The 44,530-nt window shown below is 38.8% G+C and carries 46 protein-coding genes, 6 tRNA genes and 2 pseudogenes (1 of these 54 running past the window's edge); 35 read left to right on the top strand and 19 right to left on the bottom strand.

Features of this window, described 5'->3' with window-relative positions; translation table 11 throughout:
* Positions 1–133 precede the first annotated feature (133 nt).
* The 7 genes and pseudogenes from K9L86_05030 to K9L86_05000 all read left to right on the top strand — a co-directional run bounded on the left by K9L86_05030 (position 134) and on the right by K9L86_05000 (position 6,074).
* Positions 134–700, top strand: a pseudogene (locus tag K9L86_05030) (type II secretion system protein GspG).
* Positions 701–842: 142 nt separating this feature from the next.
* Positions 843–2,201 carry a tetratricopeptide repeat protein gene (locus K9L86_05025; protein ID MCF7908211.1) on the top strand — a complete coding sequence of 453 codons (1,359 nt, stop codon included), beginning with the start codon at positions 843–845 and terminating at the stop codon, positions 2,199–2,201.
* Between the two features lie 225 nt (positions 2,202–2,426).
* Positions 2,427–3,170, top strand: a complete 744-nt coding sequence (locus K9L86_05020) for a class I SAM-dependent methyltransferase (GenBank protein MCF7908210.1) — start codon at positions 2,427–2,429, stop codon at positions 3,168–3,170.
* Positions 3,171–3,190: 20 nt separating this feature from the next.
* Positions 3,191–3,460, top strand: coding sequence for a hypothetical protein (locus K9L86_05015; protein MCF7908209.1), 270 nt, complete (start codon positions 3,191–3,193; stop codon positions 3,458–3,460).
* 81 nt (positions 3,461–3,541) lie between these two features.
* Positions 3,542–4,627, top strand: a complete 1,086-nt coding sequence (gene rsgA, locus K9L86_05010; protein ID MCF7908208.1) for a ribosome small subunit-dependent GTPase A — start codon at positions 3,542–3,544, stop codon at positions 4,625–4,627.
* A 140-nt stretch (positions 4,628–4,767) separates the two neighbouring features.
* Positions 4,768–5,631 carry an SPFH/Band 7/PHB domain protein gene (locus K9L86_05005; GenBank protein MCF7908207.1) on the top strand — a complete coding sequence of 288 codons (864 nt, stop codon included), beginning with the start codon at positions 4,768–4,770 and terminating at the stop codon, positions 5,629–5,631.
* A gap of 80 nt (positions 5,632–5,711) precedes the next feature.
* Positions 5,712–6,074, top strand: a complete 363-nt coding sequence (locus tag K9L86_05000; protein MCF7908206.1) for a hypothetical protein — start codon at positions 5,712–5,714, stop codon at positions 6,072–6,074.
* 211 nt (positions 6,075–6,285) lie between these two features.
* Here the strand turns inward: K9L86_05000 and K9L86_04995 are convergent, their stop codons facing one another.
* The 17 genes from K9L86_04995 to dnaA form a co-directional block, all read right to left on the bottom strand.
* The gene (locus K9L86_04995) at positions 6,286–6,522 is read right to left on the bottom strand and encodes a hypothetical protein (GenBank protein MCF7908205.1); all 237 of its coding nucleotides are present in this window, start codon (positions 6,520–6,522) and stop codon (positions 6,286–6,288) included.
* Positions 6,519–7,031: a deoxyuridine 5'-triphosphate nucleotidohydrolase gene (locus K9L86_04990; GenBank protein ID MCF7908204.1), complete on the bottom strand. Its 513-nt coding sequence runs from the start codon at positions 7,029–7,031 to the stop codon at positions 6,519–6,521. The genes K9L86_04995 and K9L86_04990 overlap by 4 nt, the downstream gene beginning before the upstream one ends.
* Positions 7,021–7,470, bottom strand: coding sequence for a TIGR00725 family protein (locus K9L86_04985; protein ID MCF7908203.1), 450 nt, complete (start codon positions 7,468–7,470; stop codon positions 7,021–7,023). The genes K9L86_04990 and K9L86_04985 overlap by 11 nt, the downstream gene beginning before the upstream one ends.
* Positions 7,471–7,498: 28 nt before the next feature.
* Positions 7,499–7,573: transfer RNA gene (locus K9L86_04980), tRNA-Arg, on the bottom strand.
* Positions 7,574–7,578: 5 nt separating this feature from the next.
* The gene (locus K9L86_04975) at positions 7,579–8,820 is read right to left on the bottom strand and encodes an endonuclease Q family protein (protein ID MCF7908202.1); all 1,242 of its coding nucleotides are present in this window, start codon (positions 8,818–8,820) and stop codon (positions 7,579–7,581) included.
* On the bottom strand, positions 8,817–10,100 hold the full coding sequence (locus tag K9L86_04970; protein ID MCF7908201.1) for a dihydroorotase: 1,284 nt from the start codon (positions 10,098–10,100) through the stop codon (positions 8,817–8,819). The genes K9L86_04975 and K9L86_04970 overlap by 4 nt, the downstream gene beginning before the upstream one ends.
* The gene (locus tag K9L86_04965; GenBank protein ID MCF7908200.1) at positions 10,090–11,019 is read right to left on the bottom strand and encodes an aspartate carbamoyltransferase catalytic subunit; all 930 of its coding nucleotides are present in this window, start codon (positions 11,017–11,019) and stop codon (positions 10,090–10,092) included. Before K9L86_04965 ends, K9L86_04970 begins: the two co-directional genes overlap by 11 nt.
* The gene (gene pyrR / locus K9L86_04960) at positions 11,019–11,567 is read right to left on the bottom strand and encodes a bifunctional pyr operon transcriptional regulator/uracil phosphoribosyltransferase PyrR (GenBank protein MCF7908199.1); all 549 of its coding nucleotides are present in this window, start codon (positions 11,565–11,567) and stop codon (positions 11,019–11,021) included. The genes K9L86_04965 and pyrR overlap by 1 nt, the downstream gene beginning before the upstream one ends.
* A 151-nt stretch (positions 11,568–11,718) precedes the next feature.
* Complete coding sequence (gene rsmI / locus K9L86_04955) at positions 11,719–12,381, bottom strand: 16S rRNA (cytidine(1402)-2'-O)-methyltransferase (GenBank protein MCF7908198.1); 663 nt, start codon at positions 12,379–12,381, stop codon at positions 11,719–11,721.
* Positions 12,382–12,387: 6 nt separating this feature from the next.
* Positions 12,388–14,232, bottom strand: coding sequence for a glutamine--fructose-6-phosphate transaminase (isomerizing) (gene glmS / locus K9L86_04950; protein ID MCF7908197.1), 1,845 nt, complete (start codon positions 14,230–14,232; stop codon positions 12,388–12,390).
* A complete protein-coding gene (locus K9L86_04945) occupies positions 14,232–14,699 on the bottom strand; it encodes a hypothetical protein (protein ID MCF7908196.1) in 468 nt (155 codons plus the stop codon). The genes glmS and K9L86_04945 overlap by 1 nt, the downstream gene beginning before the upstream one ends.
* A gap of 19 nt (positions 14,700–14,718) precedes the next feature.
* Positions 14,719–14,793 (bottom strand) — tRNA-Glu (locus K9L86_04940).
* Between the two features lie 81 nt (positions 14,794–14,874).
* Positions 14,875–17,316, bottom strand: a complete 2,442-nt coding sequence (gene gyrA, locus K9L86_04935; GenBank protein ID MCF7908195.1) for a DNA gyrase subunit A — start codon at positions 17,314–17,316, stop codon at positions 14,875–14,877.
* A 15-nt stretch (positions 17,317–17,331) separates the two neighbouring features.
* Positions 17,332–19,683, bottom strand: coding sequence for a DNA topoisomerase (ATP-hydrolyzing) subunit B (gene gyrB / locus K9L86_04930; protein MCF7908194.1), 2,352 nt, complete (start codon positions 19,681–19,683; stop codon positions 17,332–17,334).
* A complete protein-coding gene (locus tag K9L86_04925) occupies positions 19,680–19,961 on the bottom strand; it encodes a hypothetical protein (protein ID MCF7908193.1) in 282 nt (93 codons plus the stop codon). The genes gyrB and K9L86_04925 overlap by 4 nt, the downstream gene beginning before the upstream one ends.
* A 2-nt stretch (positions 19,962–19,963) precedes the next feature.
* Positions 19,964–21,061, bottom strand: a complete 1,098-nt coding sequence (gene dnaN, locus K9L86_04920; protein MCF7908192.1) for a DNA polymerase III subunit beta — start codon at positions 21,059–21,061, stop codon at positions 19,964–19,966.
* A 95-nt stretch (positions 21,062–21,156) separates the two neighbouring features.
* Positions 21,157–22,491, bottom strand: coding sequence for a chromosomal replication initiator protein DnaA (gene dnaA / locus K9L86_04915; protein ID MCF7908191.1), 1,335 nt, complete (start codon positions 22,489–22,491; stop codon positions 21,157–21,159).
* Between the two features lie 189 nt (positions 22,492–22,680).
* On the opposite strand from dnaA, the gene rpmH reads away from it, so the two are divergent.
* The 14 genes from rpmH (at position 22,681) to K9L86_04845 (ending at position 29,327) form a co-directional block, all read left to right on the top strand.
* A complete protein-coding gene (gene rpmH / locus K9L86_04910) occupies positions 22,681–22,818 on the top strand; it encodes a 50S ribosomal protein L34 (protein MCF7908190.1) in 138 nt (45 codons plus the stop codon).
* A complete protein-coding gene (yidD, locus tag K9L86_04905; GenBank protein ID MCF7908189.1) occupies positions 22,815–23,021 on the top strand; it encodes a membrane protein insertion efficiency factor YidD in 207 nt (68 codons plus the stop codon). The genes rpmH and yidD overlap by 4 nt, the downstream gene beginning before the upstream one ends.
* A 69-nt stretch (positions 23,022–23,090) precedes the next feature.
* Positions 23,091–24,491 (top strand): membrane protein insertase YidC, encoded by a 1,401-nt coding sequence (gene yidC / locus K9L86_04900; GenBank protein MCF7908188.1) that lies wholly within the window; start codon positions 23,091–23,093, stop codon positions 24,489–24,491.
* A 328-nt stretch (positions 24,492–24,819) separates the two neighbouring features.
* Complete coding sequence (locus K9L86_04895) at positions 24,820–25,611, top strand: AAA family ATPase (protein MCF7908187.1); 792 nt, start codon at positions 24,820–24,822, stop codon at positions 25,609–25,611.
* Positions 25,612–25,614: 3 nt separating this feature from the next.
* A complete protein-coding gene (locus K9L86_04890; GenBank protein MCF7908186.1) occupies positions 25,615–26,442 on the top strand; it encodes a ParB/RepB/Spo0J family partition protein in 828 nt (275 codons plus the stop codon).
* Between the two features lie 16 nt (positions 26,443–26,458).
* Positions 26,459–26,965: a nucleoside-diphosphate kinase gene (locus K9L86_04885; GenBank protein MCF7908185.1), complete on the top strand. Its 507-nt coding sequence runs from the start codon at positions 26,459–26,461 to the stop codon at positions 26,963–26,965.
* A complete protein-coding gene (locus K9L86_04880; GenBank protein MCF7908184.1) occupies positions 26,962–27,744 on the top strand; it encodes a DUF1732 domain-containing protein in 783 nt (260 codons plus the stop codon). The genes K9L86_04885 and K9L86_04880 overlap by 4 nt, the downstream gene beginning before the upstream one ends.
* A complete protein-coding gene (gmk, locus tag K9L86_04875) occupies positions 27,744–28,379 on the top strand; it encodes a guanylate kinase (protein MCF7908183.1) in 636 nt (211 codons plus the stop codon). The genes K9L86_04880 and gmk overlap by 1 nt, the downstream gene beginning before the upstream one ends.
* Before the next feature lie 114 nt (positions 28,380–28,493).
* A complete protein-coding gene (gene rpoZ, locus K9L86_04870; protein MCF7908182.1) occupies positions 28,494–28,634 on the top strand; it encodes a DNA-directed RNA polymerase subunit omega in 141 nt (46 codons plus the stop codon).
* 26 nt (positions 28,635–28,660) lie between these two features.
* Positions 28,661–28,733 (top strand) — tRNA-Cys (locus K9L86_04865).
* A 40-nt stretch (positions 28,734–28,773) separates the two neighbouring features.
* A tRNA-Leu gene (locus K9L86_04860) sits at positions 28,774–28,859 on the top strand.
* An 8-nt stretch (positions 28,860–28,867) separates the two neighbouring features.
* Positions 28,868–28,941 (top strand) — tRNA-Val (locus K9L86_04855).
* Between the two features lie 41 nt (positions 28,942–28,982).
* Positions 28,983–29,177 (top strand): hypothetical protein, encoded by a 195-nt coding sequence (locus K9L86_04850; GenBank protein ID MCF7908181.1) that lies wholly within the window; start codon positions 28,983–28,985, stop codon positions 29,175–29,177.
* A gap of 71 nt (positions 29,178–29,248) precedes the next feature.
* Positions 29,249–29,327 (top strand) — tRNA-Asp (locus K9L86_04845).
* On the opposite strand, the gene K9L86_04840 is transcribed toward K9L86_04845, so the two are convergent.
* On the bottom strand, positions 29,286–30,188 hold the full coding sequence (locus K9L86_04840; protein MCF7908180.1) for a zinc ribbon domain-containing protein: 903 nt from the start codon (positions 30,186–30,188) through the stop codon (positions 29,286–29,288). The genes K9L86_04845 and K9L86_04840 overlap by 42 nt on opposite strands.
* 258 nt (positions 30,189–30,446) lie before the next feature.
* A pseudogene (locus K9L86_04835) lies at positions 30,447–30,941 on the bottom strand (recombinase family protein).
* 960 nt (positions 30,942–31,901) lie between these two features.
* Between K9L86_04835 and K9L86_04830 the strand changes: the two are divergent.
* The 14 genes from K9L86_04830 to K9L86_04765 form a co-directional block, all read left to right on the top strand.
* Positions 31,902–32,063: a hypothetical protein gene (locus K9L86_04830; GenBank protein ID MCF7908179.1), complete on the top strand. Its 162-nt coding sequence runs from the start codon at positions 31,902–31,904 to the stop codon at positions 32,061–32,063.
* Positions 32,064–32,065: 2 nt separating this feature from the next.
* Positions 32,066–34,429 (top strand): hypothetical protein, encoded by a 2,364-nt coding sequence (locus K9L86_04825; GenBank protein MCF7908178.1) that lies wholly within the window; start codon positions 32,066–32,068, stop codon positions 34,427–34,429.
* Between the two features lie 327 nt (positions 34,430–34,756).
* Positions 34,757–35,170, top strand: coding sequence for a hypothetical protein (locus K9L86_04820; GenBank protein MCF7908177.1), 414 nt, complete (start codon positions 34,757–34,759; stop codon positions 35,168–35,170).
* A gap of 4 nt (positions 35,171–35,174) precedes the next feature.
* Entirely contained in the window at positions 35,175–35,849 is a 675-nt protein-coding gene (locus tag K9L86_04815; GenBank protein MCF7908176.1) for a hypothetical protein, read from the top strand.
* An 889-nt stretch (positions 35,850–36,738) separates the two neighbouring features.
* The gene (locus K9L86_04810; protein MCF7908175.1) at positions 36,739–36,915 is read left to right on the top strand and encodes a helix-turn-helix domain-containing protein; all 177 of its coding nucleotides are present in this window, start codon (positions 36,739–36,741) and stop codon (positions 36,913–36,915) included.
* A gap of 1 nt (position 36,916) precedes the next feature.
* Positions 36,917–38,017, top strand: coding sequence for a PDDEXK nuclease domain-containing protein (locus tag K9L86_04805; protein MCF7908174.1), 1,101 nt, complete (start codon positions 36,917–36,919; stop codon positions 38,015–38,017).
* A gap of 36 nt (positions 38,018–38,053) precedes the next feature.
* On the top strand, positions 38,054–38,254 hold the full coding sequence (locus tag K9L86_04800) for an HTH domain-containing protein (GenBank protein ID MCF7908173.1): 201 nt from the start codon (positions 38,054–38,056) through the stop codon (positions 38,252–38,254).
* Positions 38,255–38,307: 53 nt separating this feature from the next.
* A complete protein-coding gene (gene radC / locus K9L86_04795; protein ID MCF7908172.1) occupies positions 38,308–39,030 on the top strand; it encodes a DNA repair protein RadC in 723 nt (240 codons plus the stop codon).
* Positions 39,031–39,041: 11 nt separating this feature from the next.
* Positions 39,042–40,316, top strand: a complete 1,275-nt coding sequence (locus tag K9L86_04790; protein ID MCF7908171.1) for a DNA cytosine methyltransferase — start codon at positions 39,042–39,044, stop codon at positions 40,314–40,316.
* Complete coding sequence (locus K9L86_04785; protein ID MCF7908170.1) at positions 40,265–41,440, top strand: hypothetical protein; 1,176 nt, start codon at positions 40,265–40,267, stop codon at positions 41,438–41,440. The genes K9L86_04790 and K9L86_04785 overlap by 52 nt, the downstream gene beginning before the upstream one ends.
* 3 nt (positions 41,441–41,443) lie before the next feature.
* Entirely contained in the window at positions 41,444–41,941 is a 498-nt protein-coding gene (locus tag K9L86_04780; protein ID MCF7908169.1) for a very short patch repair endonuclease, read from the top strand.
* An 80-nt stretch (positions 41,942–42,021) separates the two neighbouring features.
* Positions 42,022–42,582 carry a hypothetical protein gene (locus K9L86_04775; protein MCF7908168.1) on the top strand — a complete coding sequence of 187 codons (561 nt, stop codon included), beginning with the start codon at positions 42,022–42,024 and terminating at the stop codon, positions 42,580–42,582.
* Positions 42,579–43,844 carry a hypothetical protein gene (locus K9L86_04770; GenBank protein MCF7908167.1) on the top strand — a complete coding sequence of 422 codons (1,266 nt, stop codon included), beginning with the start codon at positions 42,579–42,581 and terminating at the stop codon, positions 43,842–43,844. Before K9L86_04775 ends, K9L86_04770 begins: the two co-directional genes overlap by 4 nt.
* Positions 43,845–43,846: 2 nt before the next feature.
* On the top strand, positions 43,847–44,530 hold the 5' portion of the coding sequence (locus K9L86_04765; GenBank protein ID MCF7908166.1) for a hypothetical protein. Its footprint extends 81 nt past the window's final position; only the first 684 of its 765 coding nucleotides appear in the window; the start codon lies at positions 43,847–43,849; the stop codon falls past the right edge of the window.

The raw sequence follows: 44,530 nt of genomic DNA, 5'->3' as shown, positions 1-44,530 counted from the left end.
TGAAGATTTTAGTAATTTTAAATTACAATCTGATAAAAAAGTTTACCATTTATCTCCAGCCTAATGTAGGGCTTGCGATAAATGGCTTGATATTTTGAGAGTAGAATATACTGGACAATTAACATAGGAGAAAAAAATGGAAAAAGGATTCACCCTAATTGAATTAATTGTGGTGATCGCCATCATCGCTATTTTGGCCGCAATCATAGCCCCCAATGCCTTCAAGGCTATTGAGAAGGCGAAGATAGCAAAGGTGATAAGCGATATGGAGGCCATGGGCAATGCGGCTCTTGCTTACTACACAGATATAGGCTTCTTCCCCCCCGATATCCCAGCAAGCGTTGATCCTGGACTCATGAAAACACTACCTTACAATATCAGCGATGGAACTTCCGTAGAACCGAGTGCCGTAACTATAGTAATTACTCATCCGACTAATTGGAAAGATGCTGTAAATGCTAGATGGGATGGACCTTATCTAGAAAAATATCCTAGCAGCAATCCTTGGGGTGGTAATTACGATTATGATTATTGGCCTGATTCTACAGCATTTACCCATCCTTTAAGCGGGTCTTTATTCATTGGCTTAAGAGGTCTACCTACTGGGGTTCTAGAAACTCTTAATCAGAAAGATCATTTTGTCCCTTTGCCTGCTGGCTATATAGATTCAACAGAATATTCGATAGCTATCGTAAATTAACTTTATTAAGATTATTCAAAAAAATAATTATAGAATAATCTAACAAGGCAATCCAGCGGGCATGATTCGCCATCTTAATAGAATCGGGGAAGCTCATCAGGTCGCTAATTTTTGTATTAGAAGTAAGAAATATTAAAGAATCTTGAAAAAAATAGCATTTTTATCACTTATCCTCCTAATTCATTCCTATCCTCTGTCTGCAGAAACTATTATCCTAAAATCAGGCAAAACCATCGAAGCTTCTATCGTTGGGAAAGGTAACGATTCTATTAAAATTGACATTAACGGAATACCTATACATTATTATTTCGATGAAATTATCAGTATTAATGGTAAACCTCTAACCTCAGAAAACATCAAAGCCCTATCCAGTAAAAGCACCGGAAACCTTCCCTTAGTTATTGAAAATTTGGGTTATCCGCCAGATATCGCCTTGTATATAGCTGAAAAATTAACTCCTTTGTATAGAAAGTTTTATTTCGAAGATATAAATACCCCCACCAAAGTTAAAAAAGAACTAGAGGCTAAAGCTGATAGCGTGTTTGAATTTATCGGAATCCTAAAAAACCCTCCTGAGTCAATAGATAGCACAGTAGAAATATATAAACTTCTTGTTGGGCCAGACGCTTTCAATGATTTAATTAACAACTTGTCACCTAGCTCAACTTTTACAAAAACACAAGAAACAACTTTTTACAGTTTGTATGCTTGTACATTTCACTCCCTGCTGGCCACAATAATCCTAAAAGCGCATGGTTTAGATGTTACGATGGTAGAGACTGATGCTATCGATCCTATCTCTAAACCGATCAACCAATCAATTGGCATGACTCACATTTTTTGTCTAATACGAATAAATGATCAATATATATCTTATGATCCATTGCATAGCTTTGTAAGCGATTTATTTACCTTAAATACTGACTACAGAAACATAAAAGAAAAAACTTTCCACTTGATATCAAGCAAGCGGTCGGATCTATTCAAAAATATAGTGATTCTTGATGATGCAAGTTCCTTGGCTACTTTATACGGAAATATTGGCTACCTATTAGAAATGTTTGACCAAAAGGAAAAAGCTATTTTCTATCTACGAACAACTCTAGAAGCACTGCCTTACCATAAAGGGATAACGAAAACTGCGATGGGCCGAATCTATTCTGATTTAGGAAATCAAGATACTGCCATAAAATACTTTGAAGAAGGTGTTGCTGAAATTCCTCAATTTGGTTACGAAAACATAAAAGAAAAAGCATACACAAAATTAGGACTTATCTATTATCGCCTGCAGCGATATGAAAAAAGTATAATAAATTTTAAAAAAGCACTCAAAATAAATAAAGATAACGCTAATATTTACCCTAGCTTAGCTTTGTGCTATCATTATTTAGGAAAAGGTAGAGATTTTGAATATACATTAACTAAAGGTTTAAAGATATCTCGGGAACAAAATAACGAAGCTGCTTACGAAGAATTAAAAAATTTAGATGGCCTAAGATAGTTCGTTATTGTAAAAATTACTTCTAATAAAGCAATCCAGCGGACCGTAAGGCTGCCCTTTTCGGCCGCTGATTTTTGTTTTGTAAGCGAACAGATATAAAAAGATTATTTTATTATTACATTTATCTGCCTATTGATTTTGAATAGCTTTACTAATAAAAATAATTTAATCTTTAGACAAGTGGTAACTGACAGATTTTGTCCGCTTTCCTAATAAAGGTAGAAAGTGCTTCATAAAAAACAAAAATCGGATGAATTAAATACCCGAGACTCAAAAAAATCTGACTTTTGGGAAAATCTATGGTGCCAAAATAGATTTGCCGCGGTCGAAAAACCATATTTACTATATCTATTTAATAAGCATTTCCCGGCTCCGAATAAACTTAATATTTTAGATATTGGATGTGGTGCGCACAATAATTGTAAATCTTACTTTAATGATTCAGATTCCACAATTGTCAATTTTGATATTTCTCAAATTGCATTAAATACCCTAAAAAAAGGTACTAAAAACGGCTGTATCCCGATTAATTCTTACTGTGAATTTGTACAAGGGACAGCGCTTTCGCTGCCCTTTGCCGATGAAATGTTTGATATCATAATAAACACTCAATGTTTACACTATTTTAAAGATTCGGAGCAAAAACTAGCCTTTAAAGAACTAAGGCGCGTATGTAAAAAGGGGGGCTATTATATTATTGCTGTGAAAAATTTATATGCTATTCAATCAATCTTTTTTAAAATGTTTCTTTTTAAGTTTTTACTCTTTATCCCTTTTTATCCGTTTACGTACAAACAAATAACAGAAAAATTATCCAAAGATACCATTGTCAATCTTTTTGGTTATATTAAAATACCTTTGATAAGCAGCCAGGCTAAAATTAATAAATTTTTGAATAAGACTTTTTCTAAAAGCAAAGTTTCCTTCTTTTTCAGCATGGACATCATCGCACTAGCTAAAAAATGCTAACTAAAAAGTAGACGATAATTATGAATGCACCATCACCAATATTTTTATTTTCACCAATTATCGCAATATTGCTCTCTGTAGCATGTTTTTGGTTAATTTCTAAAAAAACCCCCAAGGGCGTTGTTGTCGGTTTAGCCATTATTGTATGGGTTATCGGGAATGTGATTGGCTCTCAACAAGCACGAGAACTAATGATGATTGGGGGATCTATAAAAATGGCTGGGTCTGTTGGGATCATATTAGGAATAATAGATTTATTTCGCAAAAAGAAACCAAATAATAAAAAATAAACATCTAGCAACTTAATTCAGCGAACCTTACCCCTTGCTCGGGTTCAGGCCGACAGTTTCGAATGTTATAAGTAAATAATCATGAAAAAAAACATTAAAAAGATTAACTTAGAAGATATCGGTTATGGTGAATTTTTTGAAAATAATCGAAAAAGCAAAAAAAACAATAGCTTCACTCCTGCCCGAATTATCGCAGAACATAAAGAGTTGTATATTTTAAAAAATGAAATATCCGAATTATCAGCAAAAATAACCGGCAAAATGATCTTTACAGCTTCGACACGGGAGGATTACCCAACAGTTGGAGACTGGGTTCTCATAACAATTCTTGATAAAGAACGAGCCCTTATCCACGAAATACTCCCTAGAAAAACAGCCCTAATGAGAAAATCTGCCAATGGTTCGGGCAAACACCTAATTGCTTCAAATATTGATGTTGCCTTGATTATTCAATCGCCGGATAGAGATTACAGTTTAAATCGATTTGAAAGATACGCTGCGCTTGCAGAATCAGAAAACATAAAACCAATAATAACCCTAAATAAAGTTGATTTATTATCGAAAGATGAATTAGATACAAAAATAATTGAGATAAAAAAACGATTCAAAAACATTGATATTTATACAACGAGCACTATCACAAAAGAAGGTATCATTGATCTAAAAAACAGCATAAAAAAAGGATTAACCTACTGTTTTCTAGGCTCTTCTGGTGTAGGGAAATCATCTATTATAAATATCATTTTAGGTAAAAATTTGATTAAAACTGCTAAGATAAGCTCCTATTCAAATAGAGGCAAACATATTACTACACATAGAGAATTATTCATATTAGAAGATGGTGGTGTCTTAATTGATAACCCCGGAATGCGTGAAATTGGGATATTGGATTCAAAAACAGGAATAAAAAGTGTTTTCTCTGAAATATATCAACTATCAAAGAAGTGTAAATTTTCAGATTGCTGCCACATTAATGAACCGGAATGTGCCGTCCTGAAAGCTGTATCTTCCGGTAGCTTGGATAAAAGTAAATATGACAACTATATCAAGCTAGTAAAAGAAAACGAGCACAATACTATGACTGCGCTAGAAAAAAGAGAAAAGGATCGCAAATTTGGACACTTTATTAAAACGGCAAAAAAACAAATGAAAAAATATAAATCATAACAAATCAATCAACCGTCGACCTTCCTCGCCTCTACCTAGAGTCACAGGCTCATCAGACAGGCTGCGAAGCGTTATCGAAAGGAATGATTTTTGCGTTAGATGTGATAAAATAATAAATTGAAACCAAAAAGGAGGTTGTTATGGGAATATGGAAATTGGTCATTGTCGTAACCGTTGTGATATTCTTTCTGGGAATTAGAATTGTAAGACCAACGCATCGAGGCTTGATTGAAAGATTGGGTAAATACCGTCGTTTCGCTAAGTTTGGATTTAATTGGATTATCCCGATTATTGAAAAGATGTACATAGTAAATACCACCGAGCAAATGGTTGACGCGGAACCACAGGAAATAATTACCAATGATAATTTAAATGCTACTGTAGATGCCCAGGTTTATTTCAAAGTAAAATCTAACGAAGAAAGCGTAAAGAGTTCACAATATAACGTTAATCTTTATCAACATCAAATTGTAAATTTAGCAAGAACCACTTTAAGAAATATTATCGGCACTCTCACTTTAAAATCTGCCAATAGCGAAAGAGGGAAAATTAATTCAGAATTACACAAAACTCTTCGCGAAGAAACAACGAGCTGGGGAATTGAAATTGTCAGAACAGAATTAAAGCAAATAGACCCGCCTAAAGACGTACAAGATACAATGAACAAAGTAGTAAAGGCAGAAAATGAAAAAATAGCCGCTGTTGATTATGCCACCGCTCAAGAAACTGCTGCAGACGGCGAAAAAAGATCACAAATAAAAAAGGCTGAAGGAATCAGGCAAGCAAGAATTCTGCAGGCGCAAGGAGAAGCTGAAGCTATAAAATTAGTCAACGAAGCTGCAGAAAAATACTTCATAGGGAACGCTCAAATTTTAAGAAAACTTCAAACGGTTGAAAATGCTTTGGAAAATAACGCAAAAGTAGTAATTCCAACAGGCACTGAATTGGTTAATGTAATAGGTGAACTTGCTGGAGTAATGCCTATTAAGAAAAAAGCTCAATAAAGACTCTCATAACAAGATAAACCACTGGGCAGACGAGTATGGCCCGGTGGTTTTTGTATTATATTTGAAAAGGAGGAAAAATGATTTCAGGAACAAAAACAGTAAATAAATCATTAAGTGAAACCATTGAAAAGCTAAAAACTATGTTGGCCAGCGCAAATTGCGAAATAACCGAACAAAATAAAAATACAATAAAATTCAAGCATGGCACCTTTTTCACGCAAACAAGTTTCATGTTTCCTAAGGTTGGTGTGCTAAAATTGGAAGCGGACCTGAACAAAACTAAAATTAATTATGAAATAGAAATCAATAAATTCTTAAAAATATGGATAACTCTTTTTGCTATTATAGGTTGTATATTTATCTTTCCTCCAATAGCAGCCTATTTTGTATTAGTTAAACATCCTAGGAAATTTATTGAAAACATTCTGTATGGGGTTTAATAATTTTTTAAAGGCACCCTTGGAACAAAAATCCCGATTGGAAAAGTTACCGGGAAATGGAAAATACTTTATATCGAATACCTATCCAACCGTCCCAAAAGTAAAAGGGTAACTTAAAGACTCAATAGAAAACAAATAGCAAAGCAATCCAATAGGACTTCCTCTCCGCTAAGGCGGTTCGTCAGGCAGGTGATTTTTATGCTAGAGTATTTTAGCTTATTACACTGAAAAGAATGCTTAAAACAAAAACAATAACCAGGAAAGCCACAACCCAACCAACCCAGGAAGTTTTCTCTTGATAGCTAACATCTTGACCGCAAAAATAACAGATAGTTGCATCGCAAGCTATCAGCTTTTGGCATTTAGGGCAGGGTTTTAAATTATCATAATCCAGCCTATCTTCTTGATCGCTTACTGACTCAAAATCAAAATGTCCTTCTGGGCTCATTTTAAATGTTTATAAATCCCTTCGTAACTTTCGGTTTCATCTACTTTAAAAAATACCAGTTGGGCTAGACGTGCATTTTGTTTTATTTTTATCCCTTGAGAATTTTCAACCACCAAGATAAATTCCCCCTTGCCCTTGAATCCAGCATCCCAAACTCCATGTTGAGTAAATGCTCCTAAGCGTAAAACTGATGTCCGGCTAAAAGCAAGAGCAGTTAAATCATTCGGCAAATTAACTACCTCATTGGTTCTTACTTTGTATGCGCCTTTTTCCAAATTCCACCAACCGAACTTATCTTCAGAATTCAGCTTCTTAGGCGCCCTCTCTTTTGTTTTCGGAATCAAGCGCTCTTTATTAGAAAAATCTAACGCCCCGGGGGAGCTAAACTCAAAAATTTTACTGACTGACAAGTCAAATCCATTAGGGGTTAACTGCTTATCAAGATCGATATATTCTTCAATTAATTTTTCCTTCTCGATAAGTTGTGCTATCTCTTTTTTATTTAACATCTAGCTCCTTTTTTACCTGGGCTATCGCCGCCTGGGGTGTTTTCACCTTAATTACTCCTTTTATATCCCAGCTGTCTATGCCAATAACTATCTTTTTTTCACTAAGCGCAAACCCGACCTCTGAAAGTGTTCCATACTCTCCGGAAACTGCTATTACCACATCAGAAGCTCTCACCACCAAAACATTTCTGGCATAGCCTAAGCCGGTAGGCAATTTAATATCTACATAATCATTAGCCTCTTTTTGATCATAACCAGGTAAAATGCCTACAGTTAAGCCACCTTGCTCTTTTGCGCCTCGACAGACTGCCTCCATCACCCCTTCCTTGCCTCCGGAGATTAAAATCCAACCCTCCTTGGCTATGAGTTTTCCTAGTTCATAAGCAAAGTTATAGTTTTCCTTTGAACAACTGTGTCCGCCAATTACTGTTATGTTCATTTTTCCTACCGAGAGTTTACTTTTTTTATGGTGTCCCTGGCAGGAATTGAACCTGCATTTTTGGCTCCGGAGGCCAACGCCTTATCCGTTAGGCCACAGGGACGTTAACTAAAACAAAGTTAGCTGCTGGTCTTCCTTTTTTTCTTCTTCCTCAGAGCCAAATATTTTAATCACGCCATACTCACCGTCATAGCCGGCAAGCACATTAAGCTCCTTAGCTCTTACCTTTCGAATCCCTTCGGCTATTTTTTCCGGAAAGTGAGAATCTAATTCTTTTTGATCGATATTTACTAAAATATTAAACTCCGAACCAAAGCTATTAACCAACCTCATGTATTCCTCTACTACTCGTTTTGCCCCGCGCTTAACCCCTTTAGTTTCAGCAATAATCTCATCTAGGGGAACTAAACTTTTATAACCAATAGCATTGTCAGGAACAAACCCTTCTTCTCGATCAGCTAGTTCATTTACCCTACCTAAAACGCCCTTGGTGACTGCTCGCCCACAGACACTGCATTTACCATCATGGCTTTTTGTTTGGCTAGGATGCCATCTAACTTTACAGTTGCGATGGCCGTCATAATGATACTTACCCTCTTCTGGAAAAAATTCAACCGTATAGAGAAATTTACTTTTATCTTTTTCTTCTAAGACTTTTTTTATTTCCCAGTAACTAAGCTCGCAGTCAAAAATATTGGCTTCACGACCAATCCGCGAAGGAGAATGTGAGTCGGAATTAGAAATCAAAGAAAACTTATCAAGCTTTGAAATCATCCAGTTCATCGCCGGATCACTAGATAAACCGGTTTCCAAAGCCGTAATTTTATCGGTATACTCACCATAGGCATCTTCTATATTGTCAAACCCAGAACTTGAGCCAAAAACCGAAAACCAAGGCGTCCAGATATGGGCCGGAATCAGCATCACCTCTTGGGAAATTTTAAATACTTCCTCGGCTATTTTTTTACAACTCATTCCTAAAATCGGCCGGCCGTCAGAAGCAATGTTACCGAAAGAGGCAAACATACGATTTATCTCTTCAACTATTTCAAAGGAAGGAGCCAAAAGCACATTGTGCACTCGGTAAGTTTTCCCAGCTTGAGAAAAAATACTTGATATCTCGGCCGAAAGAATAAAATGAATCCCTTCATAGCTATACAAACCAGTCTTACCTTCTGGCTTTAGGTGTTTTTTTACCTCTTGAAGCCAAAGATGATGAGTAAAATCTCCGGTCCCTAAAAGATCGACCCCTTTTAGCTTAGCCCATTTTGCTAATTGTGGTATCTCCATATCTCGAGATGTGGCCCGAGAATATTTGGAATGAATATGAAAATCGGCTACGAATTTCATCTTTGATAAACCAGCTGTCCACGATAAATCGTATATTCAACAGCTCCTTTTAGCTTCTTGTTAAGAAAACAGGAATTTTTAGACTTAGACCTAAAATTTTCTTTAGCCACTAACCACTGTTGATCCGGAGAAACCACAATTATATCAGCAGATGCCCCAACCCTCAAAGTGCCTTTATCAATACCAATAATTTTAGCCGGATTATAAGATAATTTTTTAGCTAAATCAAGCCAACTTAATGCACCGCTATGCACTAATTCAGTAATGGCCACTGCCAATTCGGTTTCAAGCCCGATCACCCCGAAAGCGGCACGATCAAACTCAATATCCTTTTCATTGGCCGTGTGCGGAGCATGATCAGAAGCAATAACATCTATTGTCCCGTCGCTTAGACCTAGCCTAATACTTTCCACATCTTCTGCGCTGCGTAATGGTGGATTCATCTTCATGTTTGTATCGAAAGAACGGGTTGCTTGGTCGGTTAAAACAAAATAGTGCGGCGCAGTTTCAGCGGTGACCGCCACCCCCTCCTTCTTGGCCTTAGCAATAATTTCTACTGACTCGCGACAACTCACATGGGCAATATGGATTCTCGCTCCGATTTCTTTAGCCAATTCAATATCCCTGGCGACTCTCTGGTATTCTGATTCTCGAGAAATTCCTCGTAAGCCCAGACGGGTTGAAGTAAAGCCTAAATTTACTGACCCACCCCTTGAAAGCGATATGTCCTCACAGTGACAGATTACTAAAAGATTTTCTTTCTTTGCCGCCTTGAGTATTTTCTTCATCACAACCGGATCGTCAACCGAAGAACCATCATCGCTAACCGCAATCGCTCCTCTTTTTCTCAGGGCCGAAAAATCAGTAATTTCCCAGCCTTCTCTTGCTTTGGTCATCGCTGCAGCGACAAAAACATCTGCTACTGCGGTTTGTCTAATAATTTTATTAAGCACTGCTAAATGCTCAACTGAATCTGTCGCCGGATCCGTATTGGCCATAGCCAAAACTGAAGTTACTCCGCCGCTTAGCGCAGCTTGTGTTCCTGAAAGCACAGTTTCTTTATCTTCGCGTCCGGGCTCACGCAAATGCACATGCATGTCTACCAAGCCCGGCATAACGATTTTACCTTTGGCTTCAATCACGATTTCAGCGGAACTTGATATTGAGTTTGAAACCTCTTTAACAACCCCGTCTTCAATTAAAATATCCTTCACCTGGCTAGAATCCCTCGAAGGATCAATAACCTGTCCGCCTTTGATTAAAATACTTTTACTTCCCATCTTTTACCTGAGATATTAAAAATAAAACCGCCATTCTTACAGCTATACCATTAGTCACTTGGTCTAAAATGACTGAATTCGGCCCATCAGCAACCTCGCTGGATATCTCAATGCCTCGATTAATTGGCCCTGGGTGCATTACTACAATATCCTTCTTGGCCTTCTTTAATCTTTCCTCAGTTATACCAAAAGTTTTAAAGTACTCCAAAGCCTTAGGGAAAGCTCCCTTTTTGTCACGCTCAAACTGCATCCGCAAAACATTAATTGCATCAGCACCAAATAAAGCTTCTTCGATGTCGTGGGTAACTTTAACTCCGGTTTCTTCCACCCCCGGTGGAATCAACAACTCTGGCGCACATAAAGTAACTTTAGCTCCAAGTTTAGTTAAGCCCCAAATATTTGAACGTGCTACCCGAGAATGAGCTATGTCGCCGATAATACTCACCTTTAAACCTTCAATTTTTCCTCGTTTCTCTTTCAAGGTAAATAGATCTAATAAGGCTTGGGTGGGATGTTCATGCCAGCCATCACCGGCGTTAACTATATTCGCATTAACATGACGGGCCAGCATCGCTGCAGCCCCTGACGAATCATGCCTTACAATAATTATATCAGCCTTTAAGGCTTCAATGTTTCTACCGGTATCAATTAGGGTTTCGCCCTTTTTAACGCTTGAGGATTCAGTCGAAATATTAATTACGTCAGCAGAAAGTCGCTTCGCAGCAACTTCAAAAGACACCCTAGTCCTAGTTGAAGGCTCATAAAATAAGTTAACCACGGTTTTGCCGCGGAGGGCCGGAACTTTTTTAATCTCTCGAGTGGTAACTTCCTTGAATGATTCGGCGGTAATTAAAATCTGCTCAATCTCTTCTTTGCTTAATTCTTCCAAACCTAACAAATCTTTTCTTTGCCAACGCATTAGTTTTTATTTTTTATAATTACCTCATCAACGCCGTCGATCTCAACCATCCTCACCTCTACCGACTCTTGCATGGAGGTCGGTATATTTTTCCCAACGAAATCTGCCCGGATCGGTAACTCCCGGTGACCGCGATCAACTAAAACTAAAAGCTCAACGCTCTTGGGCCGGCCGAAATCCATAATTTCATTCAAGGCTGCCCGAATTGTTCTCCCGGTGAACAAAACGTCATCAATCAAAATTATCCGTTTATTCTTTAAATCAAAATTTATCTTCGTTCCTTTGACCACCGGACTTGGTCCAATGGTAGTTAAATCATCGCGATAAAAAGTAATCCCCAAAGCGCCTAGGGGGATTTCTCTGCCATTTATATCTTTGATCGCAGTTTGGACTCTTTTAGCTAAATGAACCCCTCGGGTCTGGATGCCGATAAGCACCAAATCATGTGCTTGGTCGTTTTTCTCTAAAATCTGGTGAGTAAGCCGCTGGATAACCCTTCGGACATCATCACTGGAAAGGATTTTCTTGTTTTCTTTCGAATTACTCATAAAAATAAAAAACCCGTTCCAACCGAATAAGTCGAAACGGGACCTTGTTTTTGACTATTTTTGTACATTTTACTCCTTTTAGGCCTCGCCGGACCCGCTTAAAGGCTATACATTTATATACTATTTAGGCGTCTGTGTCAAGGGTGGATTTTTAAGCCGCCGCGACAATTAAAACCATCTCGCCCTTCGGCTTCTTATTAGAAAAGTAGACTAAAAGCTCTTTTGCTTCTGCTTCTTTAACTTCCTCAAATTTCTTGGTCATCTCGCGAGCAACAGCAACTTTTCTATCCCCAAAGACCTCTTTAACTATCTCTAGAGATTTAATTAATCGGTAGGGCGACTCAAGAAAAACAACAGCCAAGCCCCAATCTTTCACGCTATCAAACAATTGTTTACATTGATTCTTTTTCTTAGGGATATAGCCTAAAAAAATAAACTTTTCATGAGGTATCGAAGTTAAACTAAGCGCATTAATAACACTTGATGCCCCCGGCGCTGAACTGACCGCTAAAGAAAGTCTTCGGCACTCTCTCACCAATTTATATCCCGGATCAGAAATAGTCGGCGTGCCAGCTGAAGACACAAGAGCTATATTTTTACCCTGGCTTAATTCATCGATAACCCAGGGCATTTTTTTTACTTCGCTGTGTTCAAAAAAACTAACCAGCTTTTTCTTTAATCCTAAATGTTTAAGCAAAAACCCAGTCTTTCGGGTGTCCTCGCAGAGCACTAAGTCCACTTCCCTTAAAATACGTATAGCTCTTAAAGTAATATCCTCTAGGTTCCCTATCGGGGTTGCAACTAAGTATAGCATTTTTAACTATTCTACTGTGACTGACTTAGCTAAATTGCGCGGCTGATCTATTTCGCAGTTTAAGTTTTTAGCAACAAAATAAGCAAAAAGCTGCAAGGCAACAGCCACCAAAAGTGGGCTTGCTTCTTGGCTGATGTTGGGAACATAAATAACCGCATCACTCAAAGTAGACACCTCTTTATCTTTGGGGTTAAGGATTGCTAAGACTTTCCCCTTGCGGGCCTTTATCTCCTGAACATTGGAAAACATCTTCTCATAAAGCTCATCTTGTGTAGCAATGCAAACAACTGCTCGGTACTCATCAATCAAGGCAATTGGTCCGTGCTTCATTTCCCCAGCCGGATATCCTTCGGCCGGAATATAGGAAATTTCTTTTAGTTTTAGGGCGCCTTCTAAGGCTGAAGGAAAATTCACCCCACGTCCCAAGAATAAAAATGAGCCGAACTTAGAAAACTTCTTGGCTATTTTTTTAACCCTTGAACTGTTAGCTAAAATCCTTTTCTGACAAGCAGGAACTTTGGCTAACTCTTTCAACAGACGTCGGAAATCACCCGGCCTTAAGCTGGTCTTTTGCTTGCCTAAATAAAGACCGAATAAATATAAACAAAAAATTTGGGCGGTATAGGCTTTGGTTGAGGCAACGCCGATTTCCGGACCAGCCAAAGTTGCGATTGTAGCATCTCCCTCCTTAGAAAGACTTGACCCTAAAACATTACAAATAGTTAATACCTTAGCCCCTCTTTTTTTTGCCTCTCTTGTCGCCGCCAAGGTATCTGCTGTTTCGCCGGATTGAGAAACCGCTATAAGCAAATCCCCCTTGCCTGAAGTGAGAGAGCGATAACGAAATTCTGAAGAAGTATCTATCTCGACCGGGATGCGACAGTGTTTTTCTATAAAATACTTAGCTACATAACCAGCATGATAGGCCGTACCGCAGGCGGCTACATAAACCTTCCTTGTTTTTCGTAAATATTCTTTGCTAATTCCGAGATCCGGAAAGCAGATTGTATCTTTTTTGATATATGAAGAAATTATTTTTCTTAAAACTGCTGGCTGTTCATTAATCTCCTTAAGCATAAAATGTTCATAGCCATTTTTCTCAGCCTCTTGGGTTTTAATAGTAATCTTGCTGAGGGCAGCTGGCTGACCTAAGCTAAAAGTAGCTGGCCTAATTTTAGAACTAAAAACTGTTGCTTTCTGAGAATCGATAACTGCCATTTGCTGATCTTTAAGGTGGGCTGCTTCCTTAGCAAAGGCTAAAAGTGCCGGTATGTCCGAAGCTAAAAAATTCCCCTTGGCCCCTGAACCAATAATTAACGGACTCTGAAACCTCACGGCTACAATTTTATCTGGCTCTTTAGTTGATATAACCCCGAGTGCGAATGAACCTCTTAATTCTTTCACTGCCTTTTGAGTAGCCTTAAACAAAGAATCTTTGTAAAATTCCTCGATAAGATGGGCAATAACTTCGCTGTCGGTCTGGCTGGTAAACTTATGTCCTTTCCTTAAAAGACTTTGTTTTAATTCTAGGAAATTTTCGATTATTCCGTTATGGGCCACAACTATTTCTCGGTGGCAATCAGCATGAGGATGAGCATTGGATTTATTAGGCTCGCCATGGGTTGCCCAGCGAGTATGAAGAAGAGCTAAGGAACTTTTGGCTTTTTGACAGTTTTTTAAATCATCTTTTAACTGTTGGATCTTGCCAGCTCGTTTTTTTAAAAAAAGTTTATTGCCGCTTAAACTAGCGATTCCGCAAGAATCATAGCCACGGTATTCCAGCCTAGATAAGCCGTTAATTAACGAAGAGAATTTTAACCCTCCCCCGACATAGCCAAAAATTCCGCACATTAGTCCTGGGCCTCCTGGTTAGCTATATTTTTAGAATTATTGAAATATTCTTCGACCTTTTTGTTGGTTAAATAAACGATTAAAGCCCCCGGATAAATTATTTGTAAAAATCCTTGAGCGATAATAGCCGGGTTGAATAAACAAGCCGTGAAGGTAATGGCGACCGCCAAAAAAGCAAACCAGAGAGTGCCCTTCCTGGCAATTTCCTTACGCTGCAAAAGCCCCCAACCACTAAGCGTAAAAATTAAAGCTATGACTACTTGTGTTAAAATTGCTTTTTTTATCATCTCTTCTTTTAGGCTTGCTTCCGGAAGGTATTTCCCCATTTCAGCTAAAAGATCTTTGAAGCTCTCTGAACCGCTATTTAGATAAACATAACTAAACACCAGCAAAGACCCTAGCCCAAAAATAAAAAAGTTAATTCCTCCTAACACTGATACCCCGAGAGGCCGAGTTTCTTTTTGCATATGCTAATTGATAAAAAAACGACCCCAGCCGGATTTGAACCGGCGTCGTCGCCGTGAAAGGGCGATGTCCTGGGCCGGGCTAGACGATGGGGTCGTTTAAATGAAAAAGTGTCCCTATTGTAATTCTTTAATTTATTTTGTCAAGGCCGTCTAGACGGCTCCCTGTAAACAAGTTTTAGCTTTCAGGAATAATCCGGGCCGTAGTCGCTAGCTTATCGCCCTTTTCAAGATTTATAATCTTAACTCCCTGGGTCGAGCGGCCAGACGCCCTGATGTCGCCGACCTTAGACCTAATAAGAATTCCTTTCTGGGTAATGCACATGACTTCGTCATCGGTCCTAACCAAAAGCAATCCTTCTACCTTCCCAATTTTAGAAGACAGTTTTATATTGGTTACGCCCTTACCTCCGCGCGATTGGACTCGATATTCCTGGACACGGGTTCTCTTAGCAAACCCATTTTCAGTAGCAGTAAGTAGATAGAACTCTTCCTTATTAAGGGAGGCTTCTAACAAAACCATTCCCAAAACTTCATCGTCCTTCGTTAATTTTATGCCTCTAACCCCTTGCGACTGTCTTCCAGTCGGCCGCACCTGGCTCACCTCAAAGCGTATTGAAAATCCTTTTTTGGTTGCCAAAATTGCTTCATCTTTTTCCTGCGAGATATTGGCCCCGATAAGACGGTCTCCCTTCTCAATGTTGATGGCGATGATCCCACTTCTACGCGCATTGGCAAAAAGCTCTAGCGAAGTTCTCTTGACCATCCCCTTCTGAGTAGCCATAAGAATAAAAGACTTCGAATCAAAGTCTTTTATCGACAAAACGTTTGTAGTTTTTTCTTTGCTATTTAAATTTAAAACATTCACGATAGCCCTGCCCTTAGAGGTTCTTGAACCCTGCGGCACCTCATAAGTTTTTAAAGGATAGGCCTTACCTTCATCGGTAAAAATCAAAAGCGTATCTTTGCTGGAAGCAACAAAAAGTTGCTCCACAAAATCCTCTTCGGAAATGGCCATAGCAGTCACCCCTCGGCCGCCGCGTCGCTGCTGACGATAATTACTTAAAGGAATACGCTTAATGTAGCCAGCCTTGCTGATAGTAACCACCATCTCTTCTTCGACGATTAAATCCTCTACCTCTATTTCCTCTTTTTGGGCAACAATATCAGTGCGTCGAGGGTCAGAGAATTTCTCCTTGAGCTCTTTTAATTCCTCTTTTATTAAGTCCTCTTGTTTTTTTTCCGAAGAAAGTATTGATTTTAAATATTCTATTTTTTCCAAAAGTTCTAAGTATTCCTGATCAATTTTCTTTCTCTCTAAAGCGCAAAGTCGTTGTAGCTGCATTTCTAAGATCGCCTGAGTTTGGACTTCGGAAAGCTTAAACCTTTTCATCAAAGATTCTTTCGCCTCTTGGGGATTTTTTGATTTTTTAATTATCTCAATCACTTTATCAAGAAATTTAAGCGCAATCTTTAGCCCTTCTAAAATATGAGCCCTTCTCTCGGCCCGCTGGAGTTCAAACTTAGTTCTTCGGACAATCACTTCCTTGCGAAAATGAATATGATGATAAAGCATTTCCTTAAGATTCAAAGTTTGGGGCCGGCGATTCACTAAACATAAAAAAATTGCCCCGTAGGTTGTTTCCATGCTGGTATGTTTATAAAGACGGTTTAAAACTATATCGGCTTGTCCATTGCGATTAAGCTCAACTACCACTCTGATCCCCTCTTTGTCCGACTCATCGCGCAAATCAGAAACACCCTCCACTCTTTTGGTATTAATAAGATTGGCTATCTGCTCTAACAAGGTGGTTTTGTTCAGTTGGTAAGGAATCTCGCTAATTATTATTTGGCTTCGGTTTTTCTGAATTTCAACTGTCGTTTTAGCTCTCACAGTAAGCTTACCACGGCCTTCTTTGTACATATTAAGGATATCTGTTCTGCCGCAAATAATTCCTCCGGTGGGAAAATCCGGGCCCTTAATGTACTTATGTAGTTCTTTAATTGATGCGCTAGGGTGGTCAATTAAATATTCAAGAGCGTTACAAACTTCCCCTAGATTATGTGGTGGCATATTCGTGGCCATGCCCACGGCAATTCCGCTTGCCCCGTTTAATAACATATTCGGTAAAACCGAAGGTAAAACTTCTGGCTCGCTAAGCGAATTATCAAAGTTAGGAAAAAAGTTAACTGTCTTCTTGTCTATATCTTGAAGGATCGTATCGGCGATCCGAGACATCCTAGCTTCTGAATAGCGCATTGCTGCCGGCGGGTCTCCGTCGATTGAACCGAAATTACCTTGGCCGTCGATTAGCGGATAGCGCAAAGAAAAACTTTGAGCCATCCTCACTAAAGCATCATAGACCGAAAGGTCGCCATGCGGATGATATTTACCTAAACATTCACCAACTATGCGAGCGCATTTTTTATGAGGTGTGTTGTGACGAATATGCAAATCATGCATAGCATAAAGAATTCTCCGCTGTACCGGTTTCAATCCATCCCTTATGTCCGGGAGGGCCCGACCGACGATTACGCTCATGGCATAAGACAGGTAAGACTCCTGCATCTCCTCTTCGAGATATTTCGTAATAATTCTTTTTCCTGTCTTTTCGGTCATAAAAATTTATTCCCCTTATACGTCGAGATTCTTTACCTCATGAGCATGCGCTTGGATAAACTCCCGGCGCGGCTCAGCCTGAGTTCCCATAAGAATCGTAAAAATTCTGTCAGCCTCAACCGTGTCCTCTAAGGTCACCTGGACCAAAGTTCTTTGCTCAGGATCCATGGTACTTTCCCAGAGTTGCTCGGGATTCATTTCTCCCAAACCCTTATAGCGTTGGATATTCATTCCTTTGGTCGCTAGTTTTTGCACCTGGTCTAAAACCACCTTCAAACTATTACAAGATATTTCCTCACCACTATCTTCTTCAGTTAACACAAACAGTGGCTTCTCTTGCCTCAGGTAATCTTTCAAAGATGCGCCAACCTTATCAAGATCCTCGTTAATTTTTTTCAATTCGTGCGACTCGTAAATCTCTATATAGTTAAGCTCTTCAATCTCTCCATGAGACGCCAACTCGTCCTCATCTAAAACAAACACTGATTTTTGTTCGACTAAAATTTTATAAGCCGGGTATTTCTTTTTCTTTTGGTCAATTGCTCCTATATATTGCTTAAAAGAAATTCCTTTTCTCTCAAGCGATAGCTCTATCTGCTCAATAGAAATCAGCCCTTGGATTATCTTGGCTAACTCTTTTTGAGTATAAGTTTTAGATGATTTACCAACCTTAGTAAGCTTGGCTGATTTTGTCCCCAAAGACAATACCATATCATTCATTTCTTTCTCAGTATGGATATATTCTTCTAAACCTTTTTTCTTAATTCTATATAGCGGCGGCTGGGCTAAATAAATATACCCTTCTTCGATCAACTGCTGCATGTGCCGATAAAATAGAGTTAAAATTAATGTCCGGATATGTGACCCGTCAACATCGGCATCAGCCATAATAATTACTTTATGGTACCGAAGCTTAGAAATATCGAAATCAGCCCCGACCCCTGTGCCTAGCGCTGAAATTATCGTTCTCACCTCTTGACTGCTTAACACTTTATCAAGACGCGCTTTTTCAACATTAAGAATTTTCCCTTTTATCGGTAAAATCGCCTGGAAATTTCTGTCGCGAGCCTGTTTGGCACTTCCTCCGGCGCTTTCACCCTCAACAATATAAACCTCACAAAATTCGGCATTTTTTTCTGAGCAATCAGCTAATTTACCTGGAAGATTAGCTGCATCCAAAGCTCCTTTCCGACGAGTTAATTCGCGGGCCTTTCTTGCTGCTTCACGGGCCCGGGCTGCCAGCACTGCTTTTTGAACAATTTTATTTACCACCGAAGGGGTCTCTTCAAAAAAAGAACTCAGGGCTTCCAGGGCAACTGAGCTAACTATTCCATCCACTTCGGAATTGCCTAATTTTGTTTTTGTTTGTCCTTCAAATTGAGGATTAGGTATCTTAACGCTAATAACCGCGCAAATACCTTCACGAGTATCATCGCCAGATATATTACTCAAATCTTTTAGTAGTTTTTTACCGCGCGCGTATTGATTAATTGCTCTAGTTAGAGCGGTTTTAAACCCACTTAAGTGGGTTCCGCCCTCAATAGTATTAATATTATTAGCAAAAGAATATATAGTTTCCTTATAGCCATCATTATACTGGAGCGCCCCCTCCACCTGGATCCCATCTTTTTCTTTCTGAAAATAAATTATCTTTTTATGCACTGGGTCTTTATTACGGTTTAAATACTCAACAAAAGACACAACTCCGCCCTTAAATTTAAAAGTGGCTTCTTTGTCTTTTTGTTCATCGGACAAAACTATTTCAATATTCTTATTTAAAAAAGCTAACTCTCTCAATCGTTGAGAAAGAACATCGAAAGAAAATTTGGTTTCTTGAAAAATACTAGTATCTGGCTTAAAAGTTATTTTAGTCCCGGTGCTTTTTGCCTTACCAAGAGTTTTCATTTTGGTTTTAGTCTTACCTTCCTCAAAACTCTGATGGTAAACTTTACCGTCGCGCTTAACCTCCGCCTCCAACCATTCGCTTAAAGCATTAACCACACTAACGCCTACTCCATGTAAACCGCCGCTCACCTTATAAACCCGATGGTCAAACTTACCCCCGGCATGAAGTGTAGTAAGAACAACCTCTAAGGCTGACTTTTTTAACTTTTTATGTATATCAACCGGAATACCTCTACCATTATCCTCTACTGACACGCTACCATCAGCATGTATTTCTACTTTTATCCGATTGCAAAAACCACCAGTTGCTTCATCAATTGAATTATCAACCACCTCGTAAACTAAATGGTGAAGACCGCGCAATGAGGTGTCACCGATATACATCGCCGGACGCTTCCGGACTGCTTCTACCCCACCTAAAACCTGGATCGTTGTTGCGTCGTAAACTTGTTCCTTTTTCATCGCGCTCCCGTATGTACGGCTATTTTTTTAATTTCGGGAAATTGTTTTTGGATTTCCCCTAAAAGCTTATCTTTTATTAAAGTTAAGTTATAGGTTGCCCCGGAAGAATCAGAATGCAAAATAATACTATCTTCTGTTGCCGCCTTTAAATAAATATGTTGTTTGGTTTCCTCTGCTAAAAACCGGTTCACTATTTTACCAATACTTTCTTGTTGTAAAACTTTCCCTTGTTTTTGCTTTAGAAATTCTAAAATAAGTTCTTTTATGTGAGTAGCCATAATTAAATCTTAATCGGTAAGAGAAGATAAACATATCCTTCCCTTCTTAACACCGCTGGTTTATCGTCCCCGGAAAAATTCACGCAGATAGTTTCGTCTTCTAGATTTTTTAAAACATCTATTAAATATGTTGGGTTGAACCCGATATTAAGGCTACCTCCACCATACTCAACCTCTAACTCTTCTTTTACTTCGCCTAATTGAGGAGTGGTTTTTGAAATAACTAAATTATCTTTCTTTAAGGTTAAATTCACCCCTTGGTGGTCTTGAGTTGAAAGAACATTTGCTCTTCGTAAAGCAAAAAGAAGTTTTTTCCGATCAACAACAAGATTATCTTTTCCTTTTGCAGGGATATATTGTGAATAGTCAGGAAATTCACCTTCCAGAGAGCGAGCCATGAATTGAGTGTTTCTGAAATCAAAACTAACTCCACTACCCCCAACTGAAAGATATATCTCTTCGTTTTGTTCTTTAAGGAGTTTATATAACTCATTAACCGCTTTTATTGGTAAAATAAAAGAAATTTTTGTTTTTAGTTCTGGTTGATTAATTGGTAGTGATTTCTGAAAAAAGGCTAATCTTTTTCCGTCGGTTGCCACTAAATTTATTTTGTTTTTCTCGATTTCAAATAAAATACCCCCCAACACATAACTAACATCTTCATACCCAACAGAAAAAGAAGTTAGTTTCACCATTTCCTCTAACTCTTGAGGTAATATTTTTATTAAAGATGTATTTTTGTTTTCTGGTGGTTGAGGGAATTCTTCGGCGTTTAAGGTGTTTATTTTAAACTCAATTTTTCCACACCTTATTGAAAGGTTATTTTTAACAACTTCAATAGTGATTTCTTGGGGCGGTAATTCTCTAATAATGGTGGTAAATCGCTTCATTGGTATAGCTATTCGCCCAGAAGCTGAAACGTTTACTTTTTGTGAGGATATTATTGTTGTATCTAGGTCAGTGGTAGTAAATGTTACACTATCTTCGGTAGCAACTATCAAAACACTACTAAGAACAGGGAGATTTTGTTTTGTAGTTGTTGGCCCAAGAACCGTTTGTAGTTTATCAACTAAATCCTCTTTGTTAATATTAAACTTCATAGTAGTAGTATTAGTATACCTTGTGTAAAGTGTTAACGAGTAGATATTGTATCAAATTACTAACTAAAAACAAACAAATTGTTCACACGATTTTTTTATATGCTTTTGATTTCCTGTGTAAGGGTGTTAATAGTAAGTTTAAGTTTTTTATCTTTTTTAATATCTTCTTTTACTTTCCTGCAAGCATAAAGGACAGTAGTGTGGTGCTTCGACCCAAAAACACTTCCAATTTCCGGCAATGATAGTTCGGTTAATTCTCTAATTAAATACATGGCGATCTGTCGAGGCCTAACGATAGTTTTGTTCCGTTTGCCTCGTTTCAAATCTTCCGGTGAGGCGTCAAAATATTCACTAACCGCAAGGATAATTGTTTTTGGGGTTATTTGTTTGTAGATTTCTTTTACCATATCTTTTAAGATTTCTTTTGCTAGCTCAAGATTTATCGGTTTATTTTCAATTAAAGAGTAGGCAATAATTCTTACCAAAGCCCCTTCCAATTCTCTTATATTTGAGGTAATATTTTGAGCGATGAAGTGAATAACATCAGGGTCGATTTTTATTGGGTCTTTTTCTAGTTTTTTTTCTAAAATCGCCACCCTAGTCTCAAAGTCTGGTGGTTGGATATCCACCACCAACCCCCAATTAAACCGAGAAACTAAACGCTCTTCCAGGCGGGGTATTTCTTTGGGTGGTTTATCTGAGGAAACGATGATTTGTTTGTGGTAGTCGTATAAAACATTAAAGGTGTGGAAAAACTCTTCTTGGGCGGCTTCTTTCCCGGCCAAGAATTGAATATCGTCAATTAGTAAGACATCGATCTCTCGATACTTATGGCGGAATTTTTCTGTGGCTCTACTACGAATAGAAAAAATAAGTTCATTGGTGAATTTTTCCGAAGAAGTGTATTTAACCTTTTTCCCCTGTTTCGATAAAAGAATGTGCTGGGCGATAGCTTGCATTGTGTGGGTTTTTCCTAAACCGACTCCTCCGTAAATAAAAAGAGGGTTGTAGGATTTCCCAGGGGCATTGGCGACCGCCAATGAAGCTGCATGGGCCATGCGGTTTGAAGACCCGATAATAAAACTATCAAAAGTAAAACGCGGGTTCAAGCGCAAAGAGTCTTGCGGTTCTTCGCGGAAATTTTTTTGGATGGTCTTAAAAATTTTAGTAGTTTTGTTTTGTAAAAGATTTGGGTTCACTTCAAAAATAACTTCGAGATTTTCCTGGCCAGTATCTTTTAAAGCTTGTTGTATTTGATTAAGATAATTTGTCTCGAGCCAATTTTTAAAAAAAGCATCCGGGGCTTCCAAAATTAACGATTGGTGGGTTATTTTTTTTACACCTAAAGGAGCAATCCAAGTATTGAAAGAAGTATCGCCAAGAGTGTTTTTTAGATGTTCTTTACAAGTTTTCCAAACCGTATCGGCCATGACAAAAATCCTTCTCCCGCTTTATGTTAGAGCGCACCATTCCACAAAATCCACAACTTATCCACATGGGTCTTTAGGAGTGAAAATAATTATACCGCAATAAATCAGCTTTGCAACATTTTTGTAGTTGACACCAGTAAGATATATGCTAAAATCATCACCTTAACTCTTGAGAGACTCAAGGAACGCATGAAGAAAAATTTAAAGACACCAACAAAGTTGAAAGGAAAACGAAAGCACGGCTTTAGAGCTAGAACGGCTAGTGCTGGTGGCAAGAAAATTATTAAACGACGAAGGCAAAAGGGCCGGAAAAGATTGACTAAATGAGGTCCCTTGCACTTTGGTTGATATCGTTTTATCGTCGGATCTCTTATCTCTTGCCGCACAGTTGTTTATATAGCCCCACTTGCTCGGAATATGCCCGGAAGGCTTTCTTGAAATACTCTTTTTTAGAGGCGCTTAGACTTACTTTTTTACGGATTTTACGCTGCAACCCTTTTGTGAGGGGAGGGCATGATCCCTTAAGGTAAAAAATGGAAAAACGGCTTTTTTTAGCATTTTTTTTAACTTTAATTTTTCTTCTTGTTTGGGGTCGCTTTATGACTCCTCCACCAGCTCCTTTATCAGAAACTCAGGAACAAAAGATCGCCTCCACCGAAGAGCCGGAAAACATACCAATAGATAAAAGAAACCCAAAAACTGACCTTGAAGTTCAAACGTCCCTTGAAGAATTGCCCCAGGCTCAGTTTGAGAATTTATTCATAACATATTCTACCACAGGAGGTTACATAGAGGCTATATCAATAGATAATCCTAGTAATGTTTTACCTTTTCGAAAGATTGGCTTTGCCCCTGGTGATGAGGACAAAAAATATGAAGCCTGGGTCGGCCCAAGATCACTTGTTTTTAGAACTCAGGACGGGGCAGAAAAAGAATTTGTTTTTGATCGCTACAGGCTCGATATTAAGCTGGGGCCAACTCCTCCATCTTCAATAGTTTTATTTTATAATATACTGCAGGACAGTATGTTAGACCAAAGGTACCAGGAGATTTTTTACAGTCATGATCAGAGCATCAAGCGAACTAATCCTAAAAAATTAAAGGCAGCAGCCTATCGCAATGTCTCCTTTGCCGGCAGTCGAGAGCGGTATTATTGTTTTTCTTTGTTTAGGGGTTCTTATGATATAGAGTGGGCTGTTGGCCAATCAGGGCAAGGCCAGTTGCAACTTCTTTCACCAGAATCTCAAATTTCAATGTACGTTGGGCCACAGACAAGTAAGTCGTTGCAGGAGTATGACTTGCAAGGAATTATTTACTATGGGTTCTTCCATGCTATCGGGATGATGATGATTAAACTCCTCTACTTTTTTTATTCGGTGACTAAAAACTGGGGTTTAAGTATTATTGGCTTTGCTGTGTTTATCTATGGATGCTTATTCCCTTTTACTATGAAAAGCACAAAGGCCATGCGCAAAATGCAAGATATCCAACCAGAGCTAGAAGCCTTGAAGGTTAAGTATAAAGATAATCCGCAAAAATTTAGTAAAGAACAAGTAGCGTTATTTAAAGAACACAAAGTTAATCCTATTGGCGGATGCTTGCCGTTATTTTTCCAGTTTCCAATTTTTATTGCTCTTTACCAGGTTTTGTTTCGTTTTGTTGAGTTAAAAGGAGCTTCCTTCCTTTGGATTCAAGACTTATCATTGCCGGACAAAGCTTTCGCTTTACCTTTTAAAATACCATTTTTGGGAAACTATCTTAACATATTACCGATTCTTATAATGATCGTTGGGTTGATACAGCAGAAAGTTACTACTTCTAAGTCTAGCTCCTCAGAACAGAAATCAATGGGTTTATTCTTTTCAGTATTTTTGGGAGTTATTTTTTATAATTTTCCTTCAGCATTAGTGCTGTATTGGTTTGTACAAAATTTACTCACCTTTGCTTACCAATTGAGAATTTCTAAAACCTCTCCCTTGAAATGTTCTCTTGCTAGCTAATCACCATTTTTCTTGCCGTTTCCACGTGAAAACGCAAAAAACTCTTTAAAATAAAGGGTTTTAAAGAACCAGCATTCATAATCCAATATGACATAAAAATAGCCTTTATTGTTTCCACGTGGAAACGCTTGTTTGAAAAAGCAGGTAGATAGATAATTCGTTTCCACGTGAAAACGCAAAGTCAATTAGCTAAAAAGCAAAAATATAACAAAAGCCTTGACAGTAGGAGATCAGCTATTTAAAATAGTAATATCATTTTATTTTCTCGATCTTACTATCGTAGATAGGGTTAGCTCAAGCGTTTCCACGTGAAAACGTAAAATTTGATATGGGTAAAATAATCGGAATTTGTAATCAGAAGGGCGGAACTGCTAAGACCACTACCGCTATTAATCTTAGTGCTTATCTTGGTTTAGAAGATCAAAAGACTCTTTTGATTGATATGGACCCCCAGGGTAATGCTACTTCGGGGGTTGGAGTTGAAGCCGAGGGAAAAAATTCTATTTATGATGTTATTTCTGGGAAGGTGCCAATAGAAGAAAGCATCTACCCCACTCAGTATAATAAATTAGATATTATCCCTTCAAATATTTCGCTAAGCGGGGGAGAGATCGAGTTAGTTAATATCCCTGGGCGCGAACTTCTCTTGCGCGAGGCTTTGGAGCCAATAAAAGACAGTTTTTCTTTTATTGTTATCGATGCTCCGCCGTCGTTGGGGTTGCTCACAGTCAACATTCTAACTGCTTCTGATAGCATTATTGTTCCTATACAATGTGAATATTATGCCTTAGAAGGAGTTTCTAAATTGGTCAATACGGTGGAGTTAGTTCAAAAGCGTCTGAATCCCAATCTAGAGATAGAAGGCATTCTCTTGACCATGGCTGATTTCAGAACTCGGCTTACCTTGCAGGTGATAGAGGAGGTAAGAAGATATTTTCAACAAAAAGTTTTCGCTGTTATTGTCCCGCGCAATGTAAAGCTTGCTGAAGCACCTAGCTTTGGTAAACCAATTTCGTCTTACGATAAAACTTGTGTAGGCTCACAGTCATATCTTAAAGTGAGCCAAGAGGTTATAAAAAATAATATTACGTCTGGGCAATTAGCCAAAGAGAGGAGTTAATCGATGGAAAGAAAAGTTTTAGGCAGAGGTCTTGATGCCCTTATTCCTAAGAAAGCTAATTATGTTTTATCTCGAGAGTTTACTCATTTACCAATTGATAAAATTAAACCGTCGCTATTCCAGCCGAGAAAATTAATAGATCCTGAAGAACTGGAAGAACTCGCGGCGTCAATAAAAGAAAAAGGATTTATTCAGCCGATCGTGGTTAGAAAGAAAGGGGATGATAGCTATGAAGTTGTGGCCGGTGAACGACGGTACCAAGCAGCTAACTCATTGGGGCTCAAAGAGATACCAACTATAATTAAAGATGTAGACGACAAAGAGGCTTTTGTTTTGGCAATTGTGGAAAACCTACAACGGAAAAATTTAAATCCGGTTGAAGAGGCAAGCGCTTTCAAGCGTTTAATGGATGAGTATAGTTTTTCTCTAGAAGATATTGCTAAGTTTGTTGGTAAAAATAAAACCACGGTTGTGAATGCTTTACGTCTATTAAAGTTACCATCAAAAATAAAGCGAGCGTTAGAAACAGGAGCAATTAGTCGAACTCAAGCTAGATCAATTTTGGGGGTCGAAAATCCAAAAAAACAGGAAAAGCTTTTTCAGCAAATTCTAGAAGGTGGGCTTTCGGTTCGGGAAATAGAAAAAAAAGTAAGAGTTACTTCTCATCGCAAGCATTCGCAGGATCCCTTTAGCCTTGAAGTGGAGGAGCGGCTGCAAAAAGTATTAGGGACAAAAGTTAAAATATTTAATCGACGCAATAATCGTGGTAGGGTAGTTATTGAGTATTATAATTTAAAAGACCTAGAAAGAATCATAAAAAAGATACGTTAAGTAGGAGGTGACCAAGGTGGCCAATGAATCAACCTTAATAATCATTAAGCCCGATGGGCTAAAAAAATCGCTGACCGGAAATATTTTAAGCCGCTTGTCAGAAACAAAACTTAAAATTATCGGGGCAAAAGTTTTACGTGTAGAAAAAGATTTGGCTGATGCACATTATCAACATTTAAAGAATGAACCTTTTTATCCTGAGCTTACCAAATATATTACTGGAGAGCTCCATGGAGATAATAGAGTTATGGCTTTGGTTTACTGGGGGGAGGGCGCGATCGCTAAAGTAAGGAATATTGCTGGAGCGACTAATCCTGAAGAGGCTGATCCGGTCAGCATCCGGGGAGCTTATGGCCGGATATTGACGGTTGGTTTATTCGAAAATGTAATTCATGCTTCTAGTAGTAGTGATGAGGCTGAACGAGAAATCAAATTATGGTTTAATCCAGACGAAATAGTGGTTGAGCTTTATGCCTCTGAAATGCAAAAAGTCGACAGCACTACAAGGAGAGTTTGGAAATGAAATCAATGACCGCTTACGCATCTGTGTACAAACGTAAAGATTCCCATACAGTTCAAGTAACCCTAAGGGCTTTAAACTTTAAGTATTTGGATATATTGGTCCGCAATTTGCCAGCTGAAGATATTTTGTTGGAGGAAGAGATTAAGCGGCAAGTCAAAAAGAATGTATTTAGAGGGAAGGTCGAAATTTTTGTTTTTTTAACTGGGGCTAAGTCGAAGAAGGTTAGTGTTGATGAAAAAGTAGTCGCAAAATATATTTCGCAAATGAAAGCCCTTGCTAAAAAACACAATATTCGGGCTGATATAAATATAAGCGATATTGTTGGTTTACCGCAGGCAGTATTTTGGGAGCAAAAAGCAGGTGGTGAACGGAGTTTAATTATTTCGGCCATAAAACAAGCCTTGGTTAAACTATTAGAGTTTAAAAAGAAAGAAGGCAAAATAATAAAAAAAGAAATGCTGGATAACCTAAAAAAACTTAAAAGTAATATGGTAAAAATTAAAACACATAAGCCGGGGATTGCTTCGATGGAAAATGGGAAAGAGGACATCGACGAGGAAATATCTTTGAGTCTATTTTATATTGCCAAACTAGAGAATAAAATCAACTCTAAAAGCCAGGCCCCACAAGGCAAAGCTATAGATTTTTTAACTCAAGAAATTCTTCGTGAATTAAATGCGGCTTCAAGCAAAACCAAGAAAAAGACAGCTGCCATTTCAATTGTTGAAGCCAAGAATTACTTAGAAAGGGTACGCGAGCAAGCTCAAAACATAGAGTAATGAAAACTAAAAAATTAAAAAAACAAAACAGCAAAGAGAAAAAGAAAAAAGCACCCAAAAAAAATAATCCGAGGATTTTTGTTATTTCTGGTCCCGGAGGAGCGGGCAAGACTACACTGATTGAGCATTTATTCAAGCAAAAAGATATCCGGGAACTTTTTGTTCGTGGAGTTACCGTGACCACACGTAATAAGCGACCGAAAGAGGAGGAGGGGAAAGATTATTTTTTTATCGAGAAGGATGAATTCTTAAGGTTGGAGAAGGAGAAGTTTTTTCTAGAGAGCCAAAAAGTTTTAGATAATCATTACGGCACCCCGAAGATTTCTTATACTTTAGCTAAAGTTCAAGGTAAAGATTTAATTCTTTGCTTAGATGTTAAGGGTGGATTGTATTTGAAAAAGACACATAAAGCTGGTAAAATAATTACCATTTTTATTGCTGCTCCGACAAAGAAAGAACTCTATCGGCGGATGAAGAAGCGTTCAGAAACCAAAGGGGTTATGCATCAAAGAGTGAAGCTGGCAACACAAGAATTGAAGAGTTCTAAGCAGTATGATTATTTAGTAACTAATAAGAGTATAAAAAGTGCTTCAAAAACACTAGAAGTTATCTTGCTTAAAGATAAGATTAAGTGACAAAGGTATTAATTCGATAGTTTTAAAAACAAAGCTTTAAACAAGAGGAGAATAAAAACAGTGGAAGCAGCAAATGTTCCTTTAAAAGCTCTTTTAGCGGCGACAAAGGGTTCAATTTATAAAGCTACTATTCTAGCGGCCAAAAGAGCTATAGCTTTAGCCGATGGGGAAAAGCCAATGGTTGGCAAGCCAAGTGAAAAGGTGTTAGATATCGCGCTCAAAGAAATATGGGCCGGCAAGATAAAAGCAAAGTAAGTTTGGATAGGTTCTTTCTAAAAGCTGGCGTGGTAGCCAAGTTGGTAAGGCAGTGGTCTGCAAAACCATTATGCGCCGGTTCAAATCCGGCCCACGCCTTTTGCTGATAAAATAAGCAACAATTATTACTAATAAGTATGGGCGGGTGTTGGAATTGGCAGACAGCTCGGACTTAAAATCCGATGTCCCGTGAGGGACGTGAGGGTTCGAGTCCCTCCCCGCCCATACTTTTTGGGCGATTAGCTCAGTTGGCTAGAGTACTTCCTTGACATGGAAGGGGTCACAGGTTCAAGTCCTGTATCGCCCATTTAGATTTAGCCAAGAAGAATTAAAAAAAGGAGGCAGAGAATGAAAGGGTTTACGTATGTTCTTATAGCTCTTGGTCTTGGTTTATTTTTCTACGCAGTTGTTGGGAGATTTACTGGACCAGCCACTTTAGGTTTTTTTAAGCTTGTGCCAACTATGCGGGCTTCAGCCGTGGTTACTGTAGCAAACACGATTTTAGTGATTGCAATTCTCCTGAAAGTTTACGAACGAAAATAGATAGTTGACAATTTTAAATTAAGACGTAGAATCTAGATTCCAGCCTTAATTTTACTTAGTTATTTCTACTCGGGGTCGTCGATTAGCCTGGCTTAAGTCCCCTGCCTGTCACGCAGGTGATCGTGGGTTCGAATCCCATCGACCCCGCCATAGTTGACAACCAGTCGAACTCTGTCCCTCAAAAGGGGGCGGAGTTTGCTGTTTTTGGGGTTCCTTCAGGATTAGATCCCGCACAATCCCGCCGTCAGGCTCGCCGATATACATTTCCAGCTTAACATGATCGTCATAGAGCCTTATTTCTTTGATAAGCACCTTTAAAAGGGCGATTTGGGCGTCTGGCGGGGCTTGCTCGAGGTATTGCATAGCGATCTTAAGGTTTGTGTGCAGGTATTCGTTGGAGTGTACCGACATTTCAGCGGCTTTTTTATTAGCCTCCTTCTTCGAAAGTTTATCCTCAAGCAAAGTTAACTCTAACTCAAGAGCGTCCATTTTTTCTGAATATGTGCGTCCCTTGGGGATAACGCTATTCATAGCCAGATCGATCAGTTTATCTGTTGACTCTTTTACTGAGTCAATTTTCTTTTTTATTTCACGGATGTCTTTATCGTATTTATGCAGATTAGCGGAGGAATCTTTAATGGCGTTTCCTATGGCGTTGATAATGATATCCTGATCCTCTGAGGCTCTGTTTAGGAATTTAATGACAGCTTGATCAAATCCGGTCGATGATATTCTTTTCGCGTTACATCCGAGCTTTTGGCGTGTCTTGCTACATTCGTAATAATAGAATTTATTCCCCATATTTCCTTTAGCGTGTGTGGAGATATAATAGCTTCCGCATGATCCACAGCGAAGAATACCTTTTAGCAGGTGTTTATAATCATGCGTGGTTTTCAGAAATCTATGCCCGGGGATATTAGCGGATATAATTTTATTCGCTTTTCTCCAAAGGGCTTCATTTACGATCGCTTCATGTAATCCTTTGCTTATTTCCCCCGCGTAAGAAATCATTCCTTTATAAAAAGGGTTTTTGATGATTTTCGATATTGTTTGTTTGCACCATACTTTACTTTTGAACGTGGGAACGTTTCTTTTGAGGAGTTCATTTCCGATTTCCGAGAGAGTTTTATTATCAGCGGCCAGTTTAAAGATCATATGGATATAAGGCGCGATAGCTGTATCGATAACTATTCGGCTGGGTCTACGGCCATTCGATAATTGTTCCCCGGTTTTAACCAACCTATAACCAAAAGGCGGTTTGCCGCCGACCCATTTGCCCTGCCTTGCTCTGGCGATAGCCGAAGCACGGACGCGTTCACCTGTAAGTTCACGCTCAAATGCCGACAATAAGCCGATTATGCCGATCATAACCCTGCCTATGGCTGTTGAGCTGTCCAGATTTTCTCTCACTGATAAAAAGTCGATATCCTCAGCCTTAAACGTGTCGATCATGCCGTAAAGGTCACGAGGATTGCGCGTCAGCCTATCAAGCCTGAAGAATATAATACCGTCAAACGACTTCTTGGATTGGATGTCTTTAAGAATAGCTTGAATGCCGGGGCGGTTCAGATCTTTGCCTGAATAGCCGTCATCATTAATGATGCCTTTATCCCCAAAATCAGCCATTTCGTAGCCGAATGCATCAAGCATATTCCGGCAGTGGTGAGCCTGAGCGTCAAGCGTGGTGAAATCACCCTTTGCCTGATCATCAGTTGAACAGCGTGTGTAAATCACGAACTTTTTTCTTTTCTTCTCTGCGCTCATTTTTAAAACCTCCTTAATACAACACCCCTATAACACCCTTCGGGACAAGTCAAGCTAATACCCTCCATATATGTATATTCCGGAAAAATGCCGAAAGTGTCGGAAATTTCTTCAAGAAAATTACCTCCCTACTACGTATATACAGTTTTTTAGGCGAAAGTGTCCCACCCTAATACGTATATACGACGTTTTCCTTGAAAGTGTTGCAGGAAAAATAAAAAAAGTTCCGACACTTTGTAGAAAAATCCGGAATGTACTAATAGGGGGTTAGAAAAATCCGACACTTTTCGAAAAAATCCTGAATACATGAATAGAAGCAAAATAAGCCCGACACTTTTTGGAAAAACCCGGTATGTACGCTGTGGGAAGAAAATATTTCTGACACTTTTGAGAAATGCGGGGAATATACGCTATGGGACAGATATTTTGATTTTTAGTGAGACACTTTGGCAAAAAAAGTTGTATGTACCCGGTGGGGGCAAGAATTTTAATTTAGCATGCAACATTTTGGGAAATTTATACGTATGTATGCTCTGGAGGGCAGATTTTAAAAAAAATGTAAAAAAGCTGAGACACTTTGAGAAATTTTTCCGTATATACGCTTTGAGGATGGCTGATTATGAAAAATTTTAGTTTAGCCTGCAACATTTTAAAGTTTTTTTACGTATATACGCTCTAAGGGGGGACACTTTTTGAAAAAAATCTGTATGTACGTAGTGAGGGGTAAAAACATCTTGCAGTGGGACAAAATGCGAAAAGTCGTCGTATATACCCCATAGGGAAATAAATCCCGACAGTTTTCAGGGGTACGTCGTATATCTGAAAATGGGTGCAACATTTTAAGGAAAAAAGTTGTATGTACCTAGTGCAGGAAAAGCAAAGGAAAGAATTATGGAAGAAAATTATTTTGAAGCGGGGAATATTTATTTAGCCACGTACCTCGTATCAAAGGGGTGCGACATGAAGGGTTTATCGGGAGTTGGCAGGCAGAAACGAATCCTTTTCGATGATGCCGAGAAAACACGCAAGCTGGCGGATAAGTTTTTCAATAACTCCAAAGAGGAGCAGTTATTTCAATGTTACAGGAAGGTTAAAGACTTCATATTTCAGAACGGAGCATAACAATGAAGAAAGAGAGAAGAAAAGAGAAGAAATGGTATGTGGAAAATATACCGCAGGAAATGAAAGACTTGCCTATATGGGTGGGCTTCCGGTTTGTTCCTCAAAAAGGTAAAAAGCCACGGAAAGAACCTATCAATGCGCTTACCGGCGGACATGCCCAATCAAATAATCCAAAGACATGGTGTGCGTTGGATGTGGTTTTATCCAAAGCTGAAATCTTGAAATTTGATGCTATCGGTTTTGCCCTTAGATCGCCACATGCGGGAATAGATTTTGATAACTGTATTAAAGACGGAATTATTACGCCTTTCGTCCAAAAAATAATATCCGAGCTTAACAGTTACACAGAATATTCAGTCAGCGGAACAGGACTTCACACTATCTGCAAAGGCACGCTTCCCAGAGACCGCAAGTTCAGCTCGTTTAATGTGGAGATGTATTCAGGGAATAGATTTCTTATTACGACCGGAGACATTGTTAAGGGCTGTAATGACAAGATTGTCGAATGTTCCGACAAGCTCAAAGCCTTGTATGAACATCTTGAAAATCTGGACGCGGAGAATAAGAAAGTAAAATCTCTCCTTAACAGGATCAGGAAAAGCAAAGACGCAGATAGTTTCTTTAAATTATATGAAGGCAGATGGCAGGATGATTATCCTTCCCAATCAGAAGCGGATCTTGCTTTATGCAATAAACTCGCCTTTTGGACTGGCAAAGATTCTGTGGGGATGGATTCTTTGTTCCGTCACTCTGGTCTTATGCGATCAAAGTGGGATGAGAAGCATTTTAGCGATGGCAAGACATACGGAGAATCGGCAATTGATAAAGCGATTCAGGATACTAAGGACGAATTTACTGCTTCAAACACTCCTAAGCAAAAGAAGCTTACTCAAGGCGAGATAATAACCCGGGACTGTGAAGAAATGATCACGGAATATTTTTCCGATCAGCAGGGCAATCCTTATGTTGTCCTTCCTTATGATAAACACTTTGAAGTATGCCAGACGAGCAGTTCACGTTTCAGGAACTGTTTTGCAATGCGGTACCGCAGGGATTTCGGTCATCCTCCGGGCAATGAGGCGTTAAAACAGGCACGTATTCAGGTTGAGGCACAATGCGAAGGCGGTCGGCAGATTGAGCTGTATAACCGTGTAGGCTGGTATAACGGAGCGATTTATTACGACCTTACGACTAAAGACTGGCGTGGAGTTGTGATTACAAAAGACGGCTGGGAAATTGTTTTTCTCCCGCCGATATTTAAGCGTTACCCTCACCAGTCTGAGCAGGTCATGCCTGTTAAAGGATTTGATCCGATAAAACTTTTAGACTTCTGTAATATTAATAAAGATGACGCCTGCCTTTTTATGACGGTTATAGCTACGTTTTTCATTCCTGATATTCCCCATGTTATACCTGTCCAACTCGGCGAGCAAGGCACTGGTAAGTCAAATAATTCCCGATTAATAAAAAGTTTATGTGATCCGTCAAAAGTAATGTCAATTTCGGCTCCCAAAGACTTAGAACAGGCTCAGATGATCGCTGATAAGCATTGGGTGAATAACTTCGACAATCTCTCTCGTGTATCTGAATGGTTCAGTGATTTTTTATGTCGTGCGGTAACCGGTGAAGGCGACATGAAACGGTCACTCTACACTAATGACGAAGAATTTATAAGGACGTACCGCAGATGTTTTGTTTTAAACGGCATAGGCAGTTCCATCTGCCGACCCGACCTTTTAGATAGATCAATAATATTCGATATTCCTATTCTCAAAGAAACAAGACCTGAAAAACAAATCGCTGATGAGTGGAGGGCTTCTTTGCCGGGCATTCTCGGCGGATTCTTTACCGCCCTTTCAAAAGCTATGGCTATTGTTGACGGAGTATCAGGGCATGAACGTTTCAGGATGTCGGATTTCGCTAAATGGGGTTCAGGCTTGTCGGGATATTTAGGCTTTTCACAGGATGAGTTTTTACAGAAGTATCAGGAGTCGGTTGATCATAAATGGGAAGATACTGCCGAAGAAAGCACGCTTGCACAGAGGCTTACTTATCTTGTGGAATTTAACGGTGGTGAATGGGCAGGTTCTGCGACTACGCTTCTTTCAAGTGTTCAGCCTGAGACAGGATTTGATAAAACAATTCCCGCTAATGCTAGGGCTTTAGCTTCTGAACTTATGCGTATCGCACCTGTTATGAGGAGTGTGGGGATTGATATTTTACGTAGTAATAAACGTGAAGCCGGTACCGGCAGGAAGCTGTTTATTTTACGGAAAACTAAGGGCAATTCGCTCTTTGAAAATGGTGTGAGCGTCGGTGTGAACGTCGGTGAGCGTTGTGACCGTGAGGACCCGAGACCGTACTGAAAAGTGTGAACGTTGTGAACGTCCAGAGTCTACGGTCACACCTACGCTCAGTGGTTAACTTCTTAATCTACAAGGATTTGTGTGGTTTGTGAACATTGTGAACGTAAAAACCCCTCTGTTCTAAAAAAAGAAAAATATAAGGGAAAGGGTCAGGAAAGTCACAAAAAAGGGGTGTAAAAGAGGCGTAAAGAGGGATTTAGAAAGTAGTGGAATCGACGTTCACAACGCTCACGATCATCAGAAAAGGGGGTGAAAATGATGTAATTATGGATTGAAAATTAAGGATATTTTTAGTGTGGATAAACAAAAAAACAGGAGGAATAAAAAATGAAACAAGCTCATTTATTAAACACAATAAGCGGGATGAACAGCCGGTATGTTCCGGGGTCAACTGAAGAAAAACAACTCGTTCATTTAATTGACGCTAATCTTTATATGATGAGGCACAACTGTTCACTCACAGAAGCCTTGCAGGCGACTGCTAAGAAGAACGATAGCATGGCGAGTGAAGGCGATGTCCGTCTTGACCACTTAAAGAAAGCGTATGAGTACCGTGAGAAATTTGAATGCACGTTAACTGACGCTTTAAGTAAGACCGCACCGGAAAAAGAAGCAGATTCAGGCAGTGTGGTAATCGCAGAACAGCTTGATCATGTTTGGCGTGCTCGAAAGTATCAGAACGAAACGGATTGTCCGTTTGAAGAAGCATTATCAATAACCGCACCTAAAAAAAGGAGATAAGACAATGAAGCTTAATTTTTTAAATGTGTTAAAAGACAAAAGCACGCCAGATGAGATCGCCGAGCAGATCGTAGCTCTTGAGGAGAAGCAGAAGCAATGTGAAAAAGAAAAACAAGACGCTAAAGAAAAAGCAAAAGAAATCAGAAGCAGGATTATGTGCGGTGAAAAAGCTAATCCAAATGCTGTAAAAGAAGCGGATTCAGCTTTGGAGGAATGCAATATCAATCTCGACGTGGTGTCCGAAAGCCTTGAGAAGCTAAAAGAAAAACTTGAGGATGCTTTCACCACTTTGAAAGATGATGAATCTCAGAAAGTTATAGAGATCAGAAAACGCCTTAATCGTGACCGTGATAAGGCAAAACTTGATCTCTGGAAAGCAAAAGGAAAACTTTTTGGATTGGCTTTTGCTTTACATGGACACCCTGCGGTGACAAAGCGTGATCTGGAATCATATCCGGCATTTAGCCCGAGCTTAGGCACTGAGGCGTATGATGTATTTCATGCTGAAAAAGACAGGGTTATCGCTGGGTTAAACCGTCCTACTGTGGCTGATGTTGAGGAAGAAATCAGAAGTAAAAGCAACTGGGTTTCAAACTTTGATCTTGAGAAAGAAATTCGCCAGATCATGAAAAGATATCGACCTCAACCTGTGGAAAAAAAGGAAGCGGTTATTGATTAAAACAAATAATGCGGGGAAACTGTATGCGATGCTTAACTGTTCCATCGCAGAGGTTTTATCAGTTAAATGCGACTGATAAGGGGCGTTGTTTTGGTAAACCTCCTTGACGCCCTTCTCCGCACGCATTTTAAAAGGACGTGATCTATGGGATGGTACAGATATAAGCGTAAAAAGAAGAAATGGAAGCCGGGCTTCTGGACCTATGTGACGATAAAATCACCTGATGGGTATGAGGTGAAGCTTAAGCTGAATATAACTCCGGAAGCCATAAAAAGATGGGTCCTTACCATGGGGGTTTGCCGAGGGTCGGGCGAGGGGCAGTCTGTCAGTGACCTTAAAATAAAAAATCGATGTCATGTCCTATTGTCTGGTGATGGCAAAAAGCCTAATATTGCGTAAATGCTTGTATTTATGTGTGTTATGGATATTTAGAGCTAATTTTTAAGGCGAAAATAGCCTGAAAAACACGACATTATACGACATGAAAAATGTCGTGTTGTCGTGTTTTGGCTGTTACAACGGATGTGAGGATAATTGATCCGGAGCCCATTTTCATCACAAATCTTATAAGGAAGTGATAATAAGAAAATGCCATATTATCATTTACTGGCTTAAATGATAATAAGGAGTTATTTTGGGTCATTTCAGCTTCAAGATACGCCGAAATTGATTAGATTTCCGCAAAAGTCGATTATTTTGAGTCTTTAGCCGTGGGAAATGATATATCAGAGGTGCGGGATTATAAATCCGGGGCATAATCCGGCATTATCGTAATTGCAGTGTTTATGAGCATTTTGCTTGACCATTGGGTTTAATAGTACTAAAATAGGGACTAATGCTGTTTTGAATATGGTAATACATAGTCAATAACTCCACGAGGTGTAAAATTATGGAAAACATAAAAGAGTATCTCACTGTACCTGAAGTAGCCGAAAAACTCGGACTTACCGATGAATGGATTCGAGACTTAATACGCAAAAAAGAAATTAAAGCCGTGAAGATCGGTCAGTGGAAGATCAAGCCGGAAGATTTAGAAGAATTTATTAAGAGCAGGAGGAATTGCTAAGATGCCACGAAAAAAAGCCATTCAAAAAAGCTCTCGAAGTATCGCCAAAAAGAGAGTTAATAATAAAACAAATGCGTACGAACGAATCTGCGCAATTATTGAGAACGCAAGAAACAATATCGCCCGCGCTGTTAATACGGAGATGGTTTTAGCCTATTGGCATATCGGAAAAGAAATTGTCGAAGAAGAACAGAAAGGCAAGAAGCGCGCAGGATATGGAAAGAAAACAATAGAAGATTTGTCCCATCGACTTTCAGATGAATTTGGCAAGGGCTTTGATTTTACGAATTTGACGAATATGCGAAAGTTTTATTTAGCATATCCAATTCTTGACGCAGTGCGTCAAGAATTGAGCTGGACGCATTATCGAATATTGATGCGAGTCGACAAGCCTGATGCAAGATCCTTTTATGAGGCGGAGTGCGTCGCTAATAATTGGTCAGCTCGCGAACTTGAACGACAAAAAGGAACACTTCTTTATGAGCGGCTTGCTTTAAGCAAAGACAAAAAAGGTCTTATGAGGCTGGCTCGCAAAGGACAAGAGCTGGCAACATATGAAGATATGATAAAAGATCCTTATGTTTTAGAATTTACCGGATTATCTCCTCACTCAAAATTATACGAGAGCAAGCTGGAACAGGCGCTTATTGATAACCTTTCCAGGTTTTTGCTTGAGCTTGGAAAAGGATTTACATTTGTAGGCAGACAGAAACGCATTACATTGGATGGCGATCATTTTTATGTTGATCTGGTTTTTTACAATACTATCTTGAAATGCTTTGTCCTTATCGATTTAAAAATTGGGAAACTAGTTCATCAGGATATCGGACAAATGCAGATGTATGTAAACTATTACGACCGATCCATGAAACAGAAAGATGACAATCCAACAGTTGGACTTATTTTGTGCGAAGATAAAAAAGACGCTGTTGTCAGGTACACGTTGCCTAAAGATAACAAACAGATATTTGCCTCGAGGTATAAGTTATATTTGCCAACGGAAGACGAGCTTGTCAAAGAGTTAAAACGTGAGCGTTTTTTGGTGGAATCGCAAATCAGTAAAAAACCTTCAAAAAAAAGAAGCAAGAAAAGGATAGTTTAAAATGAGAGTGTAATTGCGGTAGAAAATGCGGAAGAAATGCGGAAGAAGTGCGGAATAAACGCGGAGAAAGTTTTAAACGCCATTGAGGCAGATTCTTTTATAAAAACGTATGAAATTGCGGATCAGATACAGCTATCACAGCGAACAGTGGAAAATGCCATTGCCAAGCTAAAGGAAGAAGGTTTTTTGAAGCGTATTGGCTCGAGAAAAAGCGGACATTGGGATGTACTGGAATAGGTATGATTTGGCGTGCGTGAGGGATTAAATGAGGGATTAAACGAGGGATTAAATTGGGTATAAAATTGGGAAAAACAAAGACTAGAAAACCATCAGGAATAAGCGCTTGGCCGGTGGATGACCGACCGAGAGAGAAGCTTTTAAAAAAAGGAGAAGAATCTTTAAGCGATGCCGAATTATTAGCAATTATTCTTCGTATTGGGATACGAGGACAGAGCGCTTTGGATTTAGCTCGTTCTGTAATTAAAAAGTTTGGTTCTTTCCGGGAATTAAGTCAGGCTGGGGATTTGGATTGGAAAGAGTTTAAAGGTCTTGGTGTCGCTAAGATAGCTCAAATACGAGCATCGATAGAAATTGGCAAAAGATTCCATGAAGGGAAAATCATTCCCAAAAAAATTAGGATTGAAAATGCCAAAGATGTGTTTACCTTATTATCGCCTCGCATGCGTGATTTAAAGAAAGAAGAATTTAAGGTTCTTTATCTTGACACCAAGAGTCGATTGATAAATATCGTTGAGCTTGGAAAAGGAACAGTCGATGAAGTTAATCCTATTGTTAGGGAAATATTTCATAAGGCTCTAGAGTGTTGCTCTAGTTCATTTATTTGCGCTCACAATCATCCTTCTGGGAATTGTGATCCAAGTATTGACGATCGAAATTTAACAAAGGATATTCTAAATGTGAGCAAGTCTATAAAAATTGACTTTTTGGATCATGTAATAATTGGTGATAATTCTTTCTTCAGCTTTGCTGATGAAGGGTTTATGGAAAATTGATAGGACTAAAAATGAAAAAAAAGACACAAACGTTGAAAGTACTTTCATTGTTCTCTGGTTGCGGTGGTATGGATTTAGGTTTTGAAGGTGATTTCATCGTTCTTAAAAAATCCATTAATCCAATAATTCATCCAGATTGGTTAAAAAATCCTATAAATAAGCATTGGGTTCGATTGCCAAAAACAGTGTTTAAAACAGTTTTTGCCAATGATATTTTACAATCGGCTAAAGCTGGTTGGGTTCCTTATTTTGATAAAGAAGGAAAAAATGGATCGCTTTTTCATTCTGAAAGTATTGTTGATTTAGTTAGGAAGCATTCTTCAGGAGCGGCGAGAGTCTTTCCGAGAGTTGATTTGGTTACTGGTGGTTTCCCGTGTCAAGATTTTAGCGTGGCGGGAAAACGCAAAGGTTTTAATTCTCACAAGGCACATCATGGAGGATTGTTAAACGGCAAGGAACCATCAGAAGAAAATCGGGGGAAGCTTTACATGTGGATGAGAGCTGTTATTGAAATTGTCCGGCCAAAAGTATTTCTTGCCGAAAATGTCAAGGGGCTAGTATCTTTATCCGACGCTAAGAAGATTATCGAAAATGATTTTGGATCTATTGGAGATAATGGTTATTTGGTTGTTAACGCTAAAGTATTAAGAGCGCAGGATTATGGTGCCCCCCAGACTAGAGAGAGGGTAGTTTTTATCGGTTTTAGAAGGGATGCTCTGACTAGAAAAGCTATTGAACAATTAACCTTATTGAGTGATGATTCGTGCTTTAACCCATATCCCCCAAGAACGCATGGTGAAATTAGTGAAGATTCACACTTATTGCCCTTTGTAAAAGTTAAAGACGCTTTTGTTGGACTGAAAGAACCGGAATTCTCGAATGACCCCTCTCAAAAAGCTTATTCAAGAGCTAAGTGGTATGGAAAACATTGCCAAGGACAAAGTGAAGTTAATGTGATGGGATTAGGGCCAACGATTCGAGCTGAACATCATGGGAATATAGAATTTAGACGTTTGTCGAAAGAGCATGGCGGAAAAAATCTTAAAGAAATTGATATGGGGCTAAAAGAGCGACGGTTGACAGTTCGAGAATGCGCCAGAATTCAAACCTTTCCCGATGATTTCGCTTTTACGAGAAGCGCTTCGGTTTTAGGATCGGAGTTTGCTTTGAGCCCATCAGATGGTTACAGAGTGATTGGCAACGCTGTGCCACCATTATTAGCTTTTAATGTGGCGTGGCGTCTACAGGAGCTATGGCCAAAGATTTTCAAGAAAGGATTAAAATGATTATATCTAAAAGGACAGAAGCGAGTGAGAATTCTTTTGAGACTTTATTGAACGGTGGGATTAAAACCATTCAAGATGAAGCGTCAAAAGCTCCAAAGCGCTATTGCGGATTATCTTCATCAGATTTTGAAAAAGAAGTCTACGGTTCTATGTTGATTTCATCGAAAAAAACTGAATTTGAAGGAACGATACAACTTATATCAGGGCATAAATTTCCAGATATAGTGGCGAAACGATATTACGGAGTGGAAGTAAAAATTACCAAACAAGATCATTGGCGTAGTACTGGCAATAGTGTCCTTGAAACAACAAGAGTTGAAGGCGTTGAAAGAATATATCTATTTTTTGGAAGACTGGTCGCTCCACCAAAGTTTAAGTTTCGAAGATATGAAGAATGTCTTTACGACATCGCTGTAACCCATTCCCCGAGATATTTGATAGATATGGAGCTTGATTCTGGGAAAACCATATTTGATAAGATGGGAACGGAATATAACATTTTGCGGAAACAAGATAATCCGATTAAGGAAGTTGTTCGTTATTTTCGCAAAATTTCTAAAAAAGGAGAAGAACCTTGGTGGATGGATCCCGGGGATGAAGTTGACGCCATGCTAAGTCCCACAGTTACTTTGTGGGGCAATCTTCATGAAGATAAACAGAATCGCTTTAGAAATGAAGCTATGGCAAGATTCCCTGAGATATTTGGTAGGAGTCAAACAAAATATCAAAATTTCGCGACTTGGTTAGCGGCTCGTCATGGTGTGGTGGATTCTTCGCTTAGAGATAGATTTACCGCTGGAGGACAACAGACAATTGTTATTAATGACGTGGCGTACCATAAGATTCCAAAGATATTTTATTACCTCCAAAGAAACGCTAAAGAAATTATTGAAATTGTTTCAAAACTCACGGTTGACGAGGTCAGGCACTATTGGGAATTAAAGGAATATATAAGAACAAAAGAACTGGTTGATAAATGGGTGAGTTTAGTCGTTCAGCATTCAAGTGTTATTTTACCTAAAACTGAGAAATTTATAGTACATCTTTTAGGGGACGCTTTTGGTGAACGGAAATCACCGCCATTACTAAAAGAAGCAATGAAGAAATATGGATTGTCTTATTAGGCTATGACAAAGAGAAGAATCAAAAACTATTTAGGTCGCAATTTTAAGAAAAAACGAGAATCAGACAAAATCACAAAAGAACACCGTTCTGTTGTAATGTCAAAAATACGGTCTCGAGACACAAAATTTGAGGAAGATTTCATTCGCGCATTAAAAAAACGAACAAGGAAAACATTTGAGAGAAATGTGCAACTTATAAAAGGGAAGCCAGATATCGTTTTTAAAAGAGCTAAACTGTGTGTTTTCTTAGATAGCGATTTTTGGCATGGTTGGCAGTATTCTCGCTGGAAGCATTTATTAAAGAATGATTTTTGGAAAACAAAAATAGAAAAGAATCGATTGCGAGACAAAAAAACCACTCTATTTTTAAAAAGAAAAGGGTGGATTGTGGTCCGTTTATGGGAGCATCTAATAAAGCGTGATATAAACATTCAAGTCGATAAAGTTATCCACGCATTAGAAAAGGTAATAAAGAACGGAAAAAAGGAGAAGAATGAGTAAAAGTAAAATCATAACATTTTGCACAATGTTTTTTCTGATGAAGCCTATTGTCCAAGTGGGGAAAATTTAACGGAGCAATAATGAATTTCCCGGTTTTAAACACAAAAAATGTCACAATAGATGAGTTTGTTAAATTCTGGAGCAGTTTTTATAACTATCCTATGGAAGATTATTACGTCCCTATTATCGGAAAGAAAAAATTCAGCATCGATGATATTGATAAATTATTTATTTGGAAAAATGGGAGTAAACTATCCCAGAAAAAAGAAGTAGTGCTATCGAATATTAAAGCCAAGCTGAATGTCATCAATAACCTTAAGGACTTTTTTTCCCTCGATTCTTTCTTAAAAGATTTCAGTTTTGTAAACGGAGCTATCTGGAAAATATATCTTTTACACATAATCACGCCGAATGATTTCCCGATATTTGATCAGCATGTTTATAGGGCTTTTATCTTTTTGAGTCAAAACCGACGCAATGAAATTCCAAATAGCAACAAGCAAAAAGAACAAATATATTTTGCGGAGTATGCCCCATTTTTTAATGAGCTATGCAAAAAAGGGGTTGCATGGAAGCGGCTTGATGAAGCCCTGTGGGCTTATGGCAAATTTTTAAAGACCGAATATGGGAGAAAAGCGTGAGAGATCCTCATCAGAACATATTTTTTTATTACCGGGGGCCTTCTAAGCGAGATAAAGAATCCTTGTATGATTTCCAAGTTGAGGATAACACTACCAAAGGGCTGGTCAATATATTCGAATTTTGCTGTCAGGCAGGTTTTGTCGACCTTTTGTCTGGATTCTTAAAAGCAATCGAGGCACCAAATCGCCCGGTGGTTTCTTTTAAACTGCAGAAAGGATTAAGCGGTAGCAGACCTGATGCTTTGATCGATTTGGCAGATTACAATATCCATATTGAATCGAAAGTTCGGGCAAGATTGGATCTTGATCAAATTAGACGGCATTTGAGCGATATAGGTGCTAAAGATGTCCTTGTTGTTATAACGAACAATTTAGATGACAAAAGCAGTTTAAATAGCATTAGCGATAACCGTGTTAGATACCTTAGCTGGTCGAAGGTTCATAAAATATGCCGTCGCACAGTTGAGAAAATAAAAGGAAATAAATCGCTATCTGCGGTTGCACAATTAATTGAGCAGTTTATTGATTACATGGAGGTAGTCGTAATGACCGAATTTAATGGATTCAAAGACTCGGATTTTGATTTTTGGATTGACCCCAATCCGTATTACGTCCCTATTCTCAGGAAAAAACTTAAAGCTCTGGCAAATATCATAAAAGAAAAACTGCCGAAAGAAATCGGTTCTGAATATTCATTTATTAAGCCCGGGAACATATCGAGAAGTGGCAAGGATGAGAGGTTTGCTTGGGTCGCAATTAAAAGACCAAAGGATGGCAAGGACGTTTTTAACCAATGTAATTTTACTATTGAGGTTTCAAAGAGTTGTTTGGATATCAACACTGTTGTCCGCAACGGTCGGACATCTCAGAGTAAGACCCCTATCGGCATATTTTTTAATCGGATATCTACAAATACAAATAAATTCCTTCAGGTTATAAGCGGTGCCAGAAAGGAATCGAGGCTGGTAGTTTCAAAACGTTTGCCGAGAACAGGGAAACGCATAATGCCCGGCAATGAAAAATGGGTTAAATTCTTTGAAATGAAGTTGAGTGATATTAATACGCAAAAAGACGTTCAATATATTTGTGATGTTTTGAAAAAAGCGGATAAAGAGCCGGGGGCTCCCGGTATACACTTTAGGTATTCTATTGACAGAGGAACTAAGGTGCTTACAGAATCAGTAGAGTTAGAGGGCGAAATCATCAGTACAATAAAGAAATTCAAGCCCGTACTTGATTTCTTAAAGGAAAAAGAGGTCTAGGAATGCGGGCATTGCTTATATTTGTTTTTTGTCTGTTGTTCACTGGCGCAGAGGGGCATTGTGATTCATTCACCAAAGATTGGCACTGGACATACAGGGGCGACATTGCAGGTCAAACTGGTGGATTAACTCTTGTATATGATCAGGAGAATGTAATTGGTGAGTTATATTTTGATTCGGATTATATGAGCATTCCGCTTTCCGGAACTCTTGATGGCAGAAAAATTACTTTAAAAAATGAGGATGGCATAGTGATCAATGCGTCTTTTCAAGATCAAGATGACGCTTATGGAGATTCCAAGCTGAATCGTGAAGTTATTGCGGGAGACATAAGTTCTGCGGAAGCAACTGGGCATATAAGGCTTAAAATGGATTATGGCAGTGCAGGCGATTTGAATTCCATGTATGCTATTGGCGGAATGGACGATGATGAAATGGTGGATAATTTTGCCCAAGATTTCAAAAGATCAGTCCTAAATCGAGACAAAGAAAAAGTCTCCAACATGGTTTATTACCCATTAAACACAGATCTCGGCGAAATTAAAAATAGAGATGAATTTTTGGTAAAATTTGATGAGATTTTTTATCCCGAATTTTTGGATGCTTTTAAGGAAGCAAACCCTAAAAATATGTTCTCTAAATATACCGGTGCGATGATGACTTCAGATGACAATGTGTTTTGGATA

This window comes from Candidatus Omnitrophota bacterium, from assembly GCA_021735655.1.
GTDB lineage: Bacteria > Omnitrophota > Gorgyraeia > Duberdicusellales > 4484-171 > JAHKAJ01.
The sequence above is the reverse complement of the archived record's forward strand: the minus strand, read 5'-3'. Positions and strand labels throughout refer to the sequence as shown.

What these genes read in the sequence shown, in the direction of transcription:
- K9L86_05015 (MCF7908209.1), top strand. Translation starts at nt 3,191, where the DNA reads ATGAATGCACCATCACCAATATTTTTATTTTCACCAATTATCGCAATA.
- rsgA (MCF7908208.1), top strand. Translation starts at nt 3,542, where the DNA reads ATGAAAAAAAACATTAAAAAGATTAACTTAGAAGATATCGGTTATGGT.
- K9L86_05005 (MCF7908207.1), top strand. Translation starts at nt 4,768, where the DNA reads ATGGGAATATGGAAATTGGTCATTGTCGTAACCGTTGTGATATTCTTT.
- K9L86_05000 (MCF7908206.1), top strand. Translation starts at nt 5,712, where the DNA reads ATGATTTCAGGAACAAAAACAGTAAATAAATCATTAAGTGAAACCATT.
- K9L86_04995 (MCF7908205.1), bottom strand. Translation starts at nt 6,522, where the DNA reads ATGAGCCCAGAAGGACATTTTGATTTTGAGTCAGTAAGCGATCAAGAA.
- K9L86_04990 (MCF7908204.1), bottom strand. Translation starts at nt 7,031, where the DNA reads ATGTTAAATAAAAAAGAGATAGCACAACTTATCGAGAAGGAAAAATTA.
- K9L86_04985 (MCF7908203.1), bottom strand. Translation starts at nt 7,470, where the DNA reads ATGAACATAACAGTAATTGGCGGACACAGTTGTTCAAAGGAAAACTAT.
- K9L86_04975 (MCF7908202.1), bottom strand. Translation starts at nt 8,820, where the DNA reads ATGAAATTCGTAGCCGATTTTCATATTCATTCCAAATATTCTCGGGCC.
- K9L86_04970 (MCF7908201.1), bottom strand. Translation starts at nt 10,100, where the DNA reads ATGGGAAGTAAAAGTATTTTAATCAAAGGCGGACAGGTTATTGATCCT.
- K9L86_04965 (MCF7908200.1), bottom strand. Translation starts at nt 11,019, where the DNA reads ATGCGTTGGCAAAGAAAAGATTTGTTAGGTTTGGAAGAATTAAGCAAA.
- pyrR (MCF7908199.1), bottom strand. Translation starts at nt 11,567, where the DNA reads ATGAGTAATTCGAAAGAAAACAAGAAAATCCTTTCCAGTGATGATGTC.
- rsmI (MCF7908198.1), bottom strand. Translation starts at nt 12,381, where the DNA reads ATGCTATACTTAGTTGCAACCCCGATAGGGAACCTAGAGGATATTACT.
- glmS (MCF7908197.1), bottom strand. Translation starts at nt 14,232, where the DNA reads ATGTGCGGAATTTTTGGCTATGTCGGGGGAGGGTTAAAATTCTCTTCG.
- K9L86_04945 (MCF7908196.1), bottom strand. Translation starts at nt 14,699, where the DNA reads ATGCAAAAAGAAACTCGGCCTCTCGGGGTATCAGTGTTAGGAGGAATT.
- gyrA (MCF7908195.1), bottom strand. Translation starts at nt 17,316, where the DNA reads ATGACCGAAAAGACAGGAAAAAGAATTATTACGAAATATCTCGAAGAG.
- gyrB (MCF7908194.1), bottom strand. Translation starts at nt 19,683, where the DNA reads ATGAAAAAGGAACAAGTTTACGACGCAACAACGATCCAGGTTTTAGGT.
- K9L86_04925 (MCF7908193.1), bottom strand. Translation starts at nt 19,961, where the DNA reads ATGGCTACTCACATAAAAGAACTTATTTTAGAATTTCTAAAGCAAAAA.
- dnaN (MCF7908192.1), bottom strand. Translation starts at nt 21,061, where the DNA reads ATGAAGTTTAATATTAACAAAGAGGATTTAGTTGATAAACTACAAACG.
- dnaA (MCF7908191.1), bottom strand. Translation starts at nt 22,491, where the DNA reads ATGGCCGATACGGTTTGGAAAACTTGTAAAGAACATCTAAAAAACACT.
- rpmH (MCF7908190.1), top strand. Translation starts at nt 22,681, where the DNA reads ATGAAGAAAAATTTAAAGACACCAACAAAGTTGAAAGGAAAACGAAAG.
- yidD (MCF7908189.1), top strand. Translation starts at nt 22,815, where the DNA reads ATGAGGTCCCTTGCACTTTGGTTGATATCGTTTTATCGTCGGATCTCT.
- yidC (MCF7908188.1), top strand. Translation starts at nt 23,091, where the DNA reads ATGACTCCTCCACCAGCTCCTTTATCAGAAACTCAGGAACAAAAGATC.
- K9L86_04895 (MCF7908187.1), top strand. Translation starts at nt 24,820, where the DNA reads ATGGGTAAAATAATCGGAATTTGTAATCAGAAGGGCGGAACTGCTAAG.
- K9L86_04890 (MCF7908186.1), top strand. Translation starts at nt 25,615, where the DNA reads ATGGAAAGAAAAGTTTTAGGCAGAGGTCTTGATGCCCTTATTCCTAAG.
- K9L86_04880 (MCF7908184.1), top strand. Translation starts at nt 26,962, where the DNA reads ATGAAATCAATGACCGCTTACGCATCTGTGTACAAACGTAAAGATTCC.
- gmk (MCF7908183.1), top strand. Translation starts at nt 27,744, where the DNA reads ATGAAAACTAAAAAATTAAAAAAACAAAACAGCAAAGAGAAAAAGAAA.
- K9L86_04850 (MCF7908181.1), top strand. Translation starts at nt 28,983, where the DNA reads ATGAAAGGGTTTACGTATGTTCTTATAGCTCTTGGTCTTGGTTTATTT.
- K9L86_04840 (MCF7908180.1), bottom strand. Translation starts at nt 30,188, where the DNA reads ATGATTTCTTACGCGGGGGAAATAAGCAAAGGATTACATGAAGCGATC.
- K9L86_04830 (MCF7908179.1), top strand. Translation starts at nt 31,902, where the DNA reads ATGAAGGGTTTATCGGGAGTTGGCAGGCAGAAACGAATCCTTTTCGAT.
- K9L86_04825 (MCF7908178.1), top strand. Translation starts at nt 32,066, where the DNA reads ATGAAGAAAGAGAGAAGAAAAGAGAAGAAATGGTATGTGGAAAATATA.
- K9L86_04820 (MCF7908177.1), top strand. Translation starts at nt 34,757, where the DNA reads ATGAAACAAGCTCATTTATTAAACACAATAAGCGGGATGAACAGCCGG.
- K9L86_04815 (MCF7908176.1), top strand. Translation starts at nt 35,175, where the DNA reads ATGAAGCTTAATTTTTTAAATGTGTTAAAAGACAAAAGCACGCCAGAT.
- K9L86_04810 (MCF7908175.1), top strand. Translation starts at nt 36,739, where the DNA reads ATGGAAAACATAAAAGAGTATCTCACTGTACCTGAAGTAGCCGAAAAA.
- K9L86_04805 (MCF7908174.1), top strand. Translation starts at nt 36,917, where the DNA reads ATGCCACGAAAAAAAGCCATTCAAAAAAGCTCTCGAAGTATCGCCAAA.
- K9L86_04800 (MCF7908173.1), top strand. Translation starts at nt 38,054, where the DNA reads ATGCGGAAGAAGTGCGGAATAAACGCGGAGAAAGTTTTAAACGCCATT.
- K9L86_04790 (MCF7908171.1), top strand. Translation starts at nt 39,042, where the DNA reads ATGAAAAAAAAGACACAAACGTTGAAAGTACTTTCATTGTTCTCTGGT.
- K9L86_04780 (MCF7908169.1), top strand. Translation starts at nt 41,444, where the DNA reads ATGACAAAGAGAAGAATCAAAAACTATTTAGGTCGCAATTTTAAGAAA.
- K9L86_04775 (MCF7908168.1), top strand. Translation starts at nt 42,022, where the DNA reads ATGAATTTCCCGGTTTTAAACACAAAAAATGTCACAATAGATGAGTTT.